Here is a 57,671-nt window from a genome sequence, read left to right on the forward strand (position 1 = left end):
GACTTCAGGATCACCTGATCTCCCGTACAGAACGTCAGGTTCCCTTCAGTAACCTCAACATCAGCTGCGCCGGGAATCAGGTTTACGGTAACCACTTTTCCTGCAGAAGCAGGACTTGGACAACCGTTTTCTGTCACTACAACCGTATAGGTTCCGCTGGTATTGGCCGTATAACTTTGCGATGTGGCACCGTCGATGATAATTCCGTTTTTATACCACTGGTTACCTGCAGTTTTATTGGACTTCAGGACTACCTGATCACCTGTACAGAACGTCAGGTTCCCTTCAGTAACCTCAACATCAGCTGCGTCGGGAATCAGGTTTACGGTAACCACCTTTCCTGCAGAGGCAGGACTTGGGCAACCGTTTTCTGTTACCACCACTGTATAGGTTCCACTGGTATTGGCCGTATAACTTTGCAATGTGGCACCGTCGATGATAATTCCGTTTTTATACCACTGGTTACCTGCAGTTTTATTGGACTTCAGGATCACCTGATCTCCCGTACAGAACGTCAGGTTCCCTTCAGTAACCTCAACATCAGCTGCGCCGGGAATCAGGTTTACGGTAACCACCTTTCCTGCAGAGGCAGGACTTGGACAACCGTTTTCGGTTACCACCACAGTATAGGTTCCACTGGTATTGGCCGTATAACTTTGCAATGTGGCACCATCGATGATAATGCCGTTTTTATACCACTGGTTACCTGCAGTTTTATTGGATTTAAGGACTACCTGATCACCCGTACAGAACGTCAGGTTCCCTTCAGTAACCTCAACATCAGCTGCGCCGGGAATCAGGTTTACGGTAACCACCTTTCCTGCGGAAGCAGGACTTGGGCAACCGTTTTCGGTTACCATCACCGTATAGGTTCCGCTGGTATTGGCTGTATAACTTTGCGATGTGGCACCATCGATGATAACACCGTTTTTATACCACTGGTTACCTGTAGTTTTATTGGACTTCAGGATCACCTGATCTCCCGTACAGAACGTCAGGTTCCCTTCAGTAACCTCAACATCAGCTGCGCCGGGAATTAAGTTTACGGTAACCACTTTTCCTGCAGAAGCAGGACTTGGGCAACCGTTTTCGGTTACCACCACTGTATAGGTTCCGCTGGTATTGGCCGTATAACTTTGCAATGTGGCACCGTCGATGATAACGCCGTTTTTATACCACTGGTTACCTGCAGTTTTATTGGACTTCAGAATCACCTGATCACCCGTACAGAACGTCAGGTTGCCTTCGGTAACCTCAACATCAGCTGCGCCAGGAACAGGGTTGACAAACACTTCAATTTCTTCGGATATTGCTGAACAACCGTTTAGATTTTTTACGACAACGCTATATAGTCCTGGATCAGAAACTATTAATATCTGTTTATCTTCTCCAGCCATAGGAGAACCGTCCCGGTACCATTGGTTACCTGCAGAAAAACTGGATGTCAACTTCACAGATTTCCCAGCACAAAAAGTAGTGCTTCCTTCGATCGTGACTTCCGGCTGTGGTTGCTCAGGAAATACATCAATCAGTATTGCATCAGAGGGTAAACTTTCACAACCCTCAATATTTTTCACAACTATATGATAACTTCCCTTTTCAGATACCTGATAAATTTTTTGGATCGCACCTGCGATAATAACTCCATCTTTATACCATTGAAACGCCTTTACAGCGGCAGGGGGATTATAGGTTAGCGTGACAGAAGTACCAACACAAAATCCGTTTGATGAGGGAAGTACCACTGGTTTTCCTGGCAGTTTAACTACTGTTAAAACCGATGTAGAAGATACTGAAGAACACCCTAGCTCAGAAGTAACGATCACCCTTAATTGTTTACCACTGGAAGCTAACGGCACATTACTTAACGTAACCGATGCTGTATTAACCCCGCTAACACCTGTGGCACCAGCAGCAAAGTCCTCCCATCCTCCACCCTTACCATCATTAAACTGCCATTTATAAGTGAGACCTGTCTCTGCTGAGGTTACAGTGAAGACCGCATTTTTATCTTCACAAACAGAAACATGACTTAGTGGTTGAAGAACCGGAGGTTGATTTACATTGATAATATAAGTCGTTGTTTCTGTTTCGTTACCCACCGTCCCTACCGTAAAAGAGCCAGATGCAGTTGGCCTGCCGTTAACGGTTAAAACTGTGTTGCCCGAGGTAAAGACAAAATCTAAACCAGCTACACTACCGCTAAGTGACACCTGCCCGCCTGCCATTCCGTTATATACAATAGCAGTAATATCTGTATTAACACAGATCTCCTGAACAGCAACATTACTATGCATAATATTATTACAACCATTTACAGAGGGAACAGCAGCACATTCGGCCGCGCTGGAAACCGGCATTTGAGTAAACTCTGTGTTTGTCGCATCCGGATCTGTAAGATCCGCCGGGCGCATGATATTGGCCTCTACGCGAAAAGGAGGTGCAGACATTGCAGCTCCGATTGTCCCGGTAATGGTATAGGTGATTTCGCAGCCATTTTTTAAGTTTAAGGAGGAACTATAATTGTTTCCGTTTATACTTTGACCTCCTTCAGTAGCACAGCTGCTTGCCGAAAGTATGGCGCTGGCAATTTGAAATCCAGCGGGAGCGAGAAATTGAAATTTGGCTCCTATTACATCACTTGGCCCGTCATTTTTCACTTTTACAATATAACTGAGCGCTTTTCCGGTAGTAAGATGACTCCCTACAGGGTTGATACTTACAATCTTCAAATCTGCGACTTTAATATTGACATTCAGTTCCGCCGCCTCTTCATTACTTAAGATATAAGCATAAGTATCCATAGACTTCTCGTTCCCGAAGCTATAGCTTCCCTTGCCATCATTTCCGGAGGTAGTAACTAATAAGTCCGGGCTATAAGTACCCCACTTATGTCCAAGAGTCCTACTGGAGGCTCCTTCAATATTGTTCACCTTTGGACTGGAGCCCTCACCGGCCATCCCATCTGAAACGTCACTATCATCCCAGTATACGCGATCACTGTAAACACTTTCGTCAAGAGAAGTATCATTTACCACGTAAGGCCATTGATTTTCCGCCAGTTCTATAATAATCCCCTTGGGATTGATCTCCATATCTATAAAAGGAAAATGCACCTCTGCCGAGGATAGCCTCACCTTAATTTTAGGGATGAGTAACCCGGGGCTAACCAAATGATCATCACCATCCAAGCCCCTCCATTCAATACGGTTCTCTCCCTGAACGGCGAGACCTGCAATTACTTTATCACGCCCCGGGCTGGCAATAGGGATAGTAATCCGATAGGTTCCGGGAACATTTGCAGTAAATGTAATGATCCCACCCTTTTGACCTGCCTGATTTGGGGTAGCTGCTTCAGAACCATTAAATCTAACATTTGTGACGATGGGAACTATAGCAGTGTTTTTAAGCCAGGTGCTCGTTACCGTTGTCGATGGTGTTTTGGACCACAATACCACCGGAGCCGAAGAAGGCAAATCATCCGAGGGCGGTTGATAAAAAAGCTTGTGAGTAACTAAATTTTTGATTTCATCATCCGCAATACGCGGGTCATGGACACCATCCTTAATTACCTGAGCGTTGGTAGTATTTAAACTCTTGTAAATGGGACTTCCATCTTCTTTTATAAATCCCTTATTGTTGGAAAAGAAAGTAAATGCAAATCCGTTATTTCCATTATTTTTCACACGATAAACCCTGCCGTCTTTGGTCAGCACATAGTTCATTCCATGATAAGCACGATTTTCGTCAGCTAAAGTATTATATAGCTTCAGGTTTAATAAATTCGTATATACCCTACCTTTTCTCCAAATGGTTCGACCTGGGTCTTCCACGGAGATATCCCAGGCAGCTATCACAACGGCATTATCGTCTTCAGTTGTCCAATTGCCATCGGCCAGGTTATTTGTCGGCTCAGGATTATCGGTACTGGTTTCAGATCCCGGTGGAAGAAATTCGACTTTCCAGATTCCTTCTTCGTTGTTTACCGAGACAAAAGAAGGAGTATATTTATTTGCATCATTTTTACCAAAATGGCGGGGTCCATTCAGCTCTCTGAGACGGTCCGGTATTCGTCTGCTATAAGCGCTAATTATAGTCTTAACCCCACTTGGGGAAGTTACCCAAATTTGTCCATCACCTGTTCCCTGAGCACTGGAAGCAACCGAAATGAATTCATTTGCTTTCGCATAAACGTAGTGAGTGCCAAGCGTTTTAAAAGGAAAGGAAACAGAGGAGCCAGTAGCCGCAGCTGCATTGTTTGAATACAAAAAGGCCCTATTTCCCTTTACTCCTGCCGGATATAAATCCTTGCTTCCCTCCGCATACACCGCCGAAAAATTAACCAACAAACAAAATATAAACAGAAAGTGTAATTTCTTAGGTATAGATAGGAGAATACGTCGGAGCACTTTTAGCATAATATTGATTATACAGGCTTACTCTACTTTAAGAACACCAATTCGATGGGACAGATCCGACTCAATGAATATTTTTCTCTCAAGATGATCAGCCCCCCAGCAAATTTTCTTAAAGATTAACTGTATTTATTACCACCAAATTACTCAGAATTTTGATCATTTCATTAAATAATACCATAAAAGTGAAAACTTTTTAATAAAAATCAGACCAATAAAACGAAAACATTGAAAATAGCGCTAATAACCCAAAAAACAGTATATTAAAAAACACCACAAAACCAACAGGAATAAAAAACAAATCACATAGGGAACATTAGTAGAATTAATTCCCCACATTGGGGTCACCTATACCTATAAAAATATAAATTCATTGTTATGCCAACAATAATAAACACTACAAAAACCACAAAATCAATGGAGGAAAACACACCTTACGATCAGACAAAGGTGAATCACAAAGAAACATTTGAAAAAATAAAATCACAATAGTACATTAAAACAACTTAATGAAACACATATTAACATATTAAGAAACAAAGTAGCAATCAAAAATTAAAAGAAATTTATTTAAGAATGCTAATCGCGGCAAAAAAGGCTATACAAACAGCATAAACACGGGTGTGAAATCAAAATTAAGAAAATGATAAGATGTGATTAAGAGGAACGGCTAATCCTCCGTCCAATAATCAGAAATTTTGTCTCTTGAAAGAAAATAACCAAGACATAAACCAAAAGAAAACACCGCAATCCAAAAGTAGCGGTCAAAATTATAATTGACAGGATCACCGGAAAAGAGCGCAATAAGGAAAGTAGAAAGAAACATACTGCATACAGCAATTATACATCCAGCAATATAAAGTGCTATTTTTTTCATCAGAGAGCAAAATGAGTATATAAAAGCGTACAATGATATAAAACTACCACATGAAGTATGTACAAATATATCCATAAGTAATTACACTAAATTTACAAGATATTATTGCAATTACAAATTGTATTATTTTTCCTGATGTTCGGACCTCCGGTCTACTTCAGAACCGTCTTCCGAGGTTCCGGATTTCCAATAGGAATAAGCATAAAACTCTTCCCTTGTCCAGAAGGCTTCATTACGCAGAAACTGCCTGACCGCTTTCACCGTTTTGAATTCCGCAGCCACATAAGCAAACTTCCGGATCTCCATTGCCTCAGGTAAATCCGCCTGACGAACAGCATCAGAAAGAAAAGTCCCCTCTCCCGCTAAAGGATTGTGGATCCATTTCAGCTGAACCTTTGATTTTGTTTTCAAGTCCTGCTCATCAGCTTCGCTTTCCACTTCGATATAAGCTACCCCTTCCGCATCTTCGGGCAAGTCTTCCAGAATTGCACCCAATACCGGAATCGCTGTAGCATCCCCCACCAACAGATACCAATCTGCTTTCGGATATAATTCGGTCTCTTTTGCCCTCATCGTTACACCCAGAGCTGCCCCTGGCTCAGCATGCATCGCCCATGCAGAAGCAGGTCCATTATCGCCATGGGCAACAAAATCAATGATCATTTCATTTTTCTCCACATCTATTCCCCGATGGGTATATGTTCGGATTGCCGGACGAACTTCTACAGGTGGCATATCCCATCTTTCTGCTTCAAAATCCCAATTCGGATAATGTATTTCATTTAAACCTGCAGGGGGAATGTAAATTTTATTGTTCACTCCTACTGTAGCTATACTGAACTTATAAACATCATCTCCTGTAAGCCTGATTCTAATATAATGAGGGGTAATGTATTCCCTGCTTTTTAGGTAAAGCGTTGCCGTAACAAATTGCGCAGCTATATTTTCTTTCTTTTCCATAGTGGCAAATAATAGATTATTTAGAAAGATTACAAATAATAAGTGGTAATGTTACATGGAATGACCTTAAGATTACATTTTCCCAAAATTGTGACGAAGATCATTTTTTGGACTTTATCATAAATCTATATTTGAGTTTAATTTATTCTTACTCGATGGATGTCGACGACGAAGGGGTTGTTCCGGGAAGTTCAACCCCTTACTATTTCAAGCCTTAGCGATAAAATTTTCTGATCAAACCGGGCAATACAATCAACAATAAGAATTACACCCTAAAGCTATTGCCTAAATAGTTAGGAATTTCGTAGTGAAAATGAAGGAATTCTGAAGAAACCGCTTTTGATCTAAAACCTTCCGGAGAAAGAAAAGCCCATCGCCCTATCCTGATAAGCAGGCATCAGATTGAAATTGCTTTGCTTTCTCCCCATGATCAGTCTTTTCAGCTGAGGATACACCAGATAACCGAGTTTTGCGGACAGGATTCCTACCCCGGCACCCGCCACCACATCACTTACCCAATGTTTGTTGTTGTAAAGCCTGAAGATACCGGTCGTCGTTGCAACTCCATATCCTACATAACCAATCCATGGTGATACGTCTTTATATTCCTGTTTCAGAAATTCTGCCGAGGCGAAAGAAGTTGCGGTATGTCCTGAAGGAAACGAGTCGTAACTGCTGCCATCGGGACGAAGCCGATGTGATTGTTTTTTGGCGATGGATACAGCGGCAGTCATAATTCCCATCGTAACGACATAATTCCCTGTTGCATCAAGTAAACTATGTCTACCTTTTACACCGGCCAGGTTTAATCCATAAACAGCCAGTGCAGGCACATAACGCATAAAATCATCAGCACTTTTGGAGAATAACGGGTGATCTTCCTGAAGTTCATCCCGTGTGGTACGGTCCAGATCTCTGATAAAGTTATCGCCCTTGGCCATGAGTCCGTATCCAATAAATACGGTTGGTATAATAAAAGGTGCAATGCGAAAAGTATTTTTCTTTGCTAAGGAGTCGACCTGCTGTGCCATGGTCAGAAAAGGAAAACACAGGATTAGTAAAAGGGCACACTTCAATCTCACCATCATTATAAAATTCTAAATCAAAACTACACCCCAATTTTGTAGGAAATCAGAAGTTATACTTTGCAGATGGCAATCAAACATTCGCCTGACAATCATACTGAGGGTTCAAAATGCAATAAAATTCTGAGAACTACAAAAATGCGACAGAATCAGGGCTTAATCCGGCACCAAAATTAGGCTCTTCTGATTGGAAATGTGACAACTGGCGGAACGATTGTTTTAAGAAAAAAGCGCCAGAAGCTAAAGAAATGGCATTATAAATGTGTTATCTCCATTAAAACTGAAAAATAACATCATATGACTAATTTAGAAATCGGTATTGAACGCTTACTGAACAGATTAATTGACAGCCTCCCCTCTTTTATCAGTGCGATCCTTGTTTTAGTAATCGGCATCTGGCTAATTAAATTCTTCCTTCGTTTTTTAACGAACCGTTTAAACAAGGGCAAAATTGACAGCTCACTTACCAACTTCCTGCTTAGCATCTTAAAGGCCATCCTTTATATCCTTTTATTGCTTACCGTAACCTCGACACTTGGGATTCCAAACACTTCTTTTGTTGCCGTTCTTGGTGCTGCAGGTTTGGCGATCGGTCTGGCACTGCAGGGAAGCCTTTCCAATTTTGCAGGTGGCGTATTGATCCTGCTTTTTAAGCCTTTTAAAATAGGTCATTTTATTTCTTCCAGCAATGGCGTAGAAGGAACTGTTCAAAAGATAGACATCCTGTACACTACGCTGAGGGCGAAAAATGGAACCACACTGTATGCTCCAAACGGGCCTTTAGCAAATGCAGTCATCAATAATGTTTCTGATAATGAGAACAGAATGGCGGAGTATGTAATTGGCATATCCTACAATTCAGATATCGATGTGGCCAGAAATGTGATTTTAAAAACTTTGGCTGCTGACCCTCTTGTGCTCAAAGAACCTGCACCCGTGGTACTCGTTAGCGCCTTGGGTGATAATGCGGTAAACTTAACCACCCGTGCCTGGTCTGCAAATGGAGATTTCTGGCCAACTTATCATAGAAACTATCAATTGATCAAACAGGAACTGGATAAAAACAATATTGGCATTCCTTATCCTCAACGTGAGATCCATGTGATTTCAGATGCTCCGGCGCCACCCGTGCTTGGCGCAGAATAATGATCTAAAGAGCCGCAAATTGCGGCTCTTTTCAGTTAAACAGCAGCTTACCGATTTTGAGTCAATCATCATCAATTTGACAAATCATTGTTCCTGATCCCACGCTTATTTTTCTTCAATTCGCCTTTTAAGCCGCCAAAGTTATAATTCAAATTCAGGCTGAATGACCTGAAATAACTTTGGGAATAATCGGTCTGATAAAACTGAGGACCTTCGGTAACCGTTTTATTCGTTCTGAATTTTGTAAATGGGTTATTGGTACCTGCCCCGAACGACAACTTATCTTTGACCAGCGTTTTGCTGACATTAAAAGAAGCGCTAACCACTCCGTTCGTTGTCCCCTGAAAACCTGTTGGATTTCGACTTTCCAGGAATAAATTCGCATTGGTACGCCAACCACCTTCAAAATTATAACCAGAGGATAAGTTGAAAGACCAGGTAAACAGCTCTGTCTCCATTTTCTGCCCCATGGCCTCGCCGCTCATCCAGAAATAGATCGCACGCCCATTTAGGCTTAGGTCCAGGCGACTGGTTAAAGGATAGCGGAGATAGATAAAACTGCTGAGTCCGGTCAGTTTTCCGGAATTATCATAAGTCTTTCTTGTAATGTTGCTGACCGGATCAAAAGTGCTCACTGGCAGATCTGCCTCATTTAAAAAGGAGTAATCCATTCCGGCGTTAAAGGTTAGCTTTTTGGAACTGTTATAGCCAAGAGATATCGAGTTGACCACTACAGGACGCAAATCCGGGTTCCCCGTTGTTTCAAAATCAGGGTTTATGCGGTTTACAAAAGGATTGAGCCTGTTTATCCCCGGTCTTTTCATTCTTTGGGAAAATCCGGCATTTATGCCATTTCCACCTTTTAGCGTCTTACTGATTGTTATCGTTGGAAATACATTCGTGTAATTTTGTTTTACATTAGTTGTATTTTTGAGGAAATCAGCATCAATCAAGGTATGCTCCAAACGAAGGCCCGCCTGAAGGTTCCAGCTTTTCCAATTCAACTGGTAAGAATTATAGGCCGATAAAACTTGTTGTCTATAGGATAAATGATCGCTGTTTTGTGGATCATCATCTACCTTAAAATCCGCATTGTTATTTCTAAAAATCCCTTTGGCCCCCATTTCTACCGTCAGATTTTTATGAGGATAAACGTAGTCCAGCTGTACCGTATTTTCTTTTGCATCATCATTTTGTTCCTGTCTGTAATCCCGGTTCGGGTAATTCAGCACATTGGAGATCAGTGCTGCTGTGGAAGGCTCGTTTTTATTATTTTGATAACTATAAGAGAGGGTAAGCATCCGGTTCTTATCCGCTTTAAAGCCCAATTGATAGTCAGCGGAAAAGTCCAGTCCTCCACTGTTAACCCTTGTTCGTTCAGCAAGGTCATATCCTTGCAGGATTGCTCCTGCACCAATTAGTTTTGAATGTAAAAAGCCATTATTTTCGGAATGGTTTCCGTTGGTATTAAACCTTGCTGAAACCAGGTTCAGTGTATCTATTTCGTAACTCAATTCTGTTCCTAAATAACCTGTTCTTCCCTCCGGGTTGCGGCTTCGCTGCTGGAATAAATCTGTTGGGTTTGTTCCATAGGTTTGCCTGAATCCTGTACTTACCAATTCAGGGCTATGGTTTAAGTTCCCTCCCGTGAGGGCCGACATTCCCCATTTATCCTTTTTGAAAGTAAATGAGCTTCCCGCACCCGTGCTTACATCGGGTAAACGCGCATTTAAATTAAGTGTCCCGTTCCATTCATTATTTAACTTTTTGATGGTAACGATGTTAATGATTCCGGCTAGTCCTTCGGCATCGTATTTTGAAGGGGGAGTTGTCATGACCTCGATGCGCTGAACCGTTGATGCCGGGATACTTTTTAAAATGGATTTCAGGTCTCTGGCAAACATGCCGGATGGCTTTCCGTTTAGAAAAATCCTGAAATCAGGGCTACCTTTTAACAACAGGTTTTGATCGCCGTCCAATGAAACATAAGGGATTTTGCGCATCATATCCAGCAGCTGGTTATTTTTGCTATCAGGATCTGCCTGCACATCGTAAATGATTGTTCCTGCTTTCTGTTTGATGATGGGGCGGGCGGCAATAATGGAAACCTCCTTTAACCCATTTTCCTGTGGCTGAAGGTACAGGGTATCCCGTTCTTTTGCGGGTAATTGTAAGCCCGCATAGCCAAGCGCAGATAAAGTCAGGTGATACTGCTCCGGTTTAAGGTCAGTAAATAGAAATGATCCATTATTCAGGGTCAGCATGGTTTTTAAGATGGCCCCATCTTTTGTTTTCAGTCGGACCGTGACATAGCTCAATGGTAATTTCGTTACCTGATCGGCCACTATACCTGAGATCGCTCTGTGGCTCACAGTTGTTTGTCCACTTGCATAAGCAGCCAGAAAGAGCAAGTTGCAGATTAATATTCGGGTTACATTTTTTATAGACATGGTATCTGGATTATAGGTTTTCAATATTTAAGGGCATAGCTCCGCCTAAGCGCTATTTTTATAGCGCTCAAAAGCTATTAATCGGCAGTAATAAAAATGAGCTTAGGAGCCGCCGGAATGCGGCCCATCCGGGTATTAGGAGGTTTTTCGGGTGATGATGTGATTGAGAATCAAACTGATTCCCCCGAACAGGAAGATCATCGATAAAAAGCTGGTCGACTTTGCCATTCCGTAATCACTGAGCACAGAACCCATGATCATTCCTATGGCAACACCTACAGAAAGCATCCCATATTTCAGGGTCAGGAAATTGGAATGTTTGACAGAATTAAAAGGCGAGACCTCTACCCCTCTGTCCAGCATCGCCATTCGCTCCCGGTGCCTTGTCATTAAATACACATATATGATTCCAAAAATTGCTGCGAAAGCGCCTATAGACACAATAACATCTCTTACTACTTCATCCATGATCGTCGTTTTAAATTGTTGATATATGCCATAGGAGCGAAATACCAGGTTGTTGGTTACAAAAAAAATTAAATAAAAATATATGATATTATTTGTAACCAGGTTAGCAATATTTTGCTCTTATGAGAGAATGGACCATACAGAAGATCAGATATATGTTGACAGGGTAAAGAACGGTGACACCGCTTCCTATTCATTTCTTCTGAATAAGTACAAGAATATGGCCTATACCATTGCGCTCAAAATTACCGGAAATGCGGAAGAGGCCGAGGATGCTGTGCAAGAGGGCTTTATTAAAGCGTATCAGGCCATCCATAGCTTTAAAGGAAGCTCAAAGTTTTCTACCTGGTTGTATACAATCGTTTACAGAACCGCCATTCTCCTGATCAAGGACAAAAGAATAAAAACGTCCTCTATTGATGATGAAAACTATCCTCATGATGTTACCGACGGATCTGTTCCTCAGCTGGATCAGTTACACTCGGATGAGCAGGCAAAATATGTAAGACAGGCCATTGAGAAGCTCCCAAAAACGGAGGCATTGCTGGTTACTTTGTATTACATTAATGAAAGTACCATTAAGGAAGTTTGTGAGATCACTGGATTGTCCATCCCGAACGTGAAAATCCAGTTGTTCAGAGCCAGAAAAAGACTGGAACGTGAATTGAAGTTTCTACTATAACAAGAAAGGGTTTAGAAAATGGCAGCAAAGAAAAAAGAAAGACTAAAAATGCTACTTCAGAAAGTGGAGCCGGATGCTCCTGCCCCTGATTTTATGGAGCAGGTCATGAAAGAGATTTCAACAGATGCAAGTGCGGACATTCCCATCAATGTCGCCTTGCAGGATTTGCTGAAGCAGCATGGAATGGCCAGCTTATCTACTGATTTTACGGAACAGGTGATGGATAGAATTGAGGCATTACCGGTAAAAAAGCAAGATCAGCCCATCATTAGCAAAAGAGCAGGGTTTGCCATTGCAGCTTCTTTTCTCTTGTTTTCATTGCTGCTGTTCTTATTCACAGGAAATACAGCTACACCCTCCACAAGCCCAAATGTTTATCATTTGATCGGCCAGTTTAGTAAGGTATCACAGCAACTTCAGATCAATGGCAGCCCTTCTCTTTACCTGATCGTTGTCGTTATGCTTGGTATTCTTTTAGGTTTGGATTATTATTTGAAATATTTTCAGCAACAGCAGAAAGCTTAGCCCTTTTCCTATATTCTTTTGGACTGTCTCCTTTTTGCTTCCTGAAATATTTATTCAAATGACTTTCATCGGTAAAGCCAAACTCATAGGCAATCTCATTGATCCTTTTATCACTGAACTGCAGGCGATGTTCGATCAGTTTGATCTTGTAATTGGTGATGTACTGCTGCATGGTTTCATCCGCATGTTTTTTAAAATACCTGCCGAGGTAAGCATTTGAAATGCCGAAATTACTGCTGATCTGCGCTGCCTTTAGCTTCTCCGGCTCATAGATATTCGTCTGGATATATTGCAGGATGTCCATTGCTTTTTCTTCATTTCTCATATTGACCTGCTCTGGTAAGTACTTCGCAATGTTACGTGCAACAACAATAATCAAGGTGTTAATCAGTTGCTGGATGAGTTCCTTATTGTAGAGGTCTTTATTGAGGAATTCCTGCTCTATGGCAGTGACCATTGCGCTCACCAATACTTTATCGGCTTTGTTTTTAAGGATACAACCCGGCCGGTGATTGGCATTATGCAGGATATATTCCAATCGTTTTACATTTTCGGCCAGGAGGCTATTGTTCCTGATATAGATGTCATTGAAACGGAGAAAGAAAAATTCTGTAGTGGTCTCCACATCTAAAGAATGAGCATCCTCCGGCGTGATTAAAAAAAGATTTCCCGGACGGTACAGAAAGTTATTCTTATTAATGGTTTGTTGACCTGTACCCGAAATGACATAAATCAATTCAAAGAAGCTGTGCTGGTGGTCATGCTTCAGACATTCCCTAATTTTTTTAAAAGTAATCGAGAAGGGCTCATGTAGGTTTTCCTTAATCATGTAACAAAAATACCAAATTACAGAAAACATATACCGTTTTAGCGGAACAAATCTGGTATAATTTTGTGTTACCATAAAAAAGAAAATAAAATGAAAGCAATAGTATTAAAAGAACCAGGAACTGCAGATCAACTGATGATCTCAGAAATATCAATCCCCCTTATCAGGGACGAAGAAGTTTTGGTTGAAGTAAAAGTGATTGGTATCAATCCTATTGACATCAAAACCAGAAAAGGAAAAGGCCGATATGAAAGACTCAAAGCCGAAAATCCAATCATTCTAGGTTGGGACATCTCTGGCGTAGTGAAAGCATCAAAATCTGATTTGTTTAAAGCAGGTGATGAAGTTTTCGGCATGGTTGATTTCTCAGAACATGGACATGGAAAAGCTTATGCGGAATATGTAGCCGCTCAGGCTGCCCATTTATCTTTGAAACCAAAAAACATCAGTCACCAGGAAGCTGCAGGAGCAACTCTAGCTGCACTTACCGCCTGGCAGGCTATTGTAAAAGCCGGAGTAAAAAAAGGCGACAGGGTCCTGATTCATGCTGCTGCCGGTGGTGTAGGTCATTTTGCGGTACAAATGGCCAAACATCTGGGGGCTTTTGTTGCCGGGACTTCCTCAGAAAAAAACAAAGATTTCGTGTTGTCGCTTGGTGCAGATCAGCACATCGATTATGCAGCCAATCCATTTGAAACACAAGTAAAAGACATTGATTTTGTACTGGATAGCATGGGTACTGATCATATTGACCGATCTCTGGAGATCATGAATTCCGGTGGCACACTCATCAGCATTCCGAGCGGATTAAATGCTGGTGTGGAAGAAAAATCCAGGGTCAAAGGAGTGAATGGCTACGCCACATCTGTTCAGTCCAGTGGGGAAGACATGAAAACCATCGCCGGATTACTGGAAAAAGGAATTGTTAAATCACATATTTCCGGAAGTTATCCTTTTGATCAGATGGCTGCTGCCCATCATCAGATGGAGAGCGGAAGGACCGTTGGGAAAATCGTGGTTACGCTGCCTTAGTCTGAAATTGCACTACAAAAAAGGGTCTGTACCCTTAGATACAGACCCTTTTTCGTTATTATTCAATTTGCTGTTATGCTTCGTATTTCTTAAAGATCGAAGTAGCAGTATGACCACCAAAACCAAAGGTATTGTTCATCACATAATTTACCTTTTTAGCGATCGACTGACCTAAGACGATGTTTAATCCTTCAGGGATTGCTTCGTCCAGGGTCACTGTATTTGTAGTACCCGGAATCATATCGTGTTTTGCAGCAAGAATACTGATCACACTTTCCAGCGCACCTGCAGCACCAAGTAAATGGCCTGTCATAGATTTTGTGCCGCTGATTGCCACCTGCGAATCTTTAAATACGGCTTTAATTCCTTTAAGTTCACTTAAATCACCGAGACCGGTTGAAGTTGCATGTGCGTTGATATAATCAATTTGTTCCGGTTGAATTCCAGCATCGGCCAATGCCTTTTTCATTCCCTGGATTGCACCTAATCCTTCCGGATGCGTACCCGTTAAGTGGTATGCATCGGCAGCCATTCCACCTCCAACCATTTCACCATAGATGGTTGCGCCTCTTTTTATGGCATGTTCGTATTCTTCTAAAACTAAGGCCGCAGCACCTTCCGCGATGACAAAACCATCTCTGTCTTTATCGAAAGGACGTGAAGCGTGTTCTGCATTATCATTATTTTTTGACAAGGCCTGAGCAGCATTAAATCCACCTACTGAAGAATCAGTAATTGCAGCTTCAGAACCACCGGCAATCATCACATTTGCTTTTCCCAATCTGATGGTATCAAAAGCACTGATAATTGCGGTATTGGAAGAAGCACAGGCAGAAACCGTACAGTAGTTAGGTCCATGCAGCTGATTGCGGATCGAGATCACACCAGCAGCGATATCTACAATCATTTTAGGAATAAAATATGGGTTGAATCTAGGGGTGCCGTCACCGAGGTGATATTCTTTCAGCTGTTGTTCAAAAGTACCAATTCCTCCATTTCCTGTTGCCCAGATCACACCTACTTCATAACGGTCTTCTTCTTCCATGGTGGAGAAATCAAGGCCCGAATCTTTAATGGCCTGGTCACTTGCTGCAATGGCAAACTGGGTAAAAACGTCATATTTCCTGACTTCTTTTTTTTCCAGGTAATCTTCTGCATTAAAGTCTTTGACTTCACAGGCAAAATGAGTTTTAAATTTGGTAGAATCAAATTTGGTAATTGGTCCTACTCCACTTTTACCTGCAAGGATATTCTTCCACAATTCATCTACAGAATTTCCTAATGGACTAATAACTCCCATTCCGGTTACGACTACTCTTTTCATCCTATTTTATTTGTTTTATATAATATTGTTGTTGGCAAAACTGCCCTTTATATCAATTTATTTTCTTTTTTCTGTGCGCAAAAGGTTACTATACCCCCTGGCGATAATTCTGGTACGTGCTTCATTCCAAACTTCGCACTGCACATTGGCAATCTGGTTCCCCTTTTTGATCATGGTGGTTTCCGCAATGATCATGTCGCCCTCTTTAGCAGAGGCAAAATAATCAATGGCCAGATTTACCGTCACATAATAATGCGGTTCATCGTAACCAAATAAGGTGGCGCCAATGGCATCATCAATGATCGCAGCCGTCATCCCCCCATGAAGAATTCCCATCGGATTGGTCATTTCGTTCCTGATGGTATATTTCAAAATTAGCTTTCCTTTTTCCACCAGCAAGATCACCGGCTTCAACCAATTGAACAATGGAGAAGGTGAAGTGGTCATTTCGTTGCCGATGTTCTGCGTAAAAAATTCTGAGGGTGTAAGCATATTAACTGTTAAGATTCATTTGGATTGGAAATTCGTTCGATCAGTTCCCCGATCACCGAAACAATACCATCCATCAGGCTATTGTTATGGGTTACTTTAGACATCATCATTCCGCCTTCAATGAGCGCAATAATCGTTGTTGCCGTCTCACTACTATTGGTATCCGGCCTAAACACATGGGTAGCCATCCCGTTTTCAATCAATGTGGCCAGGCTATTCATCCAGCTCATAATTCCTGCTGCTGCTTTTTCCCTCAACACCTCACTGGTATCATCGGCTTCCACACCAGTATTCATCAGTGGACATCCCCCTTCCGGAAATGGAGTCTGCTCAAAGCTATGATAAACCTGAGCATGGGCAAGCAATTTCTCCTTATAGCCATCAAACTGGCCTACTTTTGCCTGGATCAATTGCTGGACCTGTGACAAGTTGTAATCAAAGGCGGCAATTGCTACGGCTTCTTTGTTTTCAAAATTACCGTAAATGCTTCCTTTACTGAGTTTGGTTGCCTCGATAAGATCAGACAATGCCGTACCTGCATATCCCTGTTTATTGAAGATTCCTGAAGTAGATTCTACAATATACTGACGGGTACTTTCTGATTTTGCTACAAATTCCACGGCACAAATATACCGATCGGTATTTGAAAAAAACAAATTAAATCAGACAATCCGGGAAGAAAAGGTTAATAAACCGAATCACTCTTCTCAAAATGAGGGTTTTCAGCCTCTGTTACTACCGGGTTTAGTTCTTTGTCTATCGCCGTATATTGCGCCAATGCCTGCGGATGCAAAGCCAGAATTCCATTTACCTGGTCTTCTTTTCCAAGTGCAAGAAGTTCATTCAACATTTTAACATCTTCCACGTTCAGCGTATTGTTTTCAAACTTAGCGGTCCAGTGGTTGATGAAATTGGACACCCTTTTGGTTTCCATTTCAGTGGTGATCGGGCTGAGGCTCTTTTTCAATTCATCAGCTTCGTAACGTTTTAGGTCATACGATGGGTTAAAAGCTTTGAAAAAAGGCATATTATCCCTTGATAATTTTCTAAATGAAAAGAAGAGATAAGGCAGGATGACAATAGCAATCAGGATAAAAGCGCCAATGGTGAGGTTGTTCATAGAATATAAATCGTCTTATGCAGGCAAAAGTAATAGAAAAATGAAGAATAAGAAATTGTATTCCCGATGTCATTTATTAAAATCAGGAGAAAACAGATTACATTTCCATTTAGTTTTGTGGATATGAGGTGTACTTATCAACTGTTAACCGTCCTGCTTTTCTTATCTGGTTTCCAGGCACATTCCCAGATCCGGCTCATCGTTTTAGACCAGTACAACCTAAAAAAGGGAGATACGCTGCAGGCGAGCTTATCGAGCCATGTCCACCTGGAATCGGAATCTGCTCCACGCTCTACGACTACCCTATCCACCGATATTCATCTGTTTCAGAAATCAAAGAAAATAGACTTAAATCCATTTATTTCCGCAGATCATACCTTATTAAAGTATAAGCCTGAATTAACTGGTGTTGCATTCTTAGAGATTTCACAACGCAGTTTTGGCGCATATTCAAAAGAAGAATATCTCGCAAACCTTAAAGAACAAGGATTAGTTCCCATTGCAAAACAACTGGAGTCTATCCTCAATGGAAAAGATCAGGTAAAGGATACGGCAATCTTTTACACCAAATCGCTCATCTCTTTAGATAAAAACAAGCCATTTTCAAAAGAGCCCATCACCAATGATCATGAAATTACCCTGAAAAGTAATCCCGCCGGGGCTAGCTATGGGGATCAGCTCAGTGCATTGCTTACCCTTCGTGGCAAGCCTCTACCCAATGCGCCGGTTGTGCTCTATGTGAAAGCAAAATCCGGAAACATCATCAGTGAACTGCTCAGTTCAGATGCGGATGGAATGCTCAATATAAAGCTGGATATCGAAGGTATTTATTTTCTGCAACACCTGTTTATCGCTAATGTAAGCACCAATAATGAGGTCAGCAGTTTATGGACTACCTTTAGTTTTGAATTCCTGAATACCGTGCATAAACGCGACACTTATGCGGAGTTTGGATTTTAAGATTCCGTTTTTTTGACGCGGATGAGCGGTACAAGGTGAACAATTATATACTAATGAAAAAATTAGGTTATTTTTGATAAAAAAAAACATGACGCTGCTTTCCATTCAGGATACCCCATTTGTTGTAAAATTAAGTTTCGACAAATATATTGAGGCCATGGAACAGGACCCATCTGAAAGTCAGAAGGCCCTGTTGGAAGAAGTCGCCTTACATCCTGAACTCCGTAGAGGAATTACAGAATTGGCAGGAATTGAACCTCATTTGGAGCTGATGTCACATTTATTGGCAGATTTTTTCCCGAAGGGCTTGACTCATAATGAAATCAAAGCACTCAGCATCCCTTATACAAATACGATTTTTAACCATACAGAACGGTTTAAAGCAATTTTAACAGCGGCAGGTGACTCTTTTAAAATGGACATCAGGGGTTTTGGCGAGCACCAGTTTTATGTATTCAGCTGCTGTCTGATTTTAAATCAATTCTACGGAACGCAACTGGATTTTGGTAAGCCCCTGTTTTACGATATTCCCATGCAAAATGGCGTTGCCAAACATTACAGGATTATGTACAATGGCGATTATTTAGAAGTAGAACCTAATCCGAATGCTCCAAAACTTAGTCCGGAGGAGATCGATCTGCTGATCAATAACTTTGACGACCTGGAACTATGGAAAGAAAAGTTCCCTTCTAAAAGCTGGACCCTTAAAGGTTTTGCCCTGATGACCTTGTTTGATGCCACTACTGAAAATGCGGTATCGATCTTCAAAGAGAAGTTATTGAAACTGAATGCGAATGATTTTCAGACCAGCATTGAATCTATATTTCAATCGATATACCGGACTCCCGACTTACAGGTAGGGATTACACTCTACCATTCGGAAGAGCATACTTTTGGGATCACCACACTTGGCCAACCCATTAAAAGCTTTATTCTGCCCGATGTTCAGCAAAGAGCGGATCAGGAGGTGCTCTGTGCTGATTCTTATCGCCGGCTGGTAAAAGAAAAACGGAGTTATGTGGTTTCAGATGCCTCAAGACTTCAGGAATACGATCCGGAGAATGTTTTACTGAACCGCTTTTTGTCACAGGATATTAAGAGCTTAATATTGGCACCAATCGTCAGGAATGACATATTGTTAGGCGTTCTTGAAGTAGTTTCCCCCAGGGCTAATGACTTTAACAGCATCAATGTAAACAAGTTAGACGAGGTCATTCCTTTTTTAACCGATACCATTGAACGGCTCATTTCAGAACTCAGGGACCGGGTTCAGGTAGTCATTCAGGAAAAGTTCACCACCATTCACTCCAGTGTTTACTGGAAATTCCGTGCAGAAGCGCAACGGCTAATTTATAACCGGCAGTTGGGTTTGGGCTCAGGAACTACTGAAATCATTTTCCCGGAGGTTTACCCCTTATATGGGCAGATCGACATTAAAGGCTCTTCAGAAGCACGAAATCAAAGTATTCAACAGGATTTCAGCACTCAACTACACCGCATATTTGCTATTCTGGAGCAAATGAATGACGCTTCTGAAAATCTGGATCAGGAAAAGAAAATGGTCATCGGATATTTAAAAGCACTTTCTTTACCTCTCCTGGCAAGTACGGAACAAGAAATCAGCAATTATATTGAAAGCAGAATTCATTCTCTTTTTCATGAAGTAAAGGATCCGGTTACCTCTGCTTTGATCGATGATTATTTTAAGTGTACCAACGAGAAAACAGGAAGTTTTCACATCAGCAGAAGGCGGTATGAAAATACGGTTTCGATCATCAATGATGAAGTGGCGAAAATTCTGGATCAGGAACAGCTTCATGCACAGAAAATATTCCCTCATTATTATGAACGTTTTAAGACAGATGGAGTAGAACACAACCTGTATATCGGTGCTTCCATCTCTCCAAAAAGGAGCTTTGACTTTACAAAACTTCATGAACTGCGTCAGTGGCAACTACGGACTTTAGTGAAAATGGAAATTGCCCATCATCGCTTAAAACCACATTTACCTTACCCACTGGCGGTCACCACACTCCTGCTTAGCTATCACTCTGCCATCACCATTCGCTTTAGAATGGATGAAAAAAGATTTGATGTAGATGGGAGTTACAATGCCAGGTTTGAAATTGCCAAGAAACGAATAGATAAAGCCAACATTAAAAATACGGCGGAAAGGATTACAGAGGCTGATAAGGTCACGATCGTCTACACCAATGATGCGGAATATGAAGAATACCTGAGCCATATGAAAACTTTGAGTGCAGAAAATCTGTTGGCAACAGAAATAGAACATTTAGAAGTGGAGGATCTTGTAGGCCTTTCCGGTTTGAAAGCCCTTCGCGTTAAGATTATACACACAGCGTCATAAATTAAAATTTACAGCTTTAGGAAGTGGATAAATAAGCTGAATCGTTACCTTTAATTATGATGGAACCTACTACTATAAAAGCCCTGCTTCTCGATATAGGTGGTGTGCTGCTCACCAATGGCTGGGATAGTGCTTCCCGGAAACTGGCAGCGGAACATTTTTCTATTGACTTAAAGGAATTGAATGACCGTCACCGCATCATTTTTGAGGCTTATGAATCAGGGAAAATGACCCTGGATGAATACCTGAACCTCCTGATATTTTGCAGGGAACGTGATTTTAGTATTGCACAATTTAAGGACTTCATGTATGGTCAATCACAGCCCTATCCGGAAATGATTGCACTGATCAAGCAGTTAAAACAAAAATATGGTCTGCAGATCATCGCAGTGAACAACGAAGGCCGGGAATTAAATGAATACAGGGTAAACCAATTTGATCTGAAAAGCATTTTTGACATCTTCTCTTCTTCCTGTTTTGTGCATACCCGTAAACCAGATAGAGATTTTTATACCCTCGCCCTTGACCTGGCACAAGTCAAAAAAGAAGAAGTCATTTATGTGGACGACAGGCCCGTCTTCATTCAGGCCGCAGCGCTGTTGGGGATTCCGGGAATTCAGCATAACAACGTTGAAATGACCAAACTGGCTTTCGCCGAATACGGATTAAAGGTATAGACTTAAGGTTTCAGGTATTTGCAGGGAACATTTTCAGGATGATAATCGATACCATAGGACTGTTTGAGTAATCTGGTAACTATTTCTGATTGCGTACGCTCATTTCTATGCATTTGAGGCAACAGCCCCATCATGGCATAACTGATTGGGTTGACCGCAGGAATCAGGGTTTCCCAATCGTAACCTTTACCCCAGATCAGTCCGGGAAGCGTTATTTTAAGGTCTGCTCCCTTTCTCATTAAGTAATCCAACAGGGCTTCCGATTGATGGCCATTTTGATTTACCGTATGAAAAACCGGTGTTTGTCCGCCGAAACCGTTTTCATCGATGCCTGCTTTTACATCGACATTCATTCCATGTTTTAGTAAGACCTCTGCAGTTGCACCATGGTTAAATTCAGCGCAGATGTGTAATAAGGAAGCTTCAAATAAAGGTGTATAAGCACAACGAAGGTTGTATTTTCTATGAATTAATCCCGGATCGTTTTTAAGCTCCTGTTCAAGGACAGTTGCATCGTCCAGCAATACCGCTAAAAGTGCTGTGTCTTCAAATTGAAGTCCATAATCTACAAATACTTTCACGATGGATTTAAATGCAGGACTTCTGGTGTACTCACTCGTCAATTCATAGATCAAAGGTTCATTATTGAACGATGAATTGGGATCAAGCCCATTCGCAAAAGCTGCGCTGATTCCTGCAATATCATGGACTTCTATGAGGTTGGCAAATTCCTGTAAATCTTTCATGGCAATCCCTTTAAAAACCGCGTTTTAACATTGTCATTTATCCGTTAATTTACGATAATTTCCCTGGAATTGTATTTTTAATTTTGAGGTTTCACATCAGGCAAGTACATTTGGTAAATATTTACGTAAACACTTACCTATATGAAGCAAAACATCATCAATGAACTGGGCGCTTTAGCTATTGGAAGCCGCATGAGGAGGCTTCACGATGCTTTATCCAGAGATGCATCCAAAATATATGAGGAGTATGAATTACAATTCGACATCAAATACTTTCCTATTTTCTACCTGATCAGCAGGAGGAAACAGATCGGAATTATGGACATTGCAGAAGAACTGAGCCTCACCCATCCTGCCATTATTCACCTCGCAAAAGAGTTGGAGAAGAAAAGATATATTGAATCCATTGCTGCCCCCGAAGATCAGCGGAAACGGATGCTGCGCCTCTCCGCAAAAGGTAAAAAAAGCCTTCCTTCTTTTGAAAAGGTCTGGGAAAAGATTGGCCAGTTGAACCAGCAGCTTTTTGAACAACAACATCAGTTGCTTCAAACGCTCGATGCCATAGAGCAAACCTTAGACGAAAAATCATATTACAGAAGATTTCAAGACACATTAAAATAATGAATACAAATGAATATCAGGTCCAAGATCAGGTAATGCTGCTTGACCGCCCAATCTGGAACGCGCTAAACAGCAAACATGCAGGTTTCGCTCTGGGCAACGAATACGCAAAAAGATACCCTTCTCATATCCTTCCTTTTGTAGGTTTTGACCTGGATTCGGAGCAACCATTGGAACAACTGAAACCATGGATGAAACCTGATGAAATTGCTTATGCGATTGGTGATCTTCCAAACATCCCTGATTCCTGGCAATTGTTAAATCAGCTGGATTGCGTGCAGATGTTTTGTCCGGAGCTGAGCACGACTACCTTAGATGAGTCTGTAGAGATCATTACCCTAAAAGAAGAAGACCGGGCAGAAATGTTCGAGCTCATTACCAGTGTACAGCCTGGGTATTTTGCCAAAGACACTCCCCTTCTCGGGCATTATAACGGCATCCGTGTGAATGGAAAACTCATCTCCATGTCGGGCGAAAGACTGGGTCTGGATGCTTTCACAGAACTAAGTGCCGTATGTACCCATCCCGATTTTACGGGTAAAGGTTTAGCCTATCAATTGGTTTTAAAGACCTGTCTGGATATGTTTCAACGTGGTACAAAACCTTTTTTACATGTGCTAAACAGCAATACCAGGGCCATCAATTTATACGAACGACTCGGTTTTGTAAAAAGAAAAGACATCGCCTTTAATCAGCTTAAATCATTATAAATCTTAAAAAGCCCCCCTTTTTTCTACATGATGATTAATTTTCTTCCTAAGCGGAGCAGGGAATTCACCTGTTTCCGCTTAGAAGAAGATTTACAACCTCCCATTTATAAATTAAATGTCTGATAAAATCAGTAGATTTAGTCTCAGATGGAAGTAATGATCAAAGAAATAGCCGTTTATGCCGCACAATTCATCGAGTTGCTGGCTGTTGTCGTCATCCTCTTCTCCTCCATAAAGGCGATTGTCCATTATTTGAAAGACATCAGTAAAAAATCAACCGGATTTTTACCACATATCAGTATCCGGTTGAATTTGGGAAAATCTCTTGCCATTGCACTGGAGCTTCTTTTGGGTGCAGATATCTTAAAAACTGCCATTGCCCCCGGATGGAACGAAATTGGGCAACTGGCCGCCATTGCAACTTTGCGGACCGCTTTGAACTACTTCCTGGAAAGGGAATTAAAAAATTCTGACCCTAAAGGAGAATAGTTAAGGTTATTTTGGGGCCAGGAACAAACCGTCCACAATAAATAATTTCACTCCATTTTCGGAGATCGAACGATGAGAACTCAATTCATCTGAAACCTGATAGGACATTCCTTTTGTCAGCCTATGCTGCGTTCCATCAGAAAGCTCGCTGATCATTTCGCCTTCGATACAATAGATGATGTGTCCTTTTGTACACCAATGGTCCGCTTTATAGTCTTTTGAGTATTCTACTACCCTGATCCGCAGATCACCATAACTGATTGTTTTCCAATAAGCAGTTCCGGTTTCCCCCTGATGTTCGGTAACTGGTACGTTTTCCCAATCTGTATTTTGAAAGGGGATATTTCCTGAGTTCATCGTATTTATGGTTTAATTGGTGATATGATAGGTAATCATGTCTTTCACAGCGGTAAAGCCCAGCTTTACATAGACATACTCTCCTGCTTTTGAAGCATGTAGAACACAAAGCTCTTTTTTATCATTAACGCATTCCTGAAGCAAATGCAAAGTGAGCTTTTTGGCCAATCCTTTTCCCCTAGCCTCCGGTAAGGTTCCGATCATATGTAAACCGGCATGGCCCTGTTCATCATAAAAGATCAGGCCACATGCCGCGGCCTGGTTTTCATGATGGGCAATGAAAAGCCTCACCTTGTCCTTCCTGTTGATCAATGAAGCGACCACATCAGGACCTACATCGTAATTAAATGACTGCGCAGCAATAGCAGCAAATAAACCTGCCTGATTCTCGTCCTCTACCTCTTCAAAATGAATTGCTGATAAAGCTTCATCGTTAAACACCGTGGCCGACAGGTCGATCATCATTCCCAATTGTTTCATACGCGGGATAAATCCTGCAGCAGACAATGGCTCCTGATAACGATCTGCAAGTGATTCAGTAAAGGTGATCATATTGGGAAGGTTCCCAGCCTGGATCTGAATGGCTAGTTTTTCAAATACCGAAGGTTCCGCATCCTGCTCCATTCCGAGATTGAATATCCTTTTGGGCCAGTCTGAGCCTTTAACCAGAATTGCTTTAAAATCAGTTGTCGTTAAAAGTGTGTTCGATTGATGACCAACAAAGTCCCAAAACTCAAACATGTTATTGATCACGATCCATTCTGCCTGGTCCATATTTTCTTTTGCGCTCATAAAGCTGAATATCCTTTTCTAATTATTTTACAATATACCAATCCATCCACTTTTTAATCCACCCTACCCGCTCTTTAATAAATTTAGGTCCGAAGAAGAAATTGGACCAGTCTTCAAAATGATCATAATGGAATTTGAAGTAAAAGATCCACCATGCGAATCCGAAATAGGGAATTGCGTTGATTTCTGCCTCCGATAGTGGCCTGACCTTCCGATAGCTTTCGATGAACACCTGGAACGCCCGGTCTGCCTCTTCCTGTGTCATTCTATGGAAGAGCACCTGCAAGAAATAATGTGCATAAAAGGAAGCCAGATCATTTACTAAATATCCTTTTCCCGCAAAATCAAAATCGAAGAAGGTGATGTTTCCATCTTCCTGAAAATGAAAATTCTTAGGTAAGAAATCATAATGGCAATATCCATATCCAAATGAAGGAAGGTCCATTTGCTCTATTTTCTTAAAAACCAGGCTTACTGCTTGCTCGAGGTAGGCATATTCTTCATCAAGCCCCTTAAATGCTGGTTTAATCGTTTCCATGGGTAAGGTCAGCATAGAATTAAGGTTAAACTCATCTCTTGGATAATGAAGTTCCAGATTGGCCGTAAGCTGATGGATTTTTGCCATTTCCGTTCCAAGTCCTGTCAGTTGTTCATCGGACATCTCTGAAACCACCTCACCATAGGCATAAGAAAACAAGACCCCATACCGTGTTCCTTCCGCAGCATTAAAAGCCTGAATTTCTTTTCCTTCCAGGTCTTTAATCGGATGAGCTACTTTAGCGCCCCCTTGTTGTAAAATGTTCAGCAGTTCCAGCTCTCCTTTGATCCCGGCTAATTTCCGGTGTGCATCCCTGTAAATTTTAAGAATGAATTTGTTTTCCGGGTTTTCTAAAATATAGGTATCACTCACATTGTGAATGAGCAGGCGACAGCTCATTTCATGGAATCCGTATTTTTGTGCTATCACATCTTTTAAAGCCTTAGCGGAAAGCAGAGAATACTGCGTGGGGAAGATATTCATACCCCGCAATTTACGTAAAACCTTGAATGAGCACAACAAAAAACTCCGGTTGTACCTGTAAAAAAATACGGTACAACCGGAGTTGGAAATCGAAGTTTATGCCTTCTCTTCTTCTTCCTGAACAGTTATTGCAGGAGGCATTAACTGGTAAATAATTGGTGTAACAATTCTGGATAATAACGTCGAACTGATCAATCCCCCAATCAATACAATGGCCAGCGGTGCCACCAAAGGATTGGTCGATATGGCAATTGGAATCAGCCCTCCAATGGCGGTAAGTGAGGTCAGTACAATTGGCAAAAACCTGACTTCACCTGCTTCCCGGATCGCTTCCTGTAAACCTTTTCCCTGTTGTCTCAGCTGATTGGTGAAATCCACCAGCAAAATGGTATTCTTGACCTCAATTCCGGCCAATGCAATCAGACCGATAATCGCCACAAAAGACAGTGAATTACCGGTGAGCCATAATGCTACCGCAGCACCCACTACCCCCAAAGGAATTACAGACAATACAATCAGCGTACTTTTAAAGGTTTTAAACAATAGGATCAACACGGCAATAAATAAAAAGACCGTCACCAATATGATGCTCATAAAACCACCAAAAGAATTGTTCCTGGATTCGACCTCACCTCCCATTTCATAGCTATAACCAGCAGGGAGTTTCAGTTTATTCATTTTCAGGACTACTTCATCGATCACCCGGTTCACCAAAAAGCCTTCCTGTACATGTGCCTGTACCGATACCACCCGTTTCTTCTCCTGGTGGTTAATCACGGCTGGCGAGGCATCCAGTTTCAACGTTGCAATCTGGTTCATGGGAATCGCGTTGCCCTGTACACTGTTGACATACAGGTTTCTGAAAGCATCCATTCCCGGCCTGCCTTCCTTGGTCCTTGTGAGCAATACTCCATAACCATTTTTATTGTCGTTATTATAGAACGTTCCCATGCTCAGCCCGGTTACTGCCAATCTCGCCGTTTGGTCTATATTTAAGGTCGGGACACCTAACAACTGGGCTTTTTCCTTATTCAATACCACCCTGATGTCACTTTTGAGCAGCGCTACCGGATTATTGATATACATACTTCCCGGAACTTCATGTAGCAGCTTTTCGACCTGGATGGACAATGTGCGTAAAGAATCCAGGTTATCCCCGAACAACCTGATTTCAACCGGTGCAATTACTGGTGGCCCCTGCTGAAAATTCTTCACTTCGATCTTCGCACCGGGATAATGTGCCCAGTGAAGCTGTAATTTCTGAATCAGCGCCAGCTTTTTATCCGGCGAAGTCTCGTCGTCCAACTGGACAAACAGCTGTGCAAAATCGCTCCTGTCATTTTCCGGGATTTCATTATAATAAATACGCGGATTTCCCTTTCCTATATTGGAAGAAAAATACCGGACCTCGGGTTGCTGTTTCAATTCTTTCTCGATTGCACGGGTAATGCTATCCGTATAAGAAAGGTTAGATTGGTTGGGTGTGGTAATGTTCAACAGAAACTGTGGCTTCTCTGAAGCAGGGAACAGGCTAAAGCCGATCACCTTAAACAGCATAATGGACCCCGCAAACAATGCCACCGCAACCGCCATCGTAAATAAAGGTCTTCGAAGTGCTTTTTCCAACAAAAGTGCATAACTTCCATGAATCAGCTTTTTCAGACCACGCATCAGGAAATTTCCTTCCGGATTTCCCAGGTGATTCTGCAAGAGACGGCTCGATAAGAAAGGGATGATGGTTAAAGAAACCAGCATGGAAGCCATTACACAAAAGATCACCGCTAATGGTAAAGACCGGATAAAATCTCCCGAGCCTTCCGGTAAAAATACCAGTGGCATAAAGGCGATGACCAGGGTAATTGTACAACCGACTACGGCCAGTCCGATTTGTTTTGTGGCCTTTAACGTGGCCTCCATCCGGCTATGCCCTTCCAGCATCCAGCGTTCAATATTTTCCACCACCACAATGCTATCGTCCACCAGTAAGCCCAGGGCTACCACCAATCCGACGATACTCAGCTGATTGAGGTTAAATCCAAAAAGCTGGAGCAATACAATCCCTATGGCCAGAGAAAGTGGAATGGAGATCATCACGATCACCGCAGGTCTGATCCCTAAAGGAAGTAAGGTCACTGCCACCAGCATGATGGCGATCATAAAATCAAAGCCTAAGCCCGAAAGGCGCCTGTTTACATTGTTGGCCTGATCAAAATTCTGAACCAGATCAATGTTGGCAGGTAAGGTCTTTTTGAAGTTTTCCAGTACCGGAAGGTAGAGTTTTTGTGTTTTACTGATGTTTTCCCCTTCTTTCTGCGCAGCGGTCACAAATAAACAACGGTGGCCGTTTAACCTGGTAATGTGTTTTTCTTCTTCATAACCATAATATACCCTGGCTACATTTTTCAAGATGATGTTTTTCCCGCCCGCAGCGTAAACGACGGTGTTCTGAACAGCATCCAGCGTTCTGTATTCGTTGGTTACGATATTGAAGGTCTGGTGGGCAGCATCGATACTTCCTCCCGGAATGCTGGCCATTTCGCTACGGAGACTATTGGTGATCGCGCTCAGCGGCAGATTCATTTGTGCCATCTTTTCAAGATCCAGTTCTATGCGCACCTGTTGTCTGGGCAGGCCAAAAATGGATACCTTTTTTAATGCACTCACCTTTTCCAGTTCATCCTGGAGCTTTTCTGCAAAATACTGCATCCGGTTCCTTGGCGCATTTTCTGAAACCAGGGCTACCTGTAGGACATTTACATCTGATGGCTGCTGCTTTTGAACTTCTATGCTATAAATATCTGCAGGCAATTCAGGTCTTTTGCTGTTCACTTCCCTTACAATTTCCTGGTACTTCGCTTCTACATTGCTGCTGTATTTATATTCGACCCTTAACACCGCCACTCCGTTAGAGATATTGGTGCGGATCCTTTTGATGTCGTCTAAACCGGAAATCGTCTTTTCAAGCGGGGTAACTACCCTATCCTCAATGTCTCTCGGGCTTGTGCCAGGATATACAATAATGACAGAGAAAAAAGGCGCATGCATTTCCGGATCTTCCGAACGGGGCATGCTGAACATGGTTGTGACGCCCAATACGATGATCATGAGAAAGATCACCAGGGTAAACTGGCTGTTCTTTACCGCGTAATCTGATATTTTCATTTTTTCTCCTTTAATGGTGAATGGATAGTGATCGCACTCTGATCCGTCAAATACGCTGATCCGGAGACAATTAAACCTTTTGCTTCCTGCAGACCATCGCTAATGGTAACCGTATGGTCTTCAATTCCGGCAATCGTTACTTTTACTTTTTTTGCGGTCTTATCATCATTGGTGATAAACACATACCCCGTATTGCCATCTCCATCCAGCAAAGCTTCATAAGGTATTTTCCAAACCCCTTTATGTTCCGTTTTTCCGGAAGGACTGATGATGGCTTTTCCAAACATCCCTGAGGCAATTTGTGGTTTCTTGCCTGTTAAGGTGATGTGTGCAGTGAAAGTACCTGTAGCAGGATCAACACCTTCCGATTTGCGACTGAGGAAACCTTCCATAAATTGTCCAGGCAATGCAGCTGTTTCCACCTTTGCCGGATCGTTCAATTTCAACAGTGCCCATTCCTGATCACTGATGCCTACCTTCAATAACCATTTTCCGGATTGGGCACCATTGGTTTGTAATACGGCAGTTCCGGGAGAAACCTGTTGCCCCGCATCGGCCAGTTTTTTCAGGATATAACCGTCCTGTGAAGCATGGATTTCAGAATACCTTCTGTTAAAAGCAACGAGGTTTACCTGTTGTTCGGCCAGCTGAAGAGCTGTTTTGCTGTTTTGCAACTGCTCCAATGTAGCGACACTATCGGCATACAGGTTTTTAGTGCGCTGATAATCACGCTTCGCTTTTTCCTGATTCAGCTGCACCTGCTGCACCTGTGCATTGATTTCAGTCAGGTTTAAGGTGGCCAGCAGCTGACCTTTCCTTACTGCATCTCCTTCTTTAACGAGCACACGATTGATAATACCACCTGTTTTGAAGGATAACATCACTTCATCGTCGGTGGTAAACTCTCCCGATACCGTAACCGGGGCATTGCTATGTTCCTGATTCAGCAGCATCACCTGAACCGGAATATTGTCTTTGACGGTTGTTTTCTGTTCAACCGGTTTTGAGCTATTGCAGGCATAATAAAGTGGCGTGCACAACAATAGGGCTGCATAATGAATGGCTTTCATGTATATGAGTTTTAATGAGGGTTATGGATTGGATAGCTGGCCTGGTCGCGTTCCAGTTGAGCAAGTGTAATCTGTAAATCTGCCTGGGTCTCCGCCATGCGCAACCGGGAACTGGTGAGTTGATCCTGGGCATCTATCAATTCGAGGTACAACAACTGACCTGCGTTGTAGGCTTTAAGCTGGTCCTTATAATATTTTGTGGCCAATGTTAAACCTGCAATCGCACTGTTACATGCGGCTTTGGCCGAATTGTAATTGTTATACGTCTGAAGAAGCTGTAACCGGAGTGATTGTTCTGCTTCGTCTAGTCTGGCCTGGGTGACTTTGAGTCCGGATTGTGCCTGTGCCGCACGGAATTTATTTTTACCACCGGTAAAGATGTCCCACTGCAGGTTTACTCCCCAAAGGTAATATCTCGTTTTATCGTTGATCTTGAAATCTGTTCCCTGAGAACCCAGGTCCAGAAAAGTGCTCAATTTAGGAATGATATTGGAACGTTGCAATTTATAGTCAAGGCTATTTACCGCTTTCAAAGCCTGTAATTGTTTGAGCTCCTCGCGACCGGAAATACCGGTTAGCGTATCTGGCTCAGCAATGACCGTCGTGATAGCAGTTGTTATGATGGAATCTTTTAAAGGGCGGTTGAGTAAAAAGTTAAAATAGGCTTTTGCATTTCCCACATTCCGCTGCGCATTGATCAATGCGGCGTTGGTCTTTTGCTGTTCTGTTTGTGCACGCAGCAATGCGGTTCCGTTTCTGACTCCATTTTTAAGGAGACTGGCATTGACGCGGATATTTTCGGCAATGAGTACCAGCGCGCTTTGATAAGCCTCAACTCCCTGTAAGGCCTGATAGTAATGGTAGTACGCCGTTTTGATGTCTTTTACTAAAGTTCTTTTATAAACGTTCAAGGCCGCCTGCTGACTGCTGATGAGTTGTTGTTTGATCTCTTTGTTGTAGCGGATCTCGGCATTGATCAGGGAAAGAGAAGTCCTCAGTTTCACATCATAAAAATTATCAGGGTTCAGTAAGAACGACTGATTGGGAAGCTGAGGAAATTTGTTGGAAGCCGTTAATTCGTTCAGTGCCGCATACACCGGATTAACCAGGTCTCCTACCGGTACATCAATCGTACGGCCCCCATCTGCTTTTGTATAACTGCCCAACATGCTTACCGTTGGCATATACATAGCTTTTGCTTCTTTCAAAGCAAACATTGCCCTTTCGAGATCGAATTGCTGTTGCTTGAGCCCCTGGTTTTGGGCAAAGGCAAAACTAATGTAATCGTCCAGCGGCCGGTTTTCTTCCTGAGCTGCCGCAGGCCTCCACAAAGCCAACACACAGGCAATGAAGACGATGGATGTTTTAATAAATGATGTGTACATAGTGAACAGTGTTTAGTGTTGGTGCAAAAAATTTTGATTTGAGGATCAGGTTTAATTAATTATAAATGATGTATACATAATAAACAGTGTTTAGTCATTGGGTAAAAAAAACCTAGACTACAATAGAGTCCAGATATTCTTCTACCGCTTTAAATAATACGGGCTTAATTGATTCTTCCTCAATTGCCATAACTTTTAATCTGCAACGGAGGTTAAGTGAGACCAGTCCATGCATCATAGACCAAACCTGCAAGCCGGCTTGGACTGGGTCTTTAAAAATTAACAGCCCATTTTTCATGCATTCTTCCAGACAATCAGCCAGACAGTTAAAGGTCGCCACTCCATTGTCTTTATGGAGGTCTTCATCTACGTTCATTGGTGCACGAATGATAAACATCAGATCGTACAATTCAGGATTCTCCAGTGCGAAAGAGACATAGGCCTTTCCTAATTGCTCCAGTCGCTCTATGGGATTTTTGCTTATTGCTTTTGTCTTAAAGGTTTCCAGTAGTTGCAAAAAAGCCTGAGCTTGTACTTCATACAACAATTCGTCTTTATCTTTGTAATATAAATAGATGGTCCCTGGGCTGTATTCAATGGAATCTGCAATATTGCGGATCGAAGTTTTTGCATAACCATCTTCCAGGAACATTTTCATGGCCGCTGTGGTGATCATCTTCTTCATCTCCCCTTTTTCACGTTCTTTTCTTTCTGAGATTCCCATGGTTTTATATTAACACCGCAAATATACTGAATGGTGTTCAGTAAATCCAAATGAATTCGGAAAAAGATGAGTTTGCAACCTGCCTATTCCTAAATAGACCTTACAAAGGGCTCTAATAGGCTCCTGTAACGCTCCGAGAAGGCTCCTTACCTGAAAGGTTATTGAGAGGTAATTGGAAGGTTATTGAAAGGTTGAAATAACCTTTGAACTACTTCGAACAACTTCCGGATTACCTTCCAATTACCTTCCAACCTAAGAGCGTAATAGGAGCGTATTAGGAGACATCCAGGCGCCTATAAGAACTGCCTTATAAATTGTCGGATCCATGACCATTTTTATATAAAAAACAGCATTTATCTAAATAAAATTACCTTAAAAACACAATTACAAGCATTATGTAAACTTTAGAGAAAAATAAATACCTAAAAGGTGCCTCAATACAATTCAATTACCATATATTCGACATAGATCAATTTAAACAGATGACATAGACAAAAAAATCTTAATTATTTAACCCAACGAGCCTCGCGGTCGTAAACTGGTAATTTATAATGCGAGAGTAAGTGTGGCGCCAAATCCCTACATTCGTAGTCCAAAAGCCTCTTAGGTGGGGCTGGTGCTTGCTTATATTTTTGTATTATAACCGTTTCGAAAGAAATGGCGAAGCTGATACTTCAATTCATTTTGAAGTTGAGGCGGGCTTACCAGTGCCTCGACCACAAATATAGAAAGCAAGTCACCAGCCCCTTCTACGGGCTTGACTCCTATTCCATAAGGCTCGATTTAATTTCTTAAATCATGAGCAATAAAGACAACCTCCGTTACAACCATCTTACCAAAGAACAAATTTCTAACCCTCACCTATTCCTGGAATACTTTTGCAGGTGCGACATCGACATTGAAGGCCTCCGAATCGAATTCTTCCATATGATCCGTTCTGCATGTTCTTCCAAAAAATATGGCAACCCAGAGGATTATTTTCATTATCACCGATGCCTGCTTCAATTCTTAGAAGTGGCACATATCTTCTTTAGAAGAGGGAAGAAATTCTCTATTGCAGCGGACCTTATCGTATGTACACCTTGCACAACAGATCTTTCTAAATATTACCACAGCCTCATCAACTGCCATTTCAGGAACCTCTCTCATGAGGAAATCAGAAATACCAATTGTTTCTTTACAGATTTCTTTGGTTACAAATCACTCGACGACTGGCGCTGGATGTTGAGCCGGATTGTAGAATATGCTTACCGTACTACAACCATTGATGAAGTGATTGAAGATGGAGCTGAGATGGTCATCATCAGAGAATATATCGAAAAACTGATTGAAGTGATTTACCTGATTGACAATACCCAGTCGGTCATTTACCTACAAAGCACCGCATCAATAAATTAATGGTTATTCCACGTAATGACTCATCGCTAATTTATTCTACTCTTTTTCTTATCCCGAACTCACAATAATACGAACTATGGATAGCGGTAATGAATGGATGAGGACCAGTTTAGGACATAAAGAAAACAAAACAATAATTTTATTAATAAAATTACCATATATTATAATTATTTGTAAATTACAAATAAAAACGATATGGGAAAAATTAAATTAAAAGACTCTACAATCGTACTTAACAGAGACGAGATGAGAAAAGTCTCTGGAGGCATTACTGCTGCTACTGTTTGCCAGAATTGGTTGAAGTCAAACTATGAAACTTGCTTCAATTGTTGCCTCACGGCATTCGTGTATGAAATAGAACATTGTGATGCTCTTTGTTAAGTAGGCTAGATATTAGATTTTATAATAATTGACTCAATAGTAGGTTTTGTTTTTAAAAAAACTATGCTTTATCTTTTTATTATAAAATCTAATAATCTTAATTTTAAGATAAAAAAAATTAATATATGAAAATTTCAGCTGGATTGTTTTTTTTATTTATGCCGGTTTTGTTAAATGCACAATCCGTCCATTTTAATATTCAGGGAACAGTTAAGAATTTAGGAGACGCTAAATATGCTTACTTAGCAACCCCTCATGATGGTAAGATATTTATTAAAGCTCCAATAGTTAATAATGTTTTTTCATTCATAGGAACCGATAGTCTTGATCGCCTATATAGTCCAACATGTATATTTATCGATGAAAAAGATAACATTACTAAAGACGAGTTGAAATCAAAAATAGATCAGGGTGTTTGGATTTTGGGCCGTGAAGGAAGGCTAAAAAGAATTATATTGGAGGACCTGAAATTCAGTATTGAGGATCAGGAAAAAATGAATGCTGCAGAAATCATCAGTGGAGGGGTAATGACTAAACAGTTTGAGGAGAAAACTTTATGTGTACGGGCAAAAAATCGAAGTTTGATAACTTTTATTAAGAAATACCCTGATTCTCCTGTGAGCTTGATTGCAGTTCAGGAGGTTGCCAAATTTTGGGAGCTTTCCATAAAAGACAGAGTAGAAAATATGTGGGGCTCTCCTATGGAATTATATGCTTTACTTTCAAAGGAATTAAAAGCCAGTAAGCAGGGAATAGCTGTAAAAGAGCGGATAGATGAGAGCGATAGACCATAAATTATTTATGAAGACTCACAGAACCAGCTCAAACAGCAAGAACTGTGTAATCTGCTCCGGATTAAAATTATTATCCGAAACAAAAAGCAATGTCGGGTGTCCGTTAGGCAATTGGGGGCCTAATGTCGCTCCTTCGATATTGTCAACCGGAAAACTCAACTTTGAAAAATCCAGCAATAGTTTTTTCCTGATAGGTATAGCTTCCGATCCTCCCCTGTCGGTATACTGCATAAGATCTGTTGCTCCCTGAAAATCTGCCAGATATACCATTACGGTAAGCCGCTTGGTTTCTTTAGACCAACTCCTTTCTGTGAATAAGAACTGCCGGTCATTCACATTCAGGATATCCGTAATCCCGTATCCTTTTTCACTTTTATAAAAATACTGCGCTGTATTGACTCCTGAGGCTACGTCAAACTGATAAACACGTTGAAAAGCAGGTAATTTATCTTCATAAAGTGGCCCCTCCATACTGGCATACAGTATTTTTCCGTCTCCTGAAAATGTAAGCCCTTCCAGTACCTCATTATTTTGTGGTCCCGATTCCATCGTACTCATTTTCAATGACTCCGGCAATATAAAATTCTGAATAATTTTTCCCTTCCTTGAAATGAGCTGTATCGACGGATCAATTAATGTCGCACTGCCCGATTTTATATTTCGATCACCTTCACTGCTCCAGACAAGCCTCCCGGATACAGGCGAATAGCGGATTGCTTCGGGATCCGGTACGCCTTTTCTTTGAACAGGCAACTTTTGGGTCCCGGTAAGCATTACCGTATCAATCCCGTTCGCTGTTAGTTTAATCTTTGCGGTATAAAAGCGTGCAGGATTAATAGCAGAACGGTCATCGCTGATTAAATAGTATACCTGATGTACAGGATCGTAATCAATCCCCGACAATCCGCCTACGGTAGTCTGCCGGTACTGTAATCCATAAGGCAATTCGCAACTCCCTAAATAGTTAAAATGGCTGGTAGTTTTCAGTTTTATTTCAGCCGCAGCCTTGTACGTTCCACAGGAAACTGAAAAAGAAATTAATCCAACACCTAACAATGAAGAAAAAAGCTTCTGCATACCAGTTTTTCTTTGCAAGGTCGCTTTTTTGTTTGAAGAATAGAATAATATATCAACAGATCCACCATTACCAATAAAAGGCACAAAAGCACTGTAAAAAAAAGTGGTTTTCAGCTTATTATTCCTAAAAGTTTTAAAGGAGCTTTAGACATATGGAATTACAAGCCTTGAAAACATCAAAAGTCGACTTAAAATTCTCAGGATTCATTTCCAGCAATACCAGCGTAAAAATCGATTTTAATATTTCACCGGGTTCCAGAGCTCCCGGATATTTTGCTGCAATCTGGCAGGGTGCTTTAGTCCAATCCTTCAATGCGGCGATACAGATTCATCAGATCAAAATGCATCAGCCATCCGGCACGCTAAATTTCAATAGCCTACAATTGGGCAAACAAGACTATATCATTGCATTCGGGTTAAATTCAACTATGGAAAACTTCATTTGCAGGACGCTTTACATTCCTGCTACACCCAGCCTTTTTCAAACACTATTCAGCATATCAAACCATATCATCCCCCTCAATCCGAAAGATAGCCCCTTAACTGATCAAAACATGAACCTCTTCATGCCAGGAAATTTCAATTATCATTCGATGCAATATTTAGGTTAAAAAGATACGCTCTCCCCATATCTCAGCTACTTTAAAAAGGCTTCCCCTGGCCTTTTTAAAAGTAGCATTTCCAGATAAAATTGAAAATTAATTTCCTTAAACATAATAATAATGTTAATTTTAATTAAACCCTAAAATCATCTTTATGACGCTTAAAACAACCATGATTGGACTGGCCCTGACGGCTGGTATGATCACTGCATGTCAGAACAAATCTGTTGACACTGCCCGGGAAAAAATTTCAACCCCTTCAGACGATTCCCTGAGCATACAGGAAGCAAAAAACTATGTGGCCAATTATGCACAAAGAGCCGGAACAGTGCGCTCCGATGGCAAGAACCTGCCGGATACCCGTGCAGTATGGTTCGATATTGAAAGGCTTAAAAACCTGGTTAAAAAGATTGAGGCCGAAGGCGGGGACGGAATCCGGTTCTACTTTGCTACTTACGACAGTACCTACAATGCACAAAGCAAAACCCATGTCCCGATTAAAGAATACTGGAACCACAACACGCTGATTATGGTTTCTACTAAAGACAGCCTGGGTTATCACCGGGATTATTACAATGATAAGATCAACAGTAAAGCTGCGAATGGCATGATTCTATCCACCACGCCGGAAAACCGTGGCGAGATGTGCCCTCCTCCTGCAAATTGTCAGGATATCGGTGCCACACTAATTTCTGATACCATTCCTCAAAAAAAATGACCCTCTATTTTACCGTCAATACCGTAATAGAATTCTTTTGCCTCCTTATTGCATGCCTTTGCCTCTATAAAGACAGGGATCCAATATGGAGGCTCTGTATCCTTTACCTGCTTTTTACCTGTGCTACAGAAGTTTCTGCCATTCACATCAGGAAAGTTTTAAATCAGTCGAACCTGCCTTTATATAATGTGTTTCTATTGATAGAATGCGGCTTTATCAGTACTTTTTTCTATTATCTGTATAAGAGATACGTTAATAAAACCAAATGGCTAATGGTCTGGCTTAGTGTTTTTACCCTTTTGTTTTTTGGAGAATTGATGAACAACCATTTCTTAAGCTTCACCTTTAAAACAGCTTCTGTATTGTCGTTGGTTTTTGTATTGGCCAGTCTGTATTTTTATTACCTCATCCTGAAAGACGAAAAATTTGAGCGGCTATACAATTACGCCCCTTTCTGGTGGGTCAATGGAACGCTAATCTTCTATTTCGGAAGTACTTCGACAAATATTTTCTTTGATTACCTGATTCAGGACAAGATTTCCAATTTTGCCCATTCTATCAGGTACATTATTTTCAATATACTTAATGTATTGCTATATTGCTGTTGGTCTTACGCTTTCTTATGCAAATATCTTCAAAGGAAGTCTTCTTCCTCATTAGCCTGATTACCATCATATTCCTGATTGCCCCGCTTTTTATGATTGCGTACGTAAGCCTGTATAACCGCCGTAAGAAGAAACACAATGAGGAAACCGAATCACTAAAAAAAGCATTTGAAAATGAACTCCTCAGGTCTCAGATGGAGGTGCAGGAACAAACCCTGAAAACTGTGGCCTCCGACCTTCATGACAACATCGGACAATTGCTCGGTCTGACCATTATTACCCTAAGCTCCATCAATATCAACGATCCCGCAAAGGCGAAGGAGAAAATTGCGGCAGCTGAAGATCTGGCCAAAAGGTCGGTAAAGGAGCTCCGTGCGCTCTCCCGATTATTAGATGGAGAAGAACTCATCAGCAGGGGTTTGATCGGTGCGATTGCATTTGAGCTGGATTGGCTGGAGAAATCTCAGCTATTCAAAATCCGTTACCACAGTTCCGTAAAAACATTACCGGCAAAGGCCGGAAAAGAGACGATTATCTTCCGCTTATTTCAGGAAACCCTCCATAATATTATCCGGCATGCAAAAGCTTTGGAAATAATTATTAACTTGGAATTTATAAATGACCTGTTAATTTTATCAATTGCTGATGACGGAATTGGATTTAACTTTACTGAAATCAAGAAACTGCATAAAGGCATGGGCCTGCAGAATATACAAAAAAGAGTAGCTATGATAGGCGGAACAGTATCCTTTGATACTGCGCCTGGAACCGGAACAAAAACCACCATCACCATTCCCTATTAAATAGCCCTTTTTAAAGACCCATGGACCAAAAAAGCATCCCTATAGCCATCATTGATGACCATACCTTATTTCGCCAGGGTCTAATCAGCCTGTTGTCAGAATTCCCCGAAGTGAACATTGTGTTTGATGCGGCCAACGGAGCAGAGATGAAGGAAAAAATAGACCTTCATCCCCTTCCGGAAGTGATATTGATGGACATCAGCATGCCTGTATTGGATGGGTATGAAGCAACTTCATGGTTAAAGCAACAATACCCGGACATCAAAATCCTGGCATTAAGCATGTTTGAAGAAGATAAACCAATTATAAAAATGCTTAAAAGCGGAGCAGGTGGTTACCTGCTCAAAGAATCTAAGACCAGCGATCTGGTTAATGCCGTTAAAATCATCAATCAACAAGGTTATTATTTAAACGACCTTGTTTCGGGGAAACTCCTGAGAAGCATTCAAAACGAGCACCTTTCCAATCCGCTATCCACCCAGCTAAGTGCCAACGAGATGAAATTCCTCCAGCTCTGCTGCTCCGAGCTCACCTATAAAGAAATCGCGGATCAGATGAACCTAAGTCCACATACCATCGACAATTACAGACAGGAGCTGTTTCAAAAATTCGACCTGAAGTCCAGAACAGGCCTGGTCTTATTCGCCATAAAACAGGAGCTCATTGATTTATCACAGTGTTAGGGCTGCACCGTTACTGACATGCCGCTGTTCCCTCAGCAATACAGAAATCGGCAAAACGAACTTCCTCGTCCCTTAACCGCACCGCATTATTTAAGCTACGGTATATCCCCCATTTTGGCCGGCAAAACGACGCTCCTGTGCGCCATAAATCCATATTCGTATTGTTATAAGCCAGCAGTACGGTACCATCGCTTATTTTTTTAACAGAAATATCATATTTACCATTGCTTCCAAAGGTGATTTTCTCCACGACCTCCACCCAGTTTCCCCGGAATAGCGACAGATTGGCGAGCTTCACCTTTGTGGTCGTTCCTGAAGAATTAACATGTATCAGCTCCATTTTATCGGTATTACTGGCCCCATAACGGGCGCAAAGGGTAATCAGAGGAATGGAATCATCTCCATCTACTGCTTTAATCTGGTGCAGATGGGTAAAGCTGGAAGAAGCCTGAAAACCTGCATCCAGTTTAAATTTCCAGCGATAGGTCACCGTCTCGCCATTGGTTGCTTTAAGATGGTCCGGAGATGCGTTATAGGTTTTTATTTCCGTACGCTGGCGGTCAAAATTCTGACAACGGTCGTTATCCTGGCTCACATGTGCCGAGAAAACGAATACATTCGTGTTTAAACTACTGTCAAATATTTCTGCAATGTGGTCCTGAGCATGAACACAATCCGGGACTTCACAGGCATTCCCTCCCAAAACACTATTGATCAGGTTGTAGGTTCCACCCGGGCCATCGGCCTTCAGACTTACCCCCGGAACCATCACTTCAGCAACCAGATCAGATTTCTTAAGAGACAGCTCATTTAATCCGGCATTACCCGTAATTCCTTTTTCGCAAGCGCTAAATGCCAGTCCGGCAAACAGGGCAATTAAAAACTTTTTATTCATAGGATGATTTTATTTGGTTAATTTATATAAATTTTGCAATTTTATTTTAAAACCACAACACTTAAACGTAATTCGTTTTTCTCAATGGTTTATCCGGTCATAAAAAATGAATAAAAATGAACATCAATAAAGTCATTTGTTCAGTTGTTTTTGACTAATTTAACCTTGCGTTTAAAATAAAAAGGTTTTTTAGAGAAATCAGGAATATTATACCGGGGGGTTTAATAGTGATGCCTTGCAGGTCCATACCTGCAGGGCGTTTTTTTGGGTCCGTTAAGGACAACTCCATTCCGGAAGAATTGCAACAGGATCATCCTTCGATTATAACAGTTAACCGGAATGTCCCGGAAACCTGTCAAAAATACACCAGGAATGTATTTTGGCATAAAAAGGCGTACTTGGTACGTTCATGGGACGTTCCGGTTAACTGTCGTGATCGAACAGGGAACGAAGGAAGAAGAATTGGATCAAATGAGACCCTTTGAATTATTTTTCTTTTTGCTTATCAAAAATGAGTTCTTTTAACGGAACCTCATAGAAATCATCTTCCTCGTAGCTAAGCTTTAACACACCCTCTGCATTAATGCTTAGTTTTTTTGAGCACATCGCATTGCAGTCCTCAATCATTAAAGGGAAATATAGCTTGCGTTGTTTGTCGAAGCCAATAACTGAACCGCAAAAGTAACTCTTAAACAGGTATTGCTCATTTTCCGCGGTTTCAAATTCGCTCCCCTGCTGTAAATTGAAGAGGTTGGTGCGGTAATAAGTAGATTTCAATGGAACGTCCAACTCACCATGACCGTTTGCCATATGGTTACTCGCGTTGTTGTCTTTTTCCCATTTGACCTCATAGTTAATCACATGATAGGGATCTTTATCTTTTTCAGAAGGGTGATAGATGCGGGGAGATTTCAGTGCCATCCCCTCTAAGAAGGATAAAATATCCCCCTTTCCTTTCAGCGCTTTTTTATTGACAAGCTCCCCCTCCAGGCAGTCCTCACATTTCCAGGAATGATGTCCTGCAAAGTCCAGGGTGTAATGTTCCAGACTATTTAAATCGATGAGTTGAAAATCAATAAATTTTTCCGTTATAGCCGTCCCCATAAACTCCTTGTCGTAAGTAAGGCTCGCGTACTTTCTGCCAGCAACCGTCACCTCATTGATATTTGAATCAATCACGCAATAAGTAGACTCTTCTTCCAAAATCAGCGCTTTACTGATCACCCTGACTTCTTTATCCCCGGTCAGCCGGACCTTGGCCGCATAAAGCTGTAACTTTTCTTCCGAAGAGAAATAAAGATTTTTAGATGCTTTTTTATCCGCAAACTCCTGAAACAACACAAAATAAATCCCTGTTGAATCCTTGGAAAGCCTGATATAGAAAGGATAGATATGATGGGATTTTAGCAGCATTCTGACCAGTGCCGACTGGTCTCCTTCTGCTGTGGGCGCATTGGCCACAGAAGCAACATCGGTTTTAAGATCCGGTGTTTTCTTTTTAGCAGCATCGGTAGTGCAGGCAGCAACAAACAAGAGGATCAATAAATTGCAGCCTATAACCGCTTGCTTAATTTTCATTAGTATAATCATTTAAGTTCCCTGTCTGTAAAAGTATATTTAAGCAAGAATACTAAAAAACGATTATACTAATGTAATTTCCTTTCCCTGCTTTCAGGCTTCATTCTTATTTCCAAAATCGATTGGCTTTTTATCGCTGAAGTCCCAGAACGCAGGTTTCTTATTTGGTTTCAGGAGCAGATAAGCACCCAGTCCGATTAGGACCAATGCACTGGTAAATCTGGACAGGTCAAAGAAGGCAATGTCTTTTAAAGTATAAATCCCGCCGATGATCACCAGTACCAGCCAACCGGAAACCTTAAAATCTTTACGGTAACCAATCAGCAAACCTATCCCAAGCATTACGGTATGCCAGGAAAGAATCCAGTGTGGCAGGTTAAGGCCCAGATTATCGAGCATTAAGAGCAATCCAAGAGCGGTGACAATCACACCTGCAATAATATGACGATTAAATTTGTTGTTGTTATTAGTTAAGGTTTCCATGATTTTTTTTTCTTCAAAACTACCGCGTATATCAAGGCAGAGCAATGCCTGGAGGGCCATATGGCCGAATAGCATCGGTAAAAGGAATAAAAATATCGGTAGAAAATTTGGCCGGAGTCGCTTAGACTTTAATTCTTTCGATGACGGGGGCATTATTGGCGGTATTTGTTCCGGTCAGTTCCACATACTTTACGTTTGGCAACCAGAATGAACCACCTTCAATCCTTAAAAAGATCTTGTCCAGCTCAATTTTCTTGTTGTTTACCGTCACATACACATGAAACTTATGGTCATCTTTTGATTCCATCAGGTACATCGGGATTTTTTTATGAGAAACAAAACGAAGTTCAAACTGGTCCTTACCGATTTCTTTGGCCTGAATACCGTAGGCAAATTTTCTTTGGATATAATTCAGGTCTTTCTTCTCTCCTTTTTCACTATAACGCAGCCAATAAACGAGAATAGGCTCTTTCCTGTTCACCTGACCATTTGCTTCTACGTTAAGTTCGCAAATGATGGTATTGGTATTGGGATCTCTCTGCAGGTAAAACAATTGGTTTTTTATTCCTTTTGGTGTGGGAAATTTCAAAGGAGAAGGATCACTCTTATCAGCAGTCTGAGCAACAGCAGCAGCACATGTACCGAATAACACCAACATCACTACCAGTCTGCCGATTACTTGAATATGTTTCATAAAAGCGATTATTAAGATATCATGCAAAGCTAGATATTTCAAAAAAAAAGTTATCCAGCCGATTGTCAAAAAAAAAGCTAATTCGTCTTTTTATAATTGATAACCGCATAGGCATTCAGCACGACTGCAAATAGCGTAATGATCCCAAACTGCGGCCATATGTCTCTCCATCCACTCCCCTTGAGGATTACCATCCGCATCACCTCAATGAGGTAACTGACCGGATTAAATCTCGAGACCAGCTTCGCCCAATCCGGCATACTATCGATGGAAGTGAACAAGCCACCCATCAAAATAAAGACCATCATGAAAAAGAACATGATAAACATCGCCTGTTGCTGTGTATCACAGAAAGTAGAAATGAGCAGCCCGAAGCCCAGGATCGCCAAAAGGTAAACAGCTAAAAAACCATAGAGCACAAGGAGACTTCCTATCGGGATAATGCCATAGATCAGCCAGGCCACCAACAGTCCCAGACTAAAGACGATGTTTCCCAATACCCAGAAAGGGATGAGTTTTCCGAGGATAAAATGATGTTTTTTAATGGGTGTTACATTGATTTGTTCGATCGTACCAAACTCCTTCTCTTTCACGATATTCAAAGCAGAGAGAAAGCCTCCAATCATCGTGACCAGAATGGCCAGAATTCCCGGAACCATATAAAACCGGTATTCCATCAGCGGATTATACCAGTTGGAAGCGATGATTTCTATGACCGGCCCCGGATTAAAGCGCCCCGGAGGAAGCAGTTCTATTCGAATTTCTTCATTAAAATTTTTGATGATGCTGGTCAGGTAGGCTCCCCCAAGGTTTGCCTTTACCCCGTTGATCGCATTTACCGCGATAAACAATTGTTGTTGGTCTTCCCGGATAAGATTGCGTTCAAAGCCCTCAGGGATCTCCAAAATCAAATCTGCCTCATCTGATTCAATCTTCTTTAATTCTTCCTTAAACGAAGCCCCATAGCCTCTGAGCTTAAAATATCCGGAGGCAGTGACCTTCGCAACCAATTTTTGTGCATAACCGGAATGGTCATGGTCTACCACAGACAGGTTGATGTTCTTCACTTCATAATTTGCCGCCAGGGGAAGGATCAGCAATTGCATCACCGGCATCACCCCGATCAGGAGCAAAATGGCCCGGTTGCGGAAAATCTGTCTGAATTCTTTTTGAAGCAGGAATCTGATCGTTCTCATGACAGTCGGATTTTAAAACTTTTTAAACTGATCACCAGTAAAACGACCGTGATGCCGGCCAGGATTAGCGTTTCCTTCCAGATGGCCTCAAATCCAAGCCCTTTGATCATGATTGATTTCACGATGATGTAAAACCATTTCGCCGGAACGACGTTTGAAAACAGCTGTAACGGGTAAGGCATATTTTCTATGGGAAACATAAAACCGCTAAACAGCACAGTAGGCAACAACATGCCCATCAGAGAAATCAGCATCGCCACCTGTTGAGAATCGGTTTTCACGGAAATGAAAATCCCTACAGTGAGGCAGGTGATGATAAACAGGACGCTTTCCCCAAAGAGCAGCAGCACGCTTCCGTTCACAGGAAGCTCCAGCACAAAGACACTCAGCAAAAGAATGGAAGCGACATTCACCAAAGAAAGGATCAGATAAGGAACCGTTTTGGAAATGATCACCAAAATCGGCTTGAAAGGAGAAACCAGCAATACTTCCATCGTCCCGGTTTCTTTTTCCTTCACGATAGAAATGGCCGTCATCATCACACAGACCAACATTAAGACCAACGCCATTACCCCTGGAACAAAATTAGGTGCTCCTTTGAGTTGTGGATTGTACAGCATCCGGACTTCCGGAACAATCCGGTACGGCAGCACCAGGCTTTTGCTCCGTGTACTTTGGTAATCCATGACAATAGCTGACAGGTAATTACTCAGCATATTTGCCGTATTGGGATCGGAAGCATCCGCAATCACCTGAACCTGTGCATGATGTTCATGAAGGAGTCCCGAATTGAACCCTGCCGGAAAGACAATGGCCATTTTGATTTCCCCTTGTCTGAAGACCGCTTCCATTTGCTGCTCATTCATCACGGACCTTTCTACCTCAAAATACCTGCTCGCTTCGATTTTAGCGATGAGTTCCTGTGAGGCCGGATCTTTTGCCTGGTCAAAGACAATGAGTTTGGAATTCTTCACCTCATTGGTCAGCGCGAAACCAAAGATCAGGATCTGCGCCACCGGCATTCCAAATAAGATGAGCAAGGTTTTTCTGTCCCTCATCACATGGAAAAATTCCTTTCTTACAAAATTTACAAACTGTTTCATGAGTTCCAGGTTTTAATCGCCTCGTTTGGCCCCTCTGGCCAGCTGGTAAAAAACTTCATCCATTGTGCCTGCCTTAAATTGGGTTTTGAGCTTTGAAGGGCTATCCAGTGCAGCAATCCTTCCGTCAACCATGATAGAGATCCGGTCGCAATATTCTGCTTCGTCCATATAATGCGTCGTTACAAAAATGGTAATCCCTTTTGCTGAAGCCTCGTAGATCAGGTCCCAGAACTGTCTTCGCGTCACTGGGTCTACCCCTCCGGTAGGTTCATCAAGAAACACAATCTTTGGCTCATGCAGCACCGCTACTGAGAAAGAAAGCTTTTGCTTCCAGCCCAGAGGCAAGCTCCCAACCAGTTTCTTCGTTTCTTTTTCCAGTCCTAACTGCTCAACCAATGCTTCACCTTTTTCTTTGATCTCCCTGTTGGTCAACCCATATATACCGGCAAAGAAACTGATGTTCTCCGATACGGTCAGGTCTTCATACAAAGAGAATTTCTGACTCATATAACCAATGTTTCTTTTGATCTGCTCCGCTTGTTTATACACCTCAAAGCCTGCAATTTCCGCCGTTCCGGAAGAAGGAATAGAAAGCCCGCAGAGCATCCGCATGGCCGTTGTTTTCCCAGCACCATTTGCCCCCAGAAAACCAAATATCTCCCCTTTCTGCACCTCAAAGCTGATTTCATTCACCGCAATGAAGTCGCCGAAGCGCTTGCTGAGCCGATCTGTTTTTATGACGATTTCCTTCATTTCATCAGGATTTCAATAGTTTGATAAAACAATCCTCGATACTGGCCTCTACCGCTTTCATTTCGATCTCAGATAAGCCCTCTTTCCTGAGATAAGCTTCCAGCGGAGCAGCTTCAAAAGCATTTTTGAAAGCAACATGGGCATATTCCCCAAAAGCATAGCAATCCAATACCTCCGGATACTTCCTAAGTGATTTCAGGAGCAGGTACATTTGATTTGATTTGACTGCGTACAGTTGCTCAGGATAGTTCTTTACCATATTTTCGGCCGTATCAACAGATAAGATTTTGCCATATTGAATGAGCGCAATCCGGTCGCAGAGCGATGCTTCGTCCATGTAAGGCGTGGATACGATGATGGTAATCCCCTGCATTTTCAGCTTTTTGAGCATCTCCCAGAACTCTTTTCTCGATACCGGGTCTACGCCTGTGGTCGGTTCATCTAAGAACAAGACCCTTGGTCTATGGATCAATGCACAGCATAAGGCCAGCTTTTGTTTCATTCCGCCGGAAAGTTTTCCGGCCCTGCGGTCTTTAAAAGGCTCGATCTGGATATAAATATCTTTGATCAATTCGTAATTTTCGGCAACCGTAGTATCGAAAACCGTCGCAAAAAAGTTCAGGTTCTCCGCTACGGTAAGGTCCGGATACAGCGAAAACTTCCCCGGCATATAACCTGCAATTTTCCGGATCTCCCGATACTCATGTCTAACCTCAAAACCTTCCACCCAGGCCTCGCCCTGCTCTGCGAGCAACAGGGTGGTCAGGATCCTGAAAATGCTCGTCTTACCCGCACCATCAGGGCCGATCAATCCGAACAACTCTCCTTTATTGACGTGGAAGGAAACCTCATCTACCGCCACCTGCTTTTCTTTACCGTAGGTTTTGGTGATTTTACGTAGCTCAATGGCATATAAACTTTCCATGGCTTTGCTTATAAACCAACCTCGGCATACATGCCTATTTTCAGATAACCATCGTTTTTCAGTCTGATCTTAGCCGCGTAAACCAGGTTGGCCCGCTCTTCTTTGGTCTGGATGGTTTTAGGGGTAAATTCAGCCCTGGCACTGATCCATTCGATGACGCCTTCGTAGGTTTTATACTGACCGTCACTTGCATCAACCAACACTTTAACTACCTGCCCTAATTTTATCGACGACAATTGATTAACAGTAAAATAAGCCCGTAAAACTATCGTAGAAAGGTCAGCGATTTTATACAAAGGTTTTCCTGCGACAGCCATTTCTCCGGCCTCCACATACTTGGTCAGCACGGTCCCCTTTACCCCGTTAATCAGGTTAGTTTTTGCGAGCTGATCGTTCAGTTGTTCGATCTGGGCAGTTAGTGGCAAGGCTTCTTTATTCAGACCGCTGGAGCTGATTCCCAGACTGGATTCCTGTGCGGCGATCTGTTTCCTGATGATCGCCACCTGTGCATTGGCATCGTCGAGCTGCTTTGGGGTAGCCGCATCGGCCTTTACCAGATTACTTAACCGGTCCTGTTCTCTAAGCGCTTGTTTTAACTGCTCCCGATAAGCGGCCAGCTGTGCCGGGATATCGGGTTTTCTTCCCAATACCGCATTGATCTGCGCCTGCAACTGCTTTTTCTTCAGGTAAAGCTGGAGGCTGTCTATGTGTCCAACCGTATCCCCAACCTCCAATAGCTGACCTTCTTCTAAAACCAGGCTATTGATCCGCCCTGTTGCTTCCGCCGAAACGATCGTTTCCCTTCCTTCAAAAGTACCAGAGGCATCAGAAACGGCCTTTTTTCCATTACAGGAAACCAATAGAAGGAAACCTGCAGATGCTAATAAAAATGTTTTCATGATTCTGTTTAAAAATTAGTTTCCTGTAGTTGTTTGCTGATTATATTGGGCAAGGAGCAATTGAACCTCGTGAAGGATCTTATTTTGCCTGGCCTGATCCTCCGCATTGACCTCCCTCAGGTAATCATTGCTATTGATGATGCCGTTCGTAAGCTGCGCATAAAAGGTCTTCTTGGTCCTTGTCCTCAGTTCAATAATTTCATCGTCTGCAGACAGGAGTTCCCTTAATTTACTGAGTTCTGCGTCCTGCTGTTTCAGGGTAAAATTCGTATTCAAAAGAAAGGTTTCTTTTTGCAGATCTATGCTTTTACGGTTAAGCTCAAGGATGGCTTTTTCTCCTTTCCTGGTATATAGGCCAGCTAAAGACCAACTTAATCTAATACCACCTATCGCATAGGGCTCCAATTCATTATTCAACATATTTAATGCCGGCCGGCCAAAGCCTCCCTGAAAGAACAGGTTGAACCTGGGCAGGTTTTTAGCGCGGATGATTTTCTCCTGAACATCCATGTTCCTGCGTTGTAAATCGTACAGCTGCAATTCGGGCCGCAGAACAGTCAGGGCTTCCACAACCGGCTTCGGTTTGAGGTAATTTGTGCGTTCGTCCAACCTCCTGTTGACGAACAGACCAAGCACATCTGCATAGCCTTTCAGTGTAAACTTCAACTCCGTACTACGCTGTTTTACTTTGAGCAACTCTGCCTGTAGAATGTCCAGACTGCTCTTTAAGGCGACCCCGTTTTGAATGGCCGCTGCTGTCTTGTTGATGCCCAGCTGAATGTCTCTTTTCAGCAGCTCGTTTTGCTGAATCTGTTCCTTCAACACCAGGATTCCAAAGAACAACTGATTGATGCGTTCTTTCAGCTTGTACAGCTCTACTTCTACCTTCTGGGCCTCTATCCCCGAACCTGATTTCAGGGACTCCTGCTGCTGCCTGATCATGCCACCATCAAAGAGCAATTGCGTCGCCTCTCCGTATAGCTTATACTGATCTTTACTCATCTGAGGGATGTTCATTCCGGGGATATGAATCGGGATCGTGGTGACCTCTGATTGATACGTCGCCTGCCCGCCGATGTTCAATTGAGGGAGGTACCCTTTCGCTGCATTTCCAACAGACCAGGCTTCCGTTTTAGCGATCAGTTCCAGCTGTTTTAGCAAGGGATAATGCTGCCTGGCTAAACTATAGCTCTCCTCAACAGAAAGAGAAGCCGGCTCCTGACCATATACACAATTACATAATATAAACAAACATAAAGAACTGAATATGTGTCTCATAATATTAATTTATTAATTTGTTTTAATCATTTGACTAACGCTATATTAAAAAATTTTAGATGCTTTTCAGCATCGCATCAATCCAGATCGGGATCATCTTTTTACGCTCATCCATAAGGGCATCAAACTCCGCTTTACTCTTTTCTCCGATGATCCTCAGGAGCGGACTTGCCACAAAAGGAAAGACGGTAAGCCCGAAAATATTCATTAAAAAATGTACCGGATCTACCTTCTTTTTAGTCGTCGCTTCAAGTTGTTTATAGAAGTTAGATTGCAGCAAAATCTCCTTCGCTCCCATGTTCGCTTCCAGCCTTGCCGGGTTCGCTCTGATCTCACTTAATATAAATAACGGGAGGTCAGTATTGACTTTCAACAGGTCAATATAATGGCTGGCCAGCTGGCTTATTTTTTCCGTCAATGAACTGTTCACATCATTCAGAATGTCCCTCACTCCCAACAGAAATTTCTGAAGGCTTTCCATCATCACCAGGTCAAACAGCTTCTCTTTGCTCCTGAAATAGTAGTTGAGTAAAGCCAGGTTAATTCCTGCTTCCTCCGCAATATCTCTGGTCCGTGTAGCCGCAAATCCTTTCTGCGTAAACACTTTTGCCGCCGCCTCTTTAATCTTCTCTTCTGTAGAGCTATCTGCTGTTTCCAGCTTTTCTGTTTTTGCCATATGGTGATTTCCGCTTTATATCTTGATACAGGATATCCTGATACAAAGATATATAATTATTTATTTGATTTAATCAAATGATTAAAAATTAAGATACGATGAGATGTGTATTCCACAAAAAAGGCCATTAGAAACGATCTAATAGCCTTTTTAAGAAACAACTTCCGGATCATTCTACTGATTAGCAGGATCCATATATAGCGCGGAATAAGGGAACACTCCTTCTTCCTGCTTAAAAATCAAATTTAACCCTTGCCCGAATGCCCCAGCCGGAGACCTCCGGATTATTCAGGTAGCTGAATCTCTTCACTGCATCGACCCGGAGCACTTTAAAGATGTTTCCGACACCAACACTGCCTTCCATATAAGGATCTCTATTCAGGGAATTGGTAACCGGCACACCATTTTCATTTCGTACAAATTGCATAATACCACTGTTCAATGCCGGATTGTTTTCCTGGCGTAAGCCACCATACAACACCTTAAACGAGGCAACCTCTCTCAATTTCAGCTTTTTAAGCAAAGGAATTTTATTGAAAAAGAAACCATTAAAGTTCTGATCGATATTGATACTCGCATAATGATCACTTACAAATTCCATGAAATTCATCAGGTTGTAAGAATTCAGCTGGTAAGCATAGGTCTGATTTGCCCTGTGAATGGCCAATAATGGAAAAGGAACCTTCCCTACAATATAGGCACCTTCCACCGTCACATCCGCATAACCAAGCTGTGAAAGGTAAAAACGCTTATCTACACTTCCCATAAAGTTATGATAGTTGTATTCTCCTCCCAATACTCCTTTTATACCAGCAGTATAGCGGAAATTAAAGACCGGAAAACGGTCGATAATGGGTACCCTGTATATTTTTCCCTGATAAAATTTCTCATGTGGTGCGTACCGCAGGCCTAAGCTGACCTCAGAGGTACTGATCTGGTTGGTCCGGCCCAGAATCCCATTGTCAGGATAATTACTGAAATAAAGGGATCCTGCGGGCGTCTGCTGCCATTTCCTCAGGCCCAGTGTATAAGAGAAGTGATTTTCAAACTCATGCACATAGTCAAGCCTGTAAAAATCATTGTAAAGCATCATATTGTTCTCTCCTCTTTTGAAAGAAAGCAGGAAATTGTCTTCCTGTACAAACTGCAACTCCTGTCCCGGAATCTTCGTATCCCTTTGAAAACTGGCCCTGAGGTAGTTTTGCGGGAAGGCATAGATCGATTTGTTGTTCAGAGAATAAGTTCCACTCAGGAAATATTTCCATTTATCGTCCTTGAATCCATAAGCGGCATAGGTTTCAAAATAATAACGCTTGCTTAATGAAGGCGTTGTTCTTCCTCCCAAACGAAGACGGAAACCTTCTACCCCGTTAAAGCTATAAAAGGTATTGACAGGCCCCATTTCAAAAGGACCAAAATCTTTATAACCCGCAAAGAATAAGGTCACTACATCCATCGTCCTTTTAAAGGAAGGTATCGATTGCAGCGTATCCAGATTACCATAGACCTTCATATTGCCGGCACTCAGGGGCTCAGGGCGGTTGTTTGCCCAGAACTGTTCTGACCTTTTATCGGCATCGGGAACGACCACCAATTGTCCGGCGCCCCGATAGGCCGTATCCGGACGTGGGTTATTGATCTTATAATCTTTAAAGGTGACCGTTCTTTCTCCCGTAAAGCCGCTTCCGGCTTTCTTGCTCAGGCCAAAATCAACAATCAGGTTACTTTTGCTCAAATGATAACGATCATCCGGATTCTTCTCAAAATCCAGCTTAGCCTCCAATGCCCGGACAAAATTCAGGTTGATGTTCTTATTTACCGTAAGAAAGGCATTCTGTACTGCGTAGTTTCCGTCCAATGTAATGTAAAGCTTTCCTTCAAACAGGAGATCAGTGTTGTTTCTCGGCGTAAAAGCAAGCTCCACCAGCTGTGGATTGTGGTTTTTAATGGTATCGGTAATAAAGAACTTATAGAAAGAAGGTGCGCCGTCCGAAATAGGGCTGAGCAATTGGTTACTCACCACAGATATATTGTTATCATAGATGTCAATATCCTGATACATCCTGTCGAAATAAGTGCTTAATCCCTGATTGTCGATAAAACGCTCATCAAAGTTTACTCTTTTATCTGCAATAACGATTGTCTTTGTCTTCTCAGGGTTCTTTTTGAAATAGTTGTTGCTCAGTTTTTCCTGCTGAAATACGGGAAGCACATTCTTTCCCCCTATTTTTGTAGAATCCTGCTCCTGAAACAGGAACTGGTAATTGCGGAACATGCGTTTGTTTCTAAACTTATCAGAAAGATTACTCAAAGAGAACATCATCCGCTCATATTTCTGATATTCGACAAAGTCGTAATGCTCCATTCTGTTTTTTGCCTTATTGGCAATCACTTTCCTGATCAGCTCTACCGCCGGGTTTTCTTTATTCCGGTAACGCGGCTTTTTTCCGGCCGTAATCACCACTTCATTCATCAGCATTGCTTCCGGCTGCAATTGTACATTCAGGACCTGAGCCGTGCCTACTTTGATGACTTTAGTGGTCGGCTTATACCCTACATAACTAAATTTCAAGGTGGTATAATCTCCGTTGAGGCTGATATTGAATTTTCCATCCGCATCCGTTCTTCCCCCAAGGGTACTTCCGGTAATCGAATAGGAAACATAAGGCAGGGTTTCTTTAGTACTCGCATCGGTAACCGTACCACTCACCCTGGTTTGCTGTGCAAAAACACTGCCCGTACCGCCCAGTGTCAGGAAGAGGATAAAGATGCGGATCCATTTGTTAAAGTATTGTCTCATAAACCGATCCTTATTTCCTGAACAAATGAGAAGGTCCACAAACAAGAACATTCCTTCCCTCTTTTGGAGAAGGGTTATTGCGGCTTAGCGTAATGGTATGAACCACTACCGACTGTTGATATGATATGTACACGATTCCGGTTAACTTAGTTAATACTGAACAGATTAAGTTGTAGAGCGTGGCCAAAGATAAAGCTAACATCTGACTTCCTATACTGTTTTGGTCAGTATGAAGGTCAATGTTAGATGTTATGACATCTAAATGAAAATTCTAAGAAATATCCGGGTTATTTCGCGATCCAGGCCTCTGGGTTGAGTTTGTTCTGACCACGCATAATTTCGAAATGGAGTACCGGTCCGTCTTCTTTTGAAGCCACAACACCTAAACTCTGTTTCGTTTCGACCTTGTCGCCTTTCGCAACACTTACCGTTTTCAGGTTTTGATAGATCGTAAAATATTCTCCATGCTGAACCGCAACGATATAAGTCCCATACAATTCACGAACAAACAACACTTTCCCTTCAAATACCGCTTTCACTGAAGCACCATTTTCGGTCAGGATATTAATCCCATCGTTGTTATAAGTTGCGCGGCCTTCGGTATGTGCCCCAAAACGCTCCAGAATAGAATACTGACCAACAGGCCATGGCAAACGCCCCCTGTTGTTTTCAAAGCCCGCAGAAAGCTTCGCCGCTTCAGGTGAAGCGGTCAGGTAACTGCTGTTGCTTTTTTCTTTGGCCACAGGGACAGGGCGACCTTCGGCAACTGCTTTCTGGGCAGCAAGCCGCTCTTCTTCCTCGGCTTTTTTCCTCGCAAGTTCTATCTCTTTCTGAATGGCATTCCTGATTGCCCGGTCAATATCCGCCTGCTTTCTTTTTCTGGCGGCAAGGTCTTGCTTAAATTGCTTTTCCTGCTTACTGATCTGGTTTAACATCACCGACTGCTCAGATTTGTTTTTACTCAGCTTCACCTTTTCCTGCTCCTGCTCGGATAAAAGACTGCTCTTTGCCTTTAAGTTCTTGTCCAGCACACCGATTCTATATTCTATATTCTTTTGCGTACCCTGAAGATAATCTGCTTGTTTCTTTCGGTATTGACCAAACTGCTGCAGGTATTTAATTCTTTTATAGGCCTGATTGAACCCTTCGGAACCAAATACAAACATCATTTTATCATAGGAGTTCCTGTTTCGCTGTGCAAAGCGGATCATCCCGGCATATTCTTTTTTAAGCTGCCCCAACTGACCTTTCAGGGTACGTACTTCGTTGCTGTTTTCATGAATCTGATTGTCCAGATTTTTCACTTCAGAATTGATGATTGAAATTTTATTCTGCATCAGCCTGATCTTTGCATTTACCGTGCGGATCTGGCCCATTGTTAGTCTTTTACTACTGGAAGTCTCATTCAGATTTTTCTGCAGCAATTCAATTTCCCGCTGTATGGCTTCCTTATTCCTTTTTAACTCTGCACTGGTTTGTGCAAAAACAAGGGTTGTAAATGAGGTAAATATGATGACTAAGAATAGTTTTTGAAGCTTCATTATCTAAATAAGTATCTGAATAAAATCGCCCTTTTTGGACGTTAAATTTATCATTGCGATTCTAAAACTATTGAAAACAAGGCTTAAATGCAAATTGTGAAGCAAATGAATCTAAAATATCACATTCTACGCCTCTGAAAAACCAGCCTGACATCGAAGCAGAAGCTCGGATCCTTTACCATTTTCAGCATAGGTTTTGATCACCTGGTTTCTTTTGAACAAGAACCGTTTCATGTATGCTTTGAGAAACAAATAATCCGCTATTCTTCCAAAAATCCAGCATGGAGAGACATAGGTAAAGACATCTGTCATCACCGTTTGCTGCCCGTTATATCTAAAAATATGTTCGTGTTTAAATGATTTAAATGCACCTTTCTGCATTTCGTCCACAAAGAAATCGGGTGCATGGAGTGCTGTGATCTGAGCGGTCAGCTGTTGAACCAGCCCAAAATGACGTGCCTGCCATGTCACCTGTTCTCCCAGCAGGATTAATCCGGAAAACCGTCCTCCTACTACCTTTTCTTCTGTATCTGCTGTCGAGATCTGGTGCAGATCGATACTCCTTGATAAATCAAACACCAGATTAATATCTGCATTGATGTACGTTTCTAACCGGATTTCAGGCATTTACTTTACAATAGATTTCAGTATCCAGGAATTGACCTTTATAATAAAAATCCTGCTTAAAATGGGCTTCTTTTACATATCCACTTTTAAGCAGCACACGTGCAGAAGCCCGATTTCCGGGATCGATGACCGCACTAATGGAATGTAAACCAACGGCATTGAACCCAAAATCAGTCACCAACGACAGCGCTTCAGCTGCAATTCCCCGCCCCCAGAAGTCCGGATCCATTAAATAGCCAACCTCGGCTCTGAAATTCGACGCGTCAATTTTCCAATATCCGATATGGCCAATATAGCATTCCGGCTTTTCTTTTAAAGTGATGACCCAACCCAGGCTTTCATGTTTCAGAAAATTCTCATGAATTTCAGTGATCAATGCTTCAATATCCGCTATAATTTTCGGTTTTGGCCTCGGGATATATTTCATTACCGAATCATTACTCCGGATTTTAAACAGTGCGGGCGCATCAAGCAGCGTTTGTTCGCGCAATAAAAGTCTTTCCGATTCCAGAACCGGTAGCTTGTCGAAATGAAATTTTAGGATATCCTGTTCCATTTTTAGGTATTCAATTACGGCTCCAATATAGAAGTTTTCTTTCATTTCATTATCCAGGGATTTTATTCTATACTTGTGCCATAGAATTAATAGCGTTTCAATGCCCTGAAACGCTATCTTTGTAAAAAAAACTTCCGGGCAATGATTGAATTAAGAAATATAACGAAGAAGTTTTATCAGAAAACAAAAGCGATCACTGCCCTTTCGGATGTCACCTTAACTGTACCTGAAGGCAAGATTTTCGGTGTTATTGGTGCCTCAGGCGCAGGAAAAAGCACACTGATCCGCTGTGTAAACCTGCTCGAAAAACCGACCTCCGGGGAGGTGATCGTAGACGGACAAAACCTGATAAACCTTTCCTCAAAAGAACTCGCAAAAGCAAGAAGACACATCGGAATGATCTTCCAGCATTTCAACCTGCTCTCTTCCAGAACTGTTTTTGAGAACGTAGCCTTTTCTTTGGAACTGGACCATACGCCAAAACAGGAGATCCAAAAAAGGGTTTCAGACCTACTCTCTTTAGTTGGTCTGGATGAAAAACACCATGATTATCCGGTCAACTTATCAGGCGGCCAGAAACAACGTGTTGCCATTGCCAGAACCCTGGCCAGCAACCCTAAAGTTTTACTCTGCGACGAAGCCACAAGTGCATTAGACCCTGCCACAACAAAGTCAATTCTTGCTTTATTAAAAGACATTAATAAAAGACTAAACATCACCATTTTACTGATTACCCATGAAATGGATGTGGTAAAAGACATTTGTGATGAGGTTGCAGTGATCAGTGAAGGTCAGCTGATTGAACAGGGTGCAGTGAGCGAAATATTTTCACATCCCAAAACAGCATTGGCAAAAGAGTTTATTGCCTCTTCTTTAAACCTGGAAATCCCGGTTGATTATAAAGAACGCCTCGTGGCGGCACCCGCAGCAGATAAGCGCCCGCTCTTGAAGCTGGAATTTACCGGTCAGTCTGTAGACGATCCCGTATTGTCGGAAGTAGCAAGGCTTTTTCAGATCGACAGCAATGTGATCAGCGCAAGAATGGACTACGCCGGCGGCGTTAAATTCGGGGTCATGCTCATTGAAGTCTTCGGAACACAGGAAAACAGTCTGCGGGCTATTGAATTTTATCAAAACAAAAATATTAAAGTAGAAGTCTTAGGTTATGTCTGATTCAATGATTTTACTCCTTGCAAAAGGAGCCTGGGAAACCATCGTCATGACCTTTGTTTCCGGTTTTTTTGGTTTCTTAATAGGATTACCAACTGGCGTATTGCTCTACCTGACCAGGAAAGGACAGGTTTTGGAACATCGAACATTAAACAACGTTATTTCGGTGATCGTTAACATCTTCCGTTCCATTCCATTCATCATCCTGATCGTCTGGATGATCCCTTTCACCAGAGCATTGGTGGGCACTTCTATTGGTGTGGAAGCAGCAATCGTTCCTTTAAGTATCGGCGCTGCCCCTTTTATTGCCAGATTAATAGAAAACAGCCTGATAGAAGTTCCGGGAGGATTAGTAGAGGCCGCAAGGGCGATGGGGGCAACTCCCTTCCAGATCGTATATAAAGTATTGTTACCCGAAGCACTTCCTTCCATCATTAACAGCGCATCCGTTACCTTAATCACCCTCGTCGGTTATTCGGCTATGGGAGGTGCAGTCGGTGCAGGCGGACTGGGCCAGATCGGTTACCAATATGGATATGTTGGCTATGATGTGTTCGTGATGAACACCGTACTGATCCTATTGATCATGCTGGTTTTTTTAATCCAGTTTCTGGGAGATTTCATCGCCAAAAAAGTAGACCACAGATAAGCATCACCTTAAATATTTTAATCACATGAATACAAAAATCAAATTCCTAGCCACATTAGCCCTTCTTAGCAGTTCAGCTTTATTGTTCAGCTGTGGTGGCGGAGCAAAAAAGGATGATCCTAACCACATTAAGGTAGGTGTAGAATCAGGACCGGAATATGACCTTGCCGAAGCAGCAAAAAAAGTAGCAAAAGAAAAATATGGACTGGAAGTGGAACTCGTTCAGTTTAACGATTATGTGATGCCGAATGAAGCCCTTCATCAAAAGGACATTGATGCAAACGTTTTTCAGAACAAGCC

General features: G+C 42.0%; 54 protein-coding genes and 1 pseudogene (1 of these 55 running past the window's edge). 20 read left to right on the forward strand and 35 right to left on the reverse strand.

The annotated features are described in order from the left end of the window. The 4 genes and pseudogenes from BLQ87_RS19225 to BLQ87_RS19240 all read right to left on the reverse strand — a co-directional run. Positions 1–4,346 (reverse strand): annotated as a pseudogene (locus tag BLQ87_RS19225) (hypothetical protein); the annotation flags it as partial. Positions 4,347–5,085: 739 nt separating this feature from the next. Next, positions 5,086–5,292 (reverse strand): hypothetical protein, encoded by a 207-nt coding sequence (locus tag BLQ87_RS19230; RefSeq protein WP_074610047.1) that lies wholly within the window; start codon positions 5,290–5,292, stop codon positions 5,086–5,088. Between the two features lie 123 nt (positions 5,293–5,415). Beyond that, the gene (locus tag BLQ87_RS19235) at positions 5,416–6,252 is read right to left on the reverse strand and encodes a siderophore-interacting protein (RefSeq protein WP_074610049.1); all 837 of its coding nucleotides are present in this window, start codon (positions 6,250–6,252) and stop codon (positions 5,416–5,418) included. 344 nt (positions 6,253–6,596) lie between these two features. Continuing rightward, the gene (locus BLQ87_RS19240; protein ID WP_245723885.1) at positions 6,597–7,283 is read right to left on the reverse strand and encodes a phosphatase PAP2 family protein; all 687 of its coding nucleotides are present in this window, start codon (positions 7,281–7,283) and stop codon (positions 6,597–6,599) included. Positions 7,284–7,634: 351 nt separating this feature from the next. Between BLQ87_RS19240 and BLQ87_RS19245 the strand changes: the two genes are divergently transcribed. Then, a complete protein-coding gene (locus BLQ87_RS19245; RefSeq protein WP_074610050.1) occupies positions 7,635–8,483 on the forward strand; it encodes a mechanosensitive ion channel family protein in 849 nt (282 codons plus the stop codon). A 71-nt stretch (positions 8,484–8,554) separates the two neighbouring features. Here BLQ87_RS19245 and BLQ87_RS19250 read toward each other — a convergent pair whose 3' ends face one another. Both BLQ87_RS19250 and BLQ87_RS19255 read right to left on the reverse strand, forming a co-directional pair. After that, positions 8,555–10,933 carry an outer membrane beta-barrel protein gene (locus BLQ87_RS19250; RefSeq protein ID WP_074610052.1) on the reverse strand — a complete coding sequence of 793 codons (2,379 nt, stop codon included), beginning with the start codon at positions 10,931–10,933 and terminating at the stop codon, positions 8,555–8,557. Between the two features lie 135 nt (positions 10,934–11,068). Then, positions 11,069–11,401 carry a DUF6249 domain-containing protein gene (locus BLQ87_RS19255; protein ID WP_074610054.1) on the reverse strand — a complete coding sequence of 111 codons (333 nt, stop codon included), beginning with the start codon at positions 11,399–11,401 and terminating at the stop codon, positions 11,069–11,071. Between the two features lie 82 nt (positions 11,402–11,483). On the opposite strand from BLQ87_RS19255, the gene BLQ87_RS19260 reads away from it, so the two are divergent. Together BLQ87_RS19260 and BLQ87_RS19265 are read left to right on the forward strand one after the other, a co-directional pair. After that, positions 11,484–12,083 (forward strand): RNA polymerase sigma factor, encoded by a 600-nt coding sequence (locus BLQ87_RS19260; RefSeq protein ID WP_216857837.1) that lies wholly within the window; start codon positions 11,484–11,486, stop codon positions 12,081–12,083. 18 nt (positions 12,084–12,101) lie between these two features. Then, positions 12,102–12,608: a hypothetical protein gene (locus BLQ87_RS19265; RefSeq protein ID WP_074610058.1), complete on the forward strand. Its 507-nt coding sequence runs from the start codon at positions 12,102–12,104 to the stop codon at positions 12,606–12,608. On the opposite strand, the gene BLQ87_RS19270 is transcribed toward BLQ87_RS19265, so the two are convergent. Then, positions 12,541–13,437, reverse strand: coding sequence for an AraC family transcriptional regulator (locus BLQ87_RS19270; protein WP_074610777.1), 897 nt, complete (start codon positions 13,435–13,437; stop codon positions 12,541–12,543). The genes BLQ87_RS19265 and BLQ87_RS19270 overlap by 68 nt on opposite strands. A 90-nt stretch (positions 13,438–13,527) precedes the next feature. On the opposite strand from BLQ87_RS19270, the gene BLQ87_RS19275 reads away from it, so the two are divergent. Then, positions 13,528–14,469, forward strand: a complete 942-nt coding sequence (locus BLQ87_RS19275) for an NADP-dependent oxidoreductase (RefSeq protein WP_074610060.1) — start codon at positions 13,528–13,530, stop codon at positions 14,467–14,469. 73 nt (positions 14,470–14,542) lie between these two features. Here the strand turns inward: BLQ87_RS19275 and fabF are convergent, their stop codons facing one another. The 4 genes from fabF to BLQ87_RS19295 form a co-directional block, all read right to left on the reverse strand. Continuing rightward, complete coding sequence (gene fabF, locus BLQ87_RS19280) at positions 14,543–15,793, reverse strand: beta-ketoacyl-ACP synthase II (RefSeq protein ID WP_074610061.1); 1,251 nt, start codon at positions 15,791–15,793, stop codon at positions 14,543–14,545. Between the two features lie 57 nt (positions 15,794–15,850). Then, positions 15,851–16,285 (reverse strand): PaaI family thioesterase, encoded by a 435-nt coding sequence (locus BLQ87_RS19285; RefSeq protein WP_074610063.1) that lies wholly within the window; start codon positions 16,283–16,285, stop codon positions 15,851–15,853. A gap of 8 nt (positions 16,286–16,293) precedes the next feature. Continuing rightward, a complete protein-coding gene (locus BLQ87_RS19290; protein WP_074610779.1) occupies positions 16,294–16,905 on the reverse strand; it encodes a TetR/AcrR family transcriptional regulator in 612 nt (203 codons plus the stop codon). Positions 16,906–16,970: 65 nt separating this feature from the next. Next, positions 16,971–17,405, reverse strand: a complete 435-nt coding sequence (locus BLQ87_RS19295; protein WP_074610065.1) for a hypothetical protein — start codon at positions 17,403–17,405, stop codon at positions 16,971–16,973. A gap of 66 nt (positions 17,406–17,471) precedes the next feature. On the opposite strand from BLQ87_RS19295, the gene BLQ87_RS19300 reads away from it, so the two are divergent. From BLQ87_RS19300 to BLQ87_RS19310, 3 genes are all read left to right on the forward strand, one after another. Next, positions 17,472–18,365, forward strand: coding sequence for a DUF4198 domain-containing protein (locus tag BLQ87_RS19300; protein ID WP_074610066.1), 894 nt, complete (start codon positions 17,472–17,474; stop codon positions 18,363–18,365). Positions 18,366–18,453: 88 nt separating this feature from the next. After that, positions 18,454–20,733, forward strand: a complete 2,280-nt coding sequence (locus BLQ87_RS19305) for a GAF domain-containing protein (protein ID WP_074610068.1) — start codon at positions 18,454–18,456, stop codon at positions 20,731–20,733. A gap of 56 nt (positions 20,734–20,789) precedes the next feature. Further along, positions 20,790–21,410: an HAD family hydrolase gene (locus tag BLQ87_RS19310; RefSeq protein ID WP_074610070.1), complete on the forward strand. Its 621-nt coding sequence runs from the start codon at positions 20,790–20,792 to the stop codon at positions 21,408–21,410. 2 nt (positions 21,411–21,412) lie between these two features. Here BLQ87_RS19310 and BLQ87_RS19315 read toward each other — a convergent pair whose 3' ends face one another. Further along, positions 21,413–22,156, reverse strand: coding sequence for an ankyrin repeat domain-containing protein (locus BLQ87_RS19315; protein WP_074610071.1), 744 nt, complete (start codon positions 22,154–22,156; stop codon positions 21,413–21,415). A gap of 141 nt (positions 22,157–22,297) precedes the next feature. On the opposite strand from BLQ87_RS19315, the gene BLQ87_RS19320 reads away from it, so the two are divergent. From BLQ87_RS19320 to BLQ87_RS19330, 3 genes are all read left to right on the forward strand, one after another. After that, a complete protein-coding gene (locus BLQ87_RS19320; protein ID WP_074610073.1) occupies positions 22,298–22,777 on the forward strand; it encodes a MarR family winged helix-turn-helix transcriptional regulator in 480 nt (159 codons plus the stop codon). Then, the gene (locus BLQ87_RS19325; protein WP_083361956.1) at positions 22,777–23,487 is read left to right on the forward strand and encodes a GNAT family N-acetyltransferase; all 711 of its coding nucleotides are present in this window, start codon (positions 22,777–22,779) and stop codon (positions 23,485–23,487) included. Before BLQ87_RS19320 ends, BLQ87_RS19325 begins: the two co-directional genes overlap by 1 nt. A 147-nt stretch (positions 23,488–23,634) precedes the next feature. Continuing rightward, positions 23,635–23,976: a DUF1622 domain-containing protein gene (locus tag BLQ87_RS19330; protein ID WP_074610075.1), complete on the forward strand. Its 342-nt coding sequence runs from the start codon at positions 23,635–23,637 to the stop codon at positions 23,974–23,976. Positions 23,977–23,982: 6 nt separating this feature from the next. Here BLQ87_RS19330 and BLQ87_RS19335 read toward each other — a convergent pair whose 3' ends face one another. From BLQ87_RS19335 to BLQ87_RS19365, 7 genes are all read right to left on the reverse strand, one after another. Next, on the reverse strand, positions 23,983–24,333 hold the full coding sequence (locus BLQ87_RS19335) for a DHCW motif cupin fold protein (protein ID WP_074610077.1): 351 nt from the start codon (positions 24,331–24,333) through the stop codon (positions 23,983–23,985). Between the two features lie 12 nt (positions 24,334–24,345). After that, positions 24,346–25,125 (reverse strand): GNAT family N-acetyltransferase, encoded by a 780-nt coding sequence (locus BLQ87_RS19340; protein ID WP_074610078.1) that lies wholly within the window; start codon positions 25,123–25,125, stop codon positions 24,346–24,348. A gap of 22 nt (positions 25,126–25,147) precedes the next feature. Continuing rightward, positions 25,148–26,146, reverse strand: coding sequence for a phosphotransferase enzyme family protein (locus tag BLQ87_RS19345; RefSeq protein ID WP_074610080.1), 999 nt, complete (start codon positions 26,144–26,146; stop codon positions 25,148–25,150). Positions 26,147–26,242: 96 nt separating this feature from the next. Continuing rightward, entirely contained in the window at positions 26,243–29,308 is a 3,066-nt protein-coding gene (locus tag BLQ87_RS19350) for an efflux RND transporter permease subunit (protein WP_074610081.1), read from the reverse strand. After that, complete coding sequence (locus BLQ87_RS19355) at positions 29,305–30,378, reverse strand: efflux RND transporter periplasmic adaptor subunit (RefSeq protein ID WP_074610083.1); 1,074 nt, start codon at positions 30,376–30,378, stop codon at positions 29,305–29,307. The genes BLQ87_RS19350 and BLQ87_RS19355 overlap by 4 nt, the downstream gene beginning before the upstream one ends. A gap of 11 nt (positions 30,379–30,389) precedes the next feature. Further along, complete coding sequence (locus BLQ87_RS19360; RefSeq protein WP_083361957.1) at positions 30,390–31,763, reverse strand: TolC family protein; 1,374 nt, start codon at positions 31,761–31,763, stop codon at positions 30,390–30,392. Positions 31,764–31,875: 112 nt separating this feature from the next. Further along, positions 31,876–32,487, reverse strand: a complete 612-nt coding sequence (locus tag BLQ87_RS19365) for a TetR/AcrR family transcriptional regulator (RefSeq protein WP_074610085.1) — start codon at positions 32,485–32,487, stop codon at positions 31,876–31,878. A 798-nt stretch (positions 32,488–33,285) separates the two neighbouring features. Here BLQ87_RS19365 and BLQ87_RS19370 point away from each other — a divergent pair. Continuing rightward, positions 33,286–33,885, forward strand: a complete 600-nt coding sequence (locus BLQ87_RS19370; RefSeq protein WP_074610087.1) for a hypothetical protein — start codon at positions 33,286–33,288, stop codon at positions 33,883–33,885. 506 nt (positions 33,886–34,391) lie between these two features. Further along, entirely contained in the window at positions 34,392–35,060 is a 669-nt protein-coding gene (locus BLQ87_RS19375) for a DUF4369 domain-containing protein (RefSeq protein ID WP_074610089.1), read from the forward strand. Between the two features lie 15 nt (positions 35,061–35,075). Here BLQ87_RS19375 and BLQ87_RS19380 read toward each other — a convergent pair whose 3' ends face one another. Next, the gene (locus BLQ87_RS19380; RefSeq protein WP_074610786.1) at positions 35,076–36,137 is read right to left on the reverse strand and encodes an esterase-like activity of phytase family protein; all 1,062 of its coding nucleotides are present in this window, start codon (positions 36,135–36,137) and stop codon (positions 35,076–35,078) included. Between the two features lie 152 nt (positions 36,138–36,289). Between BLQ87_RS19380 and BLQ87_RS19385 the strand changes: the two genes are divergently transcribed. The 5 genes from BLQ87_RS19385 (at position 36,290) to BLQ87_RS19405 (ending at position 39,548) form a co-directional block, all read left to right on the forward strand. Further along, entirely contained in the window at positions 36,290–36,748 is a 459-nt protein-coding gene (locus BLQ87_RS19385) for a hypothetical protein (RefSeq protein WP_074610091.1), read from the forward strand. 145 nt (positions 36,749–36,893) lie between these two features. Next, a complete protein-coding gene (locus BLQ87_RS19390) occupies positions 36,894–37,457 on the forward strand; it encodes a hypothetical protein (protein ID WP_074610093.1) in 564 nt (187 codons plus the stop codon). Continuing rightward, positions 37,454–38,122, forward strand: coding sequence for a hypothetical protein (locus tag BLQ87_RS33565; protein ID WP_074610095.1), 669 nt, complete (start codon positions 37,454–37,456; stop codon positions 38,120–38,122). Before BLQ87_RS19390 ends, BLQ87_RS33565 begins: the two co-directional genes overlap by 4 nt. Then, a complete protein-coding gene (locus BLQ87_RS19400; RefSeq protein WP_083361959.1) occupies positions 38,080–38,865 on the forward strand; it encodes a sensor histidine kinase in 786 nt (261 codons plus the stop codon). The genes BLQ87_RS33565 and BLQ87_RS19400 overlap by 43 nt, the downstream gene beginning before the upstream one ends. Before the next feature lie 20 nt (positions 38,866–38,885). Beyond that, positions 38,886–39,548 carry a response regulator transcription factor gene (locus BLQ87_RS19405; RefSeq protein WP_074610098.1) on the forward strand — a complete coding sequence of 221 codons (663 nt, stop codon included), beginning with the start codon at positions 38,886–38,888 and terminating at the stop codon, positions 39,546–39,548. Between the two features lie 10 nt (positions 39,549–39,558). On the opposite strand, the gene BLQ87_RS19410 is transcribed toward BLQ87_RS19405, so the two are convergent. The 15 genes from BLQ87_RS19410 to BLQ87_RS19485 all read right to left on the reverse strand — a co-directional run bounded on the left by BLQ87_RS19410 (position 39,559) and on the right by BLQ87_RS19485 (position 55,597). Continuing rightward, positions 39,559–40,443 carry a heparin lyase I family protein gene (locus BLQ87_RS19410; RefSeq protein WP_074610100.1) on the reverse strand — a complete coding sequence of 295 codons (885 nt, stop codon included), beginning with the start codon at positions 40,441–40,443 and terminating at the stop codon, positions 39,559–39,561. Positions 40,444–40,929: 486 nt separating this feature from the next. Continuing rightward, positions 40,930–42,021 carry a hypothetical protein gene (locus BLQ87_RS19420; RefSeq protein ID WP_074610103.1) on the reverse strand — a complete coding sequence of 364 codons (1,092 nt, stop codon included), beginning with the start codon at positions 42,019–42,021 and terminating at the stop codon, positions 40,930–40,932. 93 nt (positions 42,022–42,114) lie between these two features. Continuing rightward, positions 42,115–42,504 carry a LiaF transmembrane domain-containing protein gene (locus tag BLQ87_RS19425; protein ID WP_074610788.1) on the reverse strand — a complete coding sequence of 130 codons (390 nt, stop codon included), beginning with the start codon at positions 42,502–42,504 and terminating at the stop codon, positions 42,115–42,117. A 121-nt stretch (positions 42,505–42,625) separates the two neighbouring features. Then, complete coding sequence (locus tag BLQ87_RS19430; RefSeq protein WP_074610105.1) at positions 42,626–43,198, reverse strand: DUF4833 domain-containing protein; 573 nt, start codon at positions 43,196–43,198, stop codon at positions 42,626–42,628. A 77-nt stretch (positions 43,199–43,275) separates the two neighbouring features. Further along, positions 43,276–44,394, reverse strand: coding sequence for an ABC transporter permease (locus BLQ87_RS19435; protein WP_074610107.1), 1,119 nt, complete (start codon positions 44,392–44,394; stop codon positions 43,276–43,278). Then, positions 44,391–45,497 (reverse strand): ABC transporter permease, encoded by a 1,107-nt coding sequence (locus tag BLQ87_RS19440; protein WP_074610109.1) that lies wholly within the window; start codon positions 45,495–45,497, stop codon positions 44,391–44,393. Before BLQ87_RS19440 ends, BLQ87_RS19435 begins: the two co-directional genes overlap by 4 nt. A 12-nt stretch (positions 45,498–45,509) precedes the next feature. Next, the gene (locus tag BLQ87_RS19445) at positions 45,510–46,250 is read right to left on the reverse strand and encodes an ABC transporter ATP-binding protein (RefSeq protein WP_074610111.1); all 741 of its coding nucleotides are present in this window, start codon (positions 46,248–46,250) and stop codon (positions 45,510–45,512) included. A 4-nt stretch (positions 46,251–46,254) separates the two neighbouring features. Then, on the reverse strand, positions 46,255–47,175 hold the full coding sequence (locus BLQ87_RS19450; RefSeq protein WP_074610113.1) for an ABC transporter ATP-binding protein: 921 nt from the start codon (positions 47,173–47,175) through the stop codon (positions 46,255–46,257). 8 nt (positions 47,176–47,183) lie between these two features. Next, positions 47,184–48,074 carry an HlyD family secretion protein gene (locus tag BLQ87_RS19455; RefSeq protein ID WP_074610114.1) on the reverse strand — a complete coding sequence of 297 codons (891 nt, stop codon included), beginning with the start codon at positions 48,072–48,074 and terminating at the stop codon, positions 47,184–47,186. A 15-nt stretch (positions 48,075–48,089) separates the two neighbouring features. Then, positions 48,090–49,352, reverse strand: a complete 1,263-nt coding sequence (locus tag BLQ87_RS19460; protein WP_074610116.1) for a TolC family protein — start codon at positions 49,350–49,352, stop codon at positions 48,090–48,092. A gap of 55 nt (positions 49,353–49,407) precedes the next feature. Continuing rightward, positions 49,408–50,028, reverse strand: a complete 621-nt coding sequence (locus BLQ87_RS19465; RefSeq protein WP_074610119.1) for a TetR/AcrR family transcriptional regulator — start codon at positions 50,026–50,028, stop codon at positions 49,408–49,410. Positions 50,029–50,260: 232 nt separating this feature from the next. Continuing rightward, the gene (locus BLQ87_RS19470) at positions 50,261–52,828 is read right to left on the reverse strand and encodes a DUF5686 and carboxypeptidase-like regulatory domain-containing protein (protein WP_074610121.1); all 2,568 of its coding nucleotides are present in this window, start codon (positions 52,826–52,828) and stop codon (positions 50,261–50,263) included. A gap of 287 nt (positions 52,829–53,115) precedes the next feature. After that, entirely contained in the window at positions 53,116–54,369 is a 1,254-nt protein-coding gene (locus BLQ87_RS19475; RefSeq protein ID WP_074610123.1) for a murein hydrolase activator EnvC family protein, read from the reverse strand. Between the two features lie 126 nt (positions 54,370–54,495). After that, positions 54,496–54,996 carry an SRPBCC family protein gene (locus BLQ87_RS19480; protein WP_074610125.1) on the reverse strand — a complete coding sequence of 167 codons (501 nt, stop codon included), beginning with the start codon at positions 54,994–54,996 and terminating at the stop codon, positions 54,496–54,498. After that, entirely contained in the window at positions 54,989–55,597 is a 609-nt protein-coding gene (locus BLQ87_RS19485; protein WP_245723886.1) for a GNAT family N-acetyltransferase, read from the reverse strand. Before BLQ87_RS19485 ends, BLQ87_RS19480 begins: the two co-directional genes overlap by 8 nt. 96 nt (positions 55,598–55,693) lie before the next feature. Between BLQ87_RS19485 and metN the strand changes: the two genes are divergently transcribed. The 3 genes in view from metN to metQ are tightly spaced (at most 25 nt apart) and all read left to right on the forward strand, a layout consistent with a single transcriptional unit that may run on beyond the window. Beyond that, positions 55,694–56,725 (forward strand): methionine ABC transporter ATP-binding protein MetN, encoded by a 1,032-nt coding sequence (metN, locus tag BLQ87_RS19490; protein ID WP_074610127.1) that lies wholly within the window; start codon positions 55,694–55,696, stop codon positions 56,723–56,725. A gap of 4 nt (positions 56,726–56,729) precedes the next feature. After that, the gene (metI, locus tag BLQ87_RS19495) at positions 56,730–57,371 is read left to right on the forward strand and encodes a methionine ABC transporter permease MetI (protein WP_245723887.1); all 642 of its coding nucleotides are present in this window, start codon (positions 56,730–56,732) and stop codon (positions 57,369–57,371) included. A 25-nt stretch (positions 57,372–57,396) separates the two neighbouring features. Beyond that, positions 57,397–57,671, forward strand: partial view of a methionine ABC transporter substrate-binding lipoprotein MetQ gene (gene metQ / locus BLQ87_RS19500; protein ID WP_074610132.1) — the start only. Its footprint extends 547 nt past the window's final position; only the first 275 of its 822 coding nucleotides appear in the window; it begins with the start codon at positions 57,397–57,399; the stop codon falls past the right edge of the window.

It is taken from the genome of Pedobacter steynii, from assembly GCF_900103665.1.
GTDB lineage: Bacteria > Bacteroidota > Bacteroidia > Sphingobacteriales > Sphingobacteriaceae > Pedobacter > Pedobacter steynii.

Bases quoted from the DNA above. Each gene is read 5' to 3' on its own strand.
- BLQ87_RS19230 (WP_074610047.1), bottom strand. From the start codon at position 5,292: ATGAAAAAAATAGCACTTTATATTGCTGGATGTATAATTGCTGTATGC.
- BLQ87_RS19235 (WP_074610049.1), bottom strand. From the start codon at position 6,252: ATGGAAAAGAAAGAAAATATAGCTGCGCAATTTGTTACGGCAACGCTT.
- BLQ87_RS19240 (WP_245723885.1), bottom strand. From the start codon at position 7,283: ATGGCACAGCAGGTCGACTCCTTAGCAAAGAAAAATACTTTTCGCATT.
- BLQ87_RS19245 (WP_074610050.1), top strand. From the start codon at position 7,635: ATGACTAATTTAGAAATCGGTATTGAACGCTTACTGAACAGATTAATT.
- BLQ87_RS19250 (WP_074610052.1), bottom strand. From the start codon at position 10,933: ATGTCTATAAAAAATGTAACCCGAATATTAATCTGCAACTTGCTCTTT.
- BLQ87_RS19255 (WP_074610054.1), bottom strand. From the start codon at position 11,401: ATGGATGAAGTAGTAAGAGATGTTATTGTGTCTATAGGCGCTTTCGCA.
- BLQ87_RS19260 (WP_216857837.1), top strand. From the start codon at position 11,484: ATGATATTATTTGTAACCAGGTTAGCAATATTTTGCTCTTATGAGAGA.
- BLQ87_RS19265 (WP_074610058.1), top strand. From the start codon at position 12,102: ATGGCAGCAAAGAAAAAAGAAAGACTAAAAATGCTACTTCAGAAAGTG.
- BLQ87_RS19270 (WP_074610777.1), bottom strand. From the start codon at position 13,437: ATGATTAAGGAAAACCTACATGAGCCCTTCTCGATTACTTTTAAAAAA.
- BLQ87_RS19275 (WP_074610060.1), top strand. From the start codon at position 13,528: ATGAAAGCAATAGTATTAAAAGAACCAGGAACTGCAGATCAACTGATG.
- fabF (WP_074610061.1), bottom strand. From the start codon at position 15,793: ATGAAAAGAGTAGTCGTAACCGGAATGGGAGTTATTAGTCCATTAGGA.
- BLQ87_RS19285 (WP_074610063.1), bottom strand. From the start codon at position 16,285: ATGCTTACACCCTCAGAATTTTTTACGCAGAACATCGGCAACGAAATG.
- BLQ87_RS19295 (WP_074610065.1), bottom strand. From the start codon at position 17,405: ATGAACAACCTCACCATTGGCGCTTTTATCCTGATTGCTATTGTCATC.
- BLQ87_RS19300 (WP_074610066.1), top strand. From the start codon at position 17,472: ATGTCATTTATTAAAATCAGGAGAAAACAGATTACATTTCCATTTAGT.
- BLQ87_RS19305 (WP_074610068.1), top strand. From the start codon at position 18,454: ATGACGCTGCTTTCCATTCAGGATACCCCATTTGTTGTAAAATTAAGT.
- BLQ87_RS19310 (WP_074610070.1), top strand. From the start codon at position 20,790: ATGATGGAACCTACTACTATAAAAGCCCTGCTTCTCGATATAGGTGGT.
- BLQ87_RS19315 (WP_074610071.1), bottom strand. From the start codon at position 22,156: ATGAAAGATTTACAGGAATTTGCCAACCTCATAGAAGTCCATGATATT.
- BLQ87_RS19320 (WP_074610073.1), top strand. From the start codon at position 22,298: ATGAAGCAAAACATCATCAATGAACTGGGCGCTTTAGCTATTGGAAGC.
- BLQ87_RS19325 (WP_083361956.1), top strand. From the start codon at position 22,777: ATGAATACAAATGAATATCAGGTCCAAGATCAGGTAATGCTGCTTGAC.
- BLQ87_RS19330 (WP_074610075.1), top strand. From the start codon at position 23,635: ATGGAAGTAATGATCAAAGAAATAGCCGTTTATGCCGCACAATTCATC.
- BLQ87_RS19335 (WP_074610077.1), bottom strand. From the start codon at position 24,333: ATGAACTCAGGAAATATCCCCTTTCAAAATACAGATTGGGAAAACGTA.
- BLQ87_RS19340 (WP_074610078.1), bottom strand. From the start codon at position 25,125: ATGAGCGCAAAAGAAAATATGGACCAGGCAGAATGGATCGTGATCAAT.
- BLQ87_RS19345 (WP_074610080.1), bottom strand. From the start codon at position 26,146: ATGAATATCTTCCCCACGCAGTATTCTCTGCTTTCCGCTAAGGCTTTA.
- BLQ87_RS19350 (WP_074610081.1), bottom strand. From the start codon at position 29,308: ATGAAAATATCAGATTACGCGGTAAAGAACAGCCAGTTTACCCTGGTG.
- BLQ87_RS19355 (WP_074610083.1), bottom strand. From the start codon at position 30,378: ATGAAAGCCATTCATTATGCAGCCCTATTGTTGTGCACGCCACTTTAT.
- BLQ87_RS19360 (WP_083361957.1), bottom strand. From the start codon at position 31,763: ATGTACACATCATTTATTAAAACATCCATCGTCTTCATTGCCTGTGTG.
- BLQ87_RS19365 (WP_074610085.1), bottom strand. From the start codon at position 32,487: ATGGGAATCTCAGAAAGAAAAGAACGTGAAAAAGGGGAGATGAAGAAG.
- BLQ87_RS19370 (WP_074610087.1), top strand. From the start codon at position 33,286: ATGAGCAATAAAGACAACCTCCGTTACAACCATCTTACCAAAGAACAA.
- BLQ87_RS19375 (WP_074610089.1), top strand. From the start codon at position 34,392: ATGAAAATTTCAGCTGGATTGTTTTTTTTATTTATGCCGGTTTTGTTA.
- BLQ87_RS19380 (WP_074610786.1), bottom strand. From the start codon at position 36,137: ATGCAGAAGCTTTTTTCTTCATTGTTAGGTGTTGGATTAATTTCTTTT.
- BLQ87_RS19385 (WP_074610091.1), top strand. From the start codon at position 36,290: ATGGAATTACAAGCCTTGAAAACATCAAAAGTCGACTTAAAATTCTCA.
- BLQ87_RS19390 (WP_074610093.1), top strand. From the start codon at position 36,894: ATGACGCTTAAAACAACCATGATTGGACTGGCCCTGACGGCTGGTATG.
- BLQ87_RS33565 (WP_074610095.1), top strand. From the start codon at position 37,454: ATGACCCTCTATTTTACCGTCAATACCGTAATAGAATTCTTTTGCCTC.
- BLQ87_RS19400 (WP_083361959.1), top strand. From the start codon at position 38,080: ATGCAAATATCTTCAAAGGAAGTCTTCTTCCTCATTAGCCTGATTACC.
- BLQ87_RS19405 (WP_074610098.1), top strand. From the start codon at position 38,886: ATGGACCAAAAAAGCATCCCTATAGCCATCATTGATGACCATACCTTA.
- BLQ87_RS19410 (WP_074610100.1), bottom strand. From the start codon at position 40,443: ATGAATAAAAAGTTTTTAATTGCCCTGTTTGCCGGACTGGCATTTAGC.
- BLQ87_RS19420 (WP_074610103.1), bottom strand. From the start codon at position 42,021: ATGAAAATTAAGCAAGCGGTTATAGGCTGCAATTTATTGATCCTCTTG.
- BLQ87_RS19425 (WP_074610788.1), bottom strand. From the start codon at position 42,504: ATGGAAACCTTAACTAATAACAACAACAAATTTAATCGTCATATTATT.
- BLQ87_RS19430 (WP_074610105.1), bottom strand. From the start codon at position 43,198: ATGAAACATATTCAAGTAATCGGCAGACTGGTAGTGATGTTGGTGTTA.
- BLQ87_RS19435 (WP_074610107.1), bottom strand. From the start codon at position 44,394: ATGAGAACGATCAGATTCCTGCTTCAAAAAGAATTCAGACAGATTTTC.
- BLQ87_RS19440 (WP_074610109.1), bottom strand. From the start codon at position 45,497: ATGAAACAGTTTGTAAATTTTGTAAGAAAGGAATTTTTCCATGTGATG.
- BLQ87_RS19445 (WP_074610111.1), bottom strand. From the start codon at position 46,250: ATGAAGGAAATCGTCATAAAAACAGATCGGCTCAGCAAGCGCTTCGGC.
- BLQ87_RS19450 (WP_074610113.1), bottom strand. From the start codon at position 47,175: ATGGAAAGTTTATATGCCATTGAGCTACGTAAAATCACCAAAACCTAC.
- BLQ87_RS19455 (WP_074610114.1), bottom strand. From the start codon at position 48,074: ATGAAAACATTTTTATTAGCATCTGCAGGTTTCCTTCTATTGGTTTCC.
- BLQ87_RS19460 (WP_074610116.1), bottom strand. From the start codon at position 49,352: ATGAGACACATATTCAGTTCTTTATGTTTGTTTATATTATGTAATTGT.
- BLQ87_RS19465 (WP_074610119.1), bottom strand. From the start codon at position 50,028: ATGGCAAAAACAGAAAAGCTGGAAACAGCAGATAGCTCTACAGAAGAG.
- BLQ87_RS19470 (WP_074610121.1), bottom strand. From the start codon at position 52,828: ATGAGACAATACTTTAACAAATGGATCCGCATCTTTATCCTCTTCCTG.
- BLQ87_RS19475 (WP_074610123.1), bottom strand. From the start codon at position 54,369: ATGAAGCTTCAAAAACTATTCTTAGTCATCATATTTACCTCATTTACA.
- BLQ87_RS19480 (WP_074610125.1), bottom strand. From the start codon at position 54,996: ATGCCTGAAATCCGGTTAGAAACGTACATCAATGCAGATATTAATCTG.
- BLQ87_RS19485 (WP_245723886.1), bottom strand. From the start codon at position 55,597: ATGAAAGAAAACTTCTATATTGGAGCCGTAATTGAATACCTAAAAATG.
- metN (WP_074610127.1), top strand. From the start codon at position 55,694: ATGATTGAATTAAGAAATATAACGAAGAAGTTTTATCAGAAAACAAAA.
- metI (WP_245723887.1), top strand. From the start codon at position 56,730: ATGATTTTACTCCTTGCAAAAGGAGCCTGGGAAACCATCGTCATGACC.